At 44.1% G+C, this 56,864-nt stretch carries 54 protein-coding genes, 3 tRNA genes and 1 pseudogene; 26 read left to right on the plus strand and 32 right to left on the minus strand.

Going from position 1 to position 56,864, the window contains the following annotated elements; translation table 11 throughout:
* Positions 1-56: 56 nt before the first annotated feature.
* The 3 genes from GY843_RS02750 (at position 57) to GY843_RS02760 (ending at position 3,098) form a co-directional block, all read left to right on the plus strand.
* A tRNA-Met gene (locus GY843_RS02750) sits at positions 57-133 on the plus strand.
* 41 nt (positions 134-174) lie between these two features.
* A tRNA-Gln gene (locus GY843_RS02755) sits at positions 175-249 on the plus strand.
* Between the two features lie 710 nt (positions 250-959).
* On the plus strand, positions 960-3,098 hold the full coding sequence (locus GY843_RS02760; RefSeq protein ID WP_297306271.1) for an EAL domain-containing protein: 2,139 nt from the start codon (positions 960-962) through the stop codon (positions 3,096-3,098).
* Positions 3,099-3,122: 24 nt separating this feature from the next.
* On the opposite strand, the gene serB is transcribed toward GY843_RS02760, so the two are convergent.
* Positions 3,123-4,340 carry a phosphoserine phosphatase SerB gene (serB, locus tag GY843_RS02765; protein ID WP_297306273.1) on the minus strand — a complete coding sequence of 406 codons (1,218 nt, stop codon included), beginning with the start codon at positions 4,338-4,340 and terminating at the stop codon, positions 3,123-3,125.
* 122 nt (positions 4,341-4,462) lie between these two features.
* Here serB and GY843_RS02770 point away from each other — a divergent pair, with 122 nt between their 5' ends.
* On the plus strand, positions 4,463-5,770 hold the full coding sequence (locus GY843_RS02770; protein WP_297306275.1) for a bifunctional DedA family/phosphatase PAP2 family protein: 1,308 nt from the start codon (positions 4,463-4,465) through the stop codon (positions 5,768-5,770).
* Here GY843_RS02770 and rnr read toward each other — a convergent pair.
* The 6 genes from rnr to queA form a co-directional block, all read right to left on the minus strand.
* Positions 5,754-8,417, minus strand: a complete 2,664-nt coding sequence (gene rnr / locus GY843_RS02775) for a ribonuclease R (RefSeq protein ID WP_297306277.1) — start codon at positions 8,415-8,417, stop codon at positions 5,754-5,756. The genes GY843_RS02770 and rnr overlap by 17 nt on opposite strands.
* A 101-nt stretch (positions 8,418-8,518) precedes the next feature.
* Positions 8,519-9,439, minus strand: a complete 921-nt coding sequence (gene secF, locus GY843_RS02780) for a protein translocase subunit SecF (RefSeq protein WP_297306279.1) — start codon at positions 9,437-9,439, stop codon at positions 8,519-8,521.
* A gap of 10 nt (positions 9,440-9,449) precedes the next feature.
* Complete coding sequence (gene secD, locus GY843_RS02785; protein ID WP_297306281.1) at positions 9,450-11,303, minus strand: protein translocase subunit SecD; 1,854 nt, start codon at positions 11,301-11,303, stop codon at positions 9,450-9,452.
* A 58-nt stretch (positions 11,304-11,361) separates the two neighbouring features.
* Positions 11,362-11,694, minus strand: a complete 333-nt coding sequence (gene yajC, locus GY843_RS02790) for a preprotein translocase subunit YajC (RefSeq protein WP_297306283.1) — start codon at positions 11,692-11,694, stop codon at positions 11,362-11,364.
* A 49-nt stretch (positions 11,695-11,743) separates the two neighbouring features.
* Positions 11,744-12,883 (minus strand): tRNA guanosine(34) transglycosylase Tgt, encoded by a 1,140-nt coding sequence (gene tgt, locus GY843_RS02795; RefSeq protein WP_297306285.1) that lies wholly within the window; start codon positions 12,881-12,883, stop codon positions 11,744-11,746.
* Positions 12,884-12,891: 8 nt separating this feature from the next.
* On the minus strand, positions 12,892-13,932 hold the full coding sequence (gene queA / locus GY843_RS02800; protein WP_297306287.1) for a tRNA preQ1(34) S-adenosylmethionine ribosyltransferase-isomerase QueA: 1,041 nt from the start codon (positions 13,930-13,932) through the stop codon (positions 12,892-12,894).
* Positions 13,933-14,066: 134 nt separating this feature from the next.
* On the opposite strand from queA, the gene GY843_RS02805 reads away from it, so the two are divergent.
* Together GY843_RS02805 and GY843_RS02810 are read left to right on the plus strand one after the other, a co-directional pair.
* Positions 14,067-14,153 (plus strand) — tRNA-Leu (locus tag GY843_RS02805).
* Between the two features lie 479 nt (positions 14,154-14,632).
* On the plus strand, positions 14,633-15,703 hold the full coding sequence (locus tag GY843_RS02810; protein WP_297306289.1) for a GGDEF domain-containing protein: 1,071 nt from the start codon (positions 14,633-14,635) through the stop codon (positions 15,701-15,703).
* Between the two features lie 171 nt (positions 15,704-15,874).
* On the opposite strand, the pseudogene GY843_RS02815 reads toward GY843_RS02810, so the two are convergent.
* Positions 15,875-15,994: pseudogene (locus GY843_RS02815) on the minus strand (transposase); the annotation flags it as partial.
* 143 nt (positions 15,995-16,137) lie between these two features.
* Here GY843_RS02815 and GY843_RS02820 point away from each other — a divergent pair.
* The 7 genes from GY843_RS02820 to GY843_RS02850 all read left to right on the plus strand — a co-directional run bounded on the left by GY843_RS02820 (position 16,138) and on the right by GY843_RS02850 (position 20,327).
* Positions 16,138-17,319, plus strand: coding sequence for a site-specific integrase (locus GY843_RS02820; RefSeq protein WP_297306291.1), 1,182 nt, complete (start codon positions 16,138-16,140; stop codon positions 17,317-17,319).
* Positions 17,320-17,389: 70 nt separating this feature from the next.
* Positions 17,390-17,749 carry a hypothetical protein gene (locus tag GY843_RS02825; RefSeq protein ID WP_297306293.1) on the plus strand — a complete coding sequence of 120 codons (360 nt, stop codon included), beginning with the start codon at positions 17,390-17,392 and terminating at the stop codon, positions 17,747-17,749.
* Entirely contained in the window at positions 17,742-18,050 is a 309-nt protein-coding gene (locus GY843_RS02830; protein ID WP_297306295.1) for a DUF1232 domain-containing protein, read from the plus strand. The genes GY843_RS02825 and GY843_RS02830 overlap by 8 nt, the downstream gene beginning before the upstream one ends.
* 11 nt (positions 18,051-18,061) lie before the next feature.
* Positions 18,062-18,535: a hypothetical protein gene (locus GY843_RS02835; RefSeq protein ID WP_297306297.1), complete on the plus strand. Its 474-nt coding sequence runs from the start codon at positions 18,062-18,064 to the stop codon at positions 18,533-18,535.
* 68 nt (positions 18,536-18,603) lie between these two features.
* A complete protein-coding gene (locus tag GY843_RS02840; RefSeq protein WP_297306299.1) occupies positions 18,604-19,047 on the plus strand; it encodes a DUF2787 family protein in 444 nt (147 codons plus the stop codon).
* Positions 19,048-19,536: 489 nt separating this feature from the next.
* Positions 19,537-20,130 carry a hypothetical protein gene (locus GY843_RS02845; protein ID WP_297306301.1) on the plus strand — a complete coding sequence of 198 codons (594 nt, stop codon included), beginning with the start codon at positions 19,537-19,539 and terminating at the stop codon, positions 20,128-20,130.
* Entirely contained in the window at positions 20,130-20,327 is a 198-nt protein-coding gene (locus GY843_RS02850; RefSeq protein WP_297306303.1) for a hypothetical protein, read from the plus strand. Before GY843_RS02845 ends, GY843_RS02850 begins: the two co-directional genes overlap by 1 nt.
* 56 nt (positions 20,328-20,383) lie before the next feature.
* Here GY843_RS02850 and GY843_RS02855 read toward each other — a convergent pair whose 3' ends face one another.
* From GY843_RS02855 to ectA, 10 genes are all read right to left on the minus strand, one after another.
* Complete coding sequence (locus GY843_RS02855) at positions 20,384-22,354, minus strand: DEAD/DEAH box helicase family protein (protein ID WP_297306305.1); 1,971 nt, start codon at positions 22,352-22,354, stop codon at positions 20,384-20,386.
* Between the two features lie 173 nt (positions 22,355-22,527).
* Complete coding sequence (locus tag GY843_RS02860) at positions 22,528-22,923, minus strand: DUF2391 family protein (protein WP_297306307.1); 396 nt, start codon at positions 22,921-22,923, stop codon at positions 22,528-22,530.
* 15 nt (positions 22,924-22,938) lie between these two features.
* Positions 22,939-23,400: a hypothetical protein gene (locus tag GY843_RS02865; protein ID WP_297306309.1), complete on the minus strand. Its 462-nt coding sequence runs from the start codon at positions 23,398-23,400 to the stop codon at positions 22,939-22,941.
* Between the two features lie 138 nt (positions 23,401-23,538).
* Entirely contained in the window at positions 23,539-24,411 is an 873-nt protein-coding gene (locus GY843_RS02870) for a hypothetical protein (protein ID WP_297306311.1), read from the minus strand.
* Positions 24,412-24,521: 110 nt separating this feature from the next.
* Complete coding sequence (locus GY843_RS02875; protein WP_297306313.1) at positions 24,522-25,523, minus strand: methyl-accepting chemotaxis protein; 1,002 nt, start codon at positions 25,521-25,523, stop codon at positions 24,522-24,524.
* A 2-nt stretch (positions 25,524-25,525) separates the two neighbouring features.
* A complete protein-coding gene (locus GY843_RS02880; protein WP_297306315.1) occupies positions 25,526-26,959 on the minus strand; it encodes an aspartate kinase in 1,434 nt (477 codons plus the stop codon).
* A gap of 36 nt (positions 26,960-26,995) precedes the next feature.
* Positions 26,996-27,889 (minus strand): ectoine hydroxylase, encoded by an 894-nt coding sequence (thpD, locus tag GY843_RS02885; protein WP_297306317.1) that lies wholly within the window; start codon positions 27,887-27,889, stop codon positions 26,996-26,998.
* A gap of 10 nt (positions 27,890-27,899) precedes the next feature.
* Positions 27,900-28,292, minus strand: coding sequence for an ectoine synthase (locus GY843_RS02890; protein WP_297306319.1), 393 nt, complete (start codon positions 28,290-28,292; stop codon positions 27,900-27,902).
* Between the two features lie 12 nt (positions 28,293-28,304).
* Entirely contained in the window at positions 28,305-29,615 is a 1,311-nt protein-coding gene (ectB, locus tag GY843_RS02895) for a diaminobutyrate--2-oxoglutarate transaminase (protein ID WP_297306322.1), read from the minus strand.
* Positions 29,616-29,666: 51 nt separating this feature from the next.
* A complete protein-coding gene (gene ectA / locus GY843_RS02900) occupies positions 29,667-30,176 on the minus strand; it encodes a diaminobutyrate acetyltransferase (RefSeq protein WP_297306324.1) in 510 nt (169 codons plus the stop codon).
* A 229-nt stretch (positions 30,177-30,405) separates the two neighbouring features.
* Between ectA and GY843_RS02905 the strand changes: the two genes are divergently transcribed.
* Together GY843_RS02905 and GY843_RS02910 are read left to right on the plus strand one after the other, a co-directional pair.
* Positions 30,406-30,897, plus strand: coding sequence for a MarR family winged helix-turn-helix transcriptional regulator (locus GY843_RS02905; protein ID WP_297306326.1), 492 nt, complete (start codon positions 30,406-30,408; stop codon positions 30,895-30,897).
* Positions 30,898-31,389: 492 nt separating this feature from the next.
* Positions 31,390-31,599 carry a cold-shock protein gene (locus tag GY843_RS02910; RefSeq protein ID WP_297306328.1) on the plus strand — a complete coding sequence of 70 codons (210 nt, stop codon included), beginning with the start codon at positions 31,390-31,392 and terminating at the stop codon, positions 31,597-31,599.
* Between the two features lie 529 nt (positions 31,600-32,128).
* Here the strand turns inward: GY843_RS02910 and GY843_RS02915 are convergent.
* From GY843_RS02915 to GY843_RS02945, 7 genes are all read right to left on the minus strand, one after another.
* The gene (locus GY843_RS02915) at positions 32,129-32,602 is read right to left on the minus strand and encodes a tetratricopeptide repeat protein (protein ID WP_297306330.1); all 474 of its coding nucleotides are present in this window, start codon (positions 32,600-32,602) and stop codon (positions 32,129-32,131) included.
* A gap of 345 nt (positions 32,603-32,947) precedes the next feature.
* A complete protein-coding gene (locus GY843_RS02920; RefSeq protein ID WP_297306332.1) occupies positions 32,948-33,742 on the minus strand; it encodes a hypothetical protein in 795 nt (264 codons plus the stop codon).
* A complete protein-coding gene (locus GY843_RS02925) occupies positions 33,739-35,070 on the minus strand; it encodes a DNA polymerase (protein WP_297306334.1) in 1,332 nt (443 codons plus the stop codon). The genes GY843_RS02920 and GY843_RS02925 overlap by 4 nt, the downstream gene beginning before the upstream one ends.
* On the minus strand, positions 35,054-35,566 hold the full coding sequence (locus GY843_RS02930) for a hypothetical protein (protein ID WP_297306336.1): 513 nt from the start codon (positions 35,564-35,566) through the stop codon (positions 35,054-35,056). The genes GY843_RS02925 and GY843_RS02930 overlap by 17 nt, the downstream gene beginning before the upstream one ends.
* 69 nt (positions 35,567-35,635) lie before the next feature.
* The gene (locus tag GY843_RS02935) at positions 35,636-35,890 is read right to left on the minus strand and encodes a hypothetical protein (RefSeq protein ID WP_297306338.1); all 255 of its coding nucleotides are present in this window, start codon (positions 35,888-35,890) and stop codon (positions 35,636-35,638) included.
* 71 nt (positions 35,891-35,961) lie between these two features.
* Positions 35,962-36,201, minus strand: coding sequence for a helix-turn-helix domain-containing protein (locus tag GY843_RS02940; RefSeq protein ID WP_297306340.1), 240 nt, complete (start codon positions 36,199-36,201; stop codon positions 35,962-35,964).
* Between the two features lie 86 nt (positions 36,202-36,287).
* Positions 36,288-37,451: a site-specific integrase gene (locus tag GY843_RS02945; protein ID WP_297306342.1), complete on the minus strand. Its 1,164-nt coding sequence runs from the start codon at positions 37,449-37,451 to the stop codon at positions 36,288-36,290.
* Between the two features lie 185 nt (positions 37,452-37,636).
* On the opposite strand from GY843_RS02945, the gene GY843_RS02950 reads away from it, so the two are divergent.
* Entirely contained in the window at positions 37,637-39,253 is a 1,617-nt protein-coding gene (locus tag GY843_RS02950; protein WP_297306344.1) for a hypothetical protein, read from the plus strand.
* Positions 39,254-40,027: 774 nt separating this feature from the next.
* Here GY843_RS02950 and GY843_RS02955 read toward each other — a convergent pair.
* Genes GY843_RS02955 through GY843_RS02970 form a run of 4 tightly spaced genes read right to left on the minus strand, consistent with a single transcriptional unit; the run spans position 40,028 to position 44,469 of the window.
* Entirely contained in the window at positions 40,028-40,840 is an 813-nt protein-coding gene (locus tag GY843_RS02955) for an alpha/beta hydrolase (protein ID WP_297306346.1), read from the minus strand.
* The gene (locus tag GY843_RS02960) at positions 40,840-42,468 is read right to left on the minus strand and encodes a sigma-54-dependent Fis family transcriptional regulator (RefSeq protein ID WP_297306348.1); all 1,629 of its coding nucleotides are present in this window, start codon (positions 42,466-42,468) and stop codon (positions 40,840-40,842) included. Before GY843_RS02960 ends, GY843_RS02955 begins: the two co-directional genes overlap by 1 nt.
* A 47-nt stretch (positions 42,469-42,515) precedes the next feature.
* Positions 42,516-43,997, minus strand: coding sequence for an aromatic/alkene/methane monooxygenase hydroxylase/oxygenase subunit alpha (locus tag GY843_RS02965; RefSeq protein WP_297306350.1), 1,482 nt, complete (start codon positions 43,995-43,997; stop codon positions 42,516-42,518).
* Between the two features lie 10 nt (positions 43,998-44,007).
* A complete protein-coding gene (locus GY843_RS02970) occupies positions 44,008-44,469 on the minus strand; it encodes a hypothetical protein (protein WP_297306352.1) in 462 nt (153 codons plus the stop codon).
* A 301-nt stretch (positions 44,470-44,770) separates the two neighbouring features.
* Here GY843_RS02970 and GY843_RS02975 point away from each other — a divergent pair, with 301 nt between their 5' ends.
* The 8 genes from GY843_RS02975 to GY843_RS03010 all read left to right on the plus strand — a co-directional run bounded on the left by GY843_RS02975 (position 44,771) and on the right by GY843_RS03010 (position 49,168).
* Complete coding sequence (locus GY843_RS02975; RefSeq protein ID WP_297306354.1) at positions 44,771-45,952, plus strand: site-specific integrase; 1,182 nt, start codon at positions 44,771-44,773, stop codon at positions 45,950-45,952.
* 70 nt (positions 45,953-46,022) lie between these two features.
* The gene (locus GY843_RS02980; RefSeq protein ID WP_297306356.1) at positions 46,023-46,382 is read left to right on the plus strand and encodes a hypothetical protein; all 360 of its coding nucleotides are present in this window, start codon (positions 46,023-46,025) and stop codon (positions 46,380-46,382) included.
* Entirely contained in the window at positions 46,375-46,683 is a 309-nt protein-coding gene (locus GY843_RS02985; protein WP_297306358.1) for a DUF1232 domain-containing protein, read from the plus strand. Before GY843_RS02980 ends, GY843_RS02985 begins: the two co-directional genes overlap by 8 nt.
* Before the next feature lie 11 nt (positions 46,684-46,694).
* Positions 46,695-47,168 carry a hypothetical protein gene (locus GY843_RS02990; protein ID WP_297306360.1) on the plus strand — a complete coding sequence of 158 codons (474 nt, stop codon included), beginning with the start codon at positions 46,695-46,697 and terminating at the stop codon, positions 47,166-47,168.
* Between the two features lie 68 nt (positions 47,169-47,236).
* Positions 47,237-47,686, plus strand: a complete 450-nt coding sequence (locus tag GY843_RS02995) for a DUF2787 family protein (RefSeq protein ID WP_297306362.1) — start codon at positions 47,237-47,239, stop codon at positions 47,684-47,686.
* Positions 47,676-47,888 carry a hypothetical protein gene (locus GY843_RS03000; RefSeq protein ID WP_297306364.1) on the plus strand — a complete coding sequence of 71 codons (213 nt, stop codon included), beginning with the start codon at positions 47,676-47,678 and terminating at the stop codon, positions 47,886-47,888. Before GY843_RS02995 ends, GY843_RS03000 begins: the two co-directional genes overlap by 11 nt.
* Positions 47,889-48,401: 513 nt before the next feature.
* On the plus strand, positions 48,402-48,977 hold the full coding sequence (locus GY843_RS03005; protein ID WP_297306368.1) for a hypothetical protein: 576 nt from the start codon (positions 48,402-48,404) through the stop codon (positions 48,975-48,977).
* Complete coding sequence (locus tag GY843_RS03010) at positions 48,974-49,168, plus strand: hypothetical protein (protein WP_297306370.1); 195 nt, start codon at positions 48,974-48,976, stop codon at positions 49,166-49,168. Before GY843_RS03005 ends, GY843_RS03010 begins: the two co-directional genes overlap by 4 nt.
* 58 nt (positions 49,169-49,226) lie before the next feature.
* Here the strand turns inward: GY843_RS03010 and GY843_RS03015 are convergent, their stop codons facing one another.
* Both GY843_RS03015 and GY843_RS03020 read right to left on the minus strand, forming a co-directional pair.
* Positions 49,227-51,200 (minus strand): DEAD/DEAH box helicase family protein, encoded by a 1,974-nt coding sequence (locus GY843_RS03015; protein WP_297306372.1) that lies wholly within the window; start codon positions 51,198-51,200, stop codon positions 49,227-49,229.
* A gap of 317 nt (positions 51,201-51,517) precedes the next feature.
* Positions 51,518-52,855 carry a hypothetical protein gene (locus GY843_RS03020; protein WP_297306374.1) on the minus strand — a complete coding sequence of 446 codons (1,338 nt, stop codon included), beginning with the start codon at positions 52,853-52,855 and terminating at the stop codon, positions 51,518-51,520.
* 153 nt (positions 52,856-53,008) lie between these two features.
* Here GY843_RS03020 and GY843_RS03025 point away from each other — a divergent pair, with 153 nt between their 5' ends.
* Positions 53,009-54,226, plus strand: a complete 1,218-nt coding sequence (locus GY843_RS03025) for a tyrosine-type recombinase/integrase (protein ID WP_297306377.1) — start codon at positions 53,009-53,011, stop codon at positions 54,224-54,226.
* Positions 54,227-54,601: 375 nt separating this feature from the next.
* A complete protein-coding gene (locus tag GY843_RS03030) occupies positions 54,602-54,871 on the plus strand; it encodes a hypothetical protein (protein ID WP_297306379.1) in 270 nt (89 codons plus the stop codon).
* A gap of 49 nt (positions 54,872-54,920) precedes the next feature.
* Here the strand turns inward: GY843_RS03030 and GY843_RS03035 are convergent.
* On the minus strand, positions 54,921-56,864 hold a 1,944-nt coding region (locus GY843_RS03035), incomplete at its 5' end, for a hypothetical protein (RefSeq protein ID WP_297306381.1).

A 56,864-nucleotide genomic window follows, 5' to 3' on the forward strand; every position in this document is an offset into this window, starting at 1 on the left:
CCATCTTTTCTTTCGAAAAGATATCTTAAGCATTAGCTCTACGAGCTAATCTGAGTGGCAATATAGCTCAGTTGGTTAGAGCATCGCATTCATAATGCGAGGGTCGCAGGTTCGAGTCCCGCTATTGCCACCATGCTTATCTACTGTTTCCATTTTCGGATACATCTTCTCTGTTGGGGTATCGCCAAGCGGTAAGGCACTGGATTCTGATTCCAGTATGCGGAGGTTCGAATCCTCCTACCCCAGCCACTTTCTCAGACACACTCACACTTCTAATCCAGTATTGATTTTTCATATAGCACTAAGAACCTCCAGGTTCGACAAATTGCACGGCAATTTGCGACGAGCATCTATTGCTGCGAAGCCCGAAGGGGACTTATCGTCACCTGACGATAAGGATCAATCCTCCCATCTACCTTAGCCCAGCCACTCCATCCGGTTCCTCCGTTCTCCTAGCGTATATTAATATTGTTGGAGCGATGTCATCATCGCGATTAAATCTGAAAAGAGCTTCGGCGTGAGGACACGCCTCCAACACGAAGCATTGAAGCCCACAGGGGACTCATCGTCACCAGACGATAAGGATCAATCCTCCCATCTACCTTAGCCCAGCCACTCCATCCAGTTCCTCCGTTCTCCTAGCGTATATTAATATTGTTGGAGCGATTGCCCCTTGCGGGTACATCGCGATTAAATCTGAAAAGAGCTTCGGCGTGAGGACACACCTCCAACAAAAAGCGTTTAAACCCTCAACGACCTAATAGATCAGAACCAAACCATTCTGTTTCTGTCCAATCACCTCCGGAAACCCCATAAGTACTAACCCTTATTTTTTAATTATTCTCATCAGGATAAAGCCTGACAGAACTGCCTAAAGCAGATAGACTTTAGAGATCACTAATAATCCATCGGATATTAAACCGTCTCTGCTCAAGGAACAGGATTAGGAGCTGCTTTTCATGCCACAAGCAATTGAAATTGATGGTAACGCCCTTCTGGAAAAATATGGCTCAGGGCACCATCGCAGACAGCGCCTTAGAAAAAACGTACAACTACTGTTTCTTGGCCTTAGCGCAGAAGAAACCGCGCCTCTGATCACTCTGCTCAGAACATCCCGTATATCCCCTAGAGGAAAGCAGGTTAACAACGAGCAAGAGTTCTTAGACGCACTGAGCGAACGCTCCTGGGATCTTATTCTCTGCACTATAGATAGAGGGGAATTTACCTCTAAGCATGCCATAAGCCATCTTAAGCGACTGCATAAAGACATTCCCATCATCCAGATCATCCCTAGCTCAGATAGCCAACTATTGCTTCAGGGCCTAAAGAACCATCTTCAAGCAGTGGTTCCATTAGATGAGAAAGAGCTGGTCTTAATTCATATTCGCAAAGAACTTGATAGCCTTGATCACCGACGCCGCTTACGACAAGCAGAGGCAGCTCTTGCAGAGGCAGAAAAACGCAACGTACAGCTAATGCAAAGCTCAAAGAATGCCATTGTCTGCAGTCAGGGTAATGATATTGTGTTCTGCAATGAAAGCTTTCTTGATCTCTTTGGCTATGACAACTCAGAGCAAGCTACGGAGAAAGGACTATCTAACCTTTTTACTTACGATGATCGGGCTGAATTCTCTGAACAACTTGCTTCTCTCAGCGAAGAACATTCAGGGGAAATAATTCTCCAATTAACAGCCCAACGTACAGACCGCTCTGAATTCACAGCCAACCTTGAACTTTCCAACATTGAATTCAATGGCGATAAGGCTGTTCGCGCACTGTTCCGTGTAGATGATCACCACATTGGGCACCTTCTAAGTGAAGATTTAGATTTCATTTCTGGGCTATATAACAAAGAACATCTGCACAAACAGCTGGAGCAAATTGTTCAGCAAGCTTTACATGGTGGTAACGACTGCAGTCTGCTGCATATTGAACTAGATCAGCTGGAACAGATTCGATCCAGATTTGGCAATGAAGGAAGTGACCAGGTCATCAGGGACATATCGGCCTTGTTGAGAAAGATGGTTAATAAAGCCCATCTACTCACTCATCCAGAAGATAACACCTTTGTGATCATCTTCCGTGACCCTAACGTAGAAAATGCTCAGGCATTTGCTGAGACATTATGTAAGAAAATTGCATCCAACACATCACAGGCAGCCGGGGTCAGTGCGCAAACAACCTGTTCAATAGGCATCTCGCTGATCAATGACAACACACCTCCTATGCAGGAGGTCTTAGCACGAGCAGAATCCGCAGCTAAGAGTCTGCATAGCGACACCAAGAAAGGCAACGGGGTACAACTGCATATTCCAGAGGCAACTGTAACCGAACAGCATAATGATGAATTTATGCGGATCTGCAAAGCAGTCGATGAGAAGGAGTTTAGGCTCCTGTTTCAGCCTATCGTTAACCTGACCTCCGAAAACGAAACCGAGCAACACTACGAAGTTTTGCTACGCTTACTCAGTGATGAAGAAAACGAACTATCCCCTAACGAGTTTATGAATGCTATAAGTGACCCGGCTATAGCGCTAAAAGTGGATAGATGGGTTATTGAGCACAGTTTAAGAAACCTAAAACGCTCACTGAAGCAAAAGCATAATAGCACCCTGTTTATCAACATCTCAGTGCACACCCTTAATGATCAAAAATTGTTAGTTTGGTTAGCAGAAGCGCTGCGACGTAACAATATTCCAGCAGACCGTTTGGTATTTCAGATCAGTGAAAACGATGTAACCATTTCACCAAAGCAAGCTCGCTTGTATACAGAGAAGCTGCACAAAATGCACTGCCGGGTGTGCATCAAACATTTTGGAAGTTCACCAGAAGAAAGCGACATCCTAAAACAAGTACGAGCAGATTTTATAAAACTGGATGGTTCCTATATCCAGGAGCTGGGGCAGGATACTAACCAAGATGAGCAGTTCTTTAATCTGGTACAGCAGCTGAGCAGCATGGACAAGATCACCATCGCCCCACTGGTAGAAAATACCAAAGCGATGGCAACACTATGGAAAGCGGGCGTGGATTATGTGCAGGGCTTCTACCTGCAACCTCCACGCGAGAAGATGGATTACGATTTCTTCGCTGAATAAAAACTAACGAAATAACTGAACAAATCAGATAAGAGTATCGCGATCACGGAAACCGATCAGGTATAAAATACCATCCAGTCCCAGGGTAGAAATCGCCTGTTTTGCACTCTCCCTCACTAAAGGCTTCGCACGGAATGCAATGCCTAAACCTGCAATAGATAGCATCGGTAGATCGTTTGCACCATCACCTACAGCAATTGTCTGCTCGAGACGGATACCTTCTTTTTCAGCAATCTCACGCAACAGCTCAGCCTTACGCTCACCGTTAACAACGGTGCCTTTGACTTCACCTGTCACCTTGCCATCGGCATCTATATCCAGCTCATTCGCATAGACATAATCGAAACCCAGTTTGTTCTGCAGATGAGATGCAAAGTAGTTGAAACCGCCAGAGAGAATAGCCGTTTTAAAGCCTAAAGCTTTAAGATTTGAAACCAGCTCTTCAGCACCTTCAGTCATTGGTAGGCGCTCTGCAATTTCATCTAAGACAGAAACATCCAACCCCTTGAGCAAAGCCATGCGACGACGGAAGCTTTCATTGAAATCAATCTCGCCACGCATTGCAGCCTCTGTGATCTCTGAAACCTGCTCACCAACACCCGCTTCTTTAGCCAGCTCATCAATAACTTCCGCTTCGATCAGAGTTGAATCCATATCAAACACAACAAGGCGACGGTTACGACGGAAAATATCATCTTTCTGGAACGCGATATCCACATCAAGATCACTAGCCGTTTTCAGGAATTCTGCTCTTAATGCGGCAGTATCAGCAGGCGCACCTCGAACTGAAAACTCAACGCAAGCCTTAGTCTTAGCGGGAGAATCATTCAGACTAACTCGACCAGAAAGACGATTGATATTATCAATATTGAGACCATGACTGGCTGCAATTTCAGTAACCGTAGCGATATGCTCCGAACTGAGCTTACGGGAAAGCAAAGTAATGATATGTCGGGATTTACCCTGTCCATCTACCCACTGCTCGTAATTTTCCTCATCTACCGGTTGGAAACGGATATTCATATTCAGCTCATGAGCCTTGAACAAAATATCGCGCAACAGCGGTGAAGATTCAGCCTCTTTCGGCACCTCAATTAAAATACCAAGGGACAGAGTATCGTGTATAACCGCCTGCCCTATATCCAGAATATTAATCTGATAAGCTGCCAGAATTTTTGTGATTGAGGAGGTAACTCCCGGTCGATCATCACCGGAAATGTTAAGCAGAATAATCTCTTTCATCGAGACAGGGCCCAAAGAATGTTCAAGTTGGGCGAATTATAGCAAAGGCTTGGTTTCTTGGGCATATCTATCCTCTAGGAAGAGCTCTAAGATATAAAGGCTCATGTACCGAAGGAAAAGTTGTGCTCAGCGAATCATTTTTTAATCTACTGCCAGAAAGTTCCAACCTGATTCTGATAATTGCTGGTATCGCTTTTCTGGAATCACTCGCCTTTGCCGGTATTTTTGTTCCCGGTGTAGCATTACTTTTTCTTGGTGCAACCTTGGCTGGCCAGCAGGGCATTGAACTTAACGCTCTGCTCATTTCAGCTTTTGCCGGTGCTGTTCTAGGCGATGGACTGAGTTTCATTGCTGGCCGCTATTTAGCGCAACCAGTTCGCCGCATGCCGATTATTCGAAATCACCCCGAATGGCTAAGCAAAGGGGAAACCTTTTTCGCCAGATATGGCATTATCAGCATCGTGATTGGCAGGTTTATCGGCCCTATACGCCCAGTAGTGCCTTTTGTGGCTGGAACATGCCAAATGAAGCCGCTAGCCTATTTTCCACTGAACCTAGCCTCAGCCCTGGTATGGAGCCCGGTTTATATTATTCCAGGATACCTTACCGGAGTTGCTGCAGAGAGCATCTCTATTAACTGGGCACTGTTAATTGAAACACTGATTATTATCGGGGTGATGCTCCTGATATTCAGCACGAGTCACAAATGGCTGACAGACAATAAACATTCCCTTACCGCTCCACTTGTAGCTCTTCTAACCGCCTCTGCCAGCTTTTCTGCACTGCTATTTATTCAGACAACCCAAACACTGCAGAAGTGGAATCAAGACACATTCTCACTACTTCATCCCACAAATAACTCATTCGGACATCTGATCAAAGATATTGCTGGGTTGATTACCAGCTTGGGTGACTCATTACTGGTTTTCAGCGCTGGTGCTGTAATCTGTTTCTGGCTCTACCGATACAGCAGCAAAACCCTCATGTTCACCTTTGCTGCCCTACTGGTTTCTGGAAAAGCGTTTAACAGCTTGCTTAAAATTATTTTTGCTAATCCAAGGCCTCCCTCAGGGCAACACCTAAGCACATTCAGCTTCCCCAGCGGCCATAGCAGTGCAGCAAGCACCCTGTTATTTCTCTGTGCGGTAATTTTCGCCTATGGTTATGCCACACCGTCAAGGCGCTGGATTTACCTTAGCGCTGCCTGTATAGCCGCTCTTGTAGCACTATCTAGAGTTGTACTAGGAGTGCACTGGCCATTAGATGTCATTACCGGCTTGATAGAAGGGATCATATTTGCAGCTATTTTTCGGTTACTATTGCCGAGATCAGAAAGTGGTTTATCAACCTCAAATAAAGGAAAAAGCCAGCTACTGATATGGCTGGCTTGTCTTTGTTCAGGCTATATACTGGTTAGCGCTTTTTCTTAACCTTAAGGCCCTTTTTCTTACCCTTTAGGGCTGGCTTTTTTAATTTAGGCTTAGCAGTGACCTTTCGTTTTTTCGCCTTATTGCTTTTACCCTTGCCACCACCGCTGAACTCCATAAGCTCCTGCTCTGCAGCAGACAAGTTATGTTTATTCGCAGGCTTAGCCTTATCGTCAACAATACGTTTCTTAGGCTTACCATTTGGGACTACATCGCGCTTTTTCCCTGAGCGCATCAAGGCTTCGCGCTGCGAACCCTTTTTCGGCTTCGAGCGTTCATCACGACGCGTAGGTTTATGGCCCCACTCATGCTTATGGCCCGGCAGTTTTCCAGAGGAAGAGGAACCATCCTGAGCACCTAGCTTACCTTCAGCCAACAGCTCACGCGTCGTTTTCTTCTTAGCTTGTTTTTTCTGTTCAACCAGTTCGAAATCAATCTTACGTTCATCAAGATCAACCCGGACCACTTTCACCAGTAGGCGATCACCTAGTTTAAAGACCTTGCGAGTTCGCTCACCAACTAAACGCTGCTTAGCCTGATCAAACACATAGTAGTCACCCGGCAGCGCCGTAATATGCACCAGCCCTTCCACAAATAGTTCATCCAGCTCAACAAACACACCAAAACCAGTTACAGCGGAGATGACACCTTCAAATTCATCACCCACATGCTCCTGCATGTATTCACATTTGAGCCACGCCACTACATCACGTGTAGCCTCATCGGAACGGCGCTCAGTCATCGAACAGTGCTCACCCAACTGCAGCAGTTGTTCCATGCTGTAGTTGCAAGCGAATGCTGAATTGATAGCAAAGTCATCCGGACGTTGCAGCGCTTTATCTTTTTTCTCCGAGTGGATTGCCGCACGGATCAAACGGTGTACCAGCAGATCCGGATAACGACGAATTGGGGAAGTGAAGTGGGTATAAGCTGGATAAGCCAGACCGAAATGCCCCTGGTTATCCGGGCTGTACACTGCCTGCTGCATTGAGCGCAGCATCATAGTCTGGATTAGGTGCCGATCAGGTCGTTCCTCAATCCACTCAGCCAATTCCTGATAGTCTTTTGGCTCAGGTTTTTCCCCGCCCCCCAAACTCAAACCCAGCTCCCTAAGGTATGAGCGTAGGTTCTCAAGCTTCTGTTCTTTTGGTCCCTCATGGACACGATAGATCGCTGGAATATCCAGCTTCTTCAGGAAACGTGCGGTGGCTACGTTTGCACAAAGCATGCACTCTTCAATTAGCTTATGCGCATCATTACGGTGGACTGGCACAATCTGCTCGATCTTACGGTCCTCACCAAACACCATACGGGTTTCAGTGGTTTCAAAATCGATAGCACCACGGATATCACGTGCCTTTCTTAACGCGAAATAGAGACTATAGAGATCTTCCAGATGAGGAACGATATTGTAGTAGTGCGCCCGCAACTGTTTAGACTCACCCTCATCCGGTTGCATCAACATCTTACCAACCTTGGTGTAGGTAAGACGGGCATGAGAACGGATCACAGCTTCATAGAATTTGTACCCAGAAAGCACACCTGCTTCACTGATGGTCATCTCACAAACCATCGCCAGACGATCTACATCAGGGTTGAGAGAGCACAAACCATTGGAGAGAAGCTCTGGTAACATCGGCACAACAAACTCTGGAAAGTATGTTGAGTTGGAGCGCTTAAACGCTTCTTTATCCAGCTCAGAGTTTGGTCGTACGTACCAGGACACATCGGCTATCGCGACCCATAGACGCCAACCACCAGATTTTTTCCGCTCAGCATAAACCGCATCATCGAAGTCTTTGGCATCTTCACCATCGATAGTGACCAACGGCAGATCACGCAAATCTACACGGTTTACCTTGGCGCTTTCCTCAACCTCAGCAGCCAACTCTCCCACTTCCTGACGTACTTCATCAGGCCATTCGTGGGGAATATCATAGTTATGGATAGCAACTGTGATCTCCATACCTGGCGCCATATGATCGCCCAGTACCTCGGTCACTTTAGCCTGAGGCATCTGACGCTTACCCGGCTGAGAGATCAGTTCTGCCACTACAAGCTGACCATCTTTGTATTGCAGAGGATTTTCAGGATCAGGAACAATCATAATTTCCTGAGTAATACGCTGATTCTCTGGACGCAGGTAACCAAAGCCTTCCTGACCACTGAAGCGCCCCACCAACTTGCGTGTATTTCGCTCCAGAATCTCTACAATTTTCCCTTCACGACGGCCTTTAAAATCGACATTTACTTCCTGTACCAGCACTCGATCGCCATCAAACACTTGGCGCATCTGGCGAGGACTCAGTTTTAGATCATCGCCGCCTTCATCTGGTTTTACGAAACCAAAACCATCTCTGTGACCGATGACACGTCCCTTGATCAGCGACATCTTGTCCAGCAACGCAAACTCATTACGGCGATTGCTCATCAACTGGCCGTCACGACACATTGCTTTAAGACGGAAAGAGAGTGCATCGCGGCTTTCCGGGTTCCAGACCCCCATCTCCTCACACAGCTGAGCATGACCTACAGGCGCCCCCCGCTCCTGCATAAACTGCAGGATATACTCGCGGCTTGGCACCGGGTTTTCGTATTTCTCAGCTTCCGCTGCTGCATCAGGGTCTTTTTTAGTCCAGTCGTTGCTCATAGGTCGTTCTCAAGGGGAACATAGATAAATTCAGCATATCACGCTGAACCATATAACGCGCAAATAAAAGAGCCGGCAGATGCCGGCTCCGGTAAAACTTATTAAGGAAGGTCGTCGACCTCTTCCTCTTTTTCCTCCGGCGGCATCAGGTCCTCTTTACAGATGCCCATCGCAACCAGCACGTTTGCAGCTACGTAGATTGATGAGTAAGTACCCACCAGCACACCGACCAGCAAAGCGATTGCGAAACCATGAATCATCTCACCACCAAATACCGCCAGTGCAACCAGCACCAACAACGTGGTCAAGGACGTCACCAAAGTACGACCCAGAGTCTGACTCAGTGAGGTATTCATAATCTCCAGAGGCGTACCCTTACGCATCTTACGGAAGTTTTCACGAATACGATCAGATACAACGATTGTATCGTTCAACGAGTAACCGATTACCGCCAATATCGCAGCCAATACAGTCAGGTCAAAATCGAGCCTGAACAAGGCAAAGAAACCCAGCACAATAAGAACGTCATGTGCCAGAGCGGCAACAGCACCCAGAGAGAATTTGATCTGGAAACGGAAAGCTACGTAAACCATGATCATGAACAGTGCCAGCAGCATGCCCATGCCACCCTGTTCACGCAGTTCTTCACCTACCTGCGCGCCCACAAACTCGTTACGGCGCAGATTCAACTGCTGGCCTTCATCAGCCTGCAGGGCAGATAGAACCTTGTCGCCCAGCTTAGGATCATGATCCTGGCCCAGACGGATCAGAATATCGGTAGGCGAACCAAAGGTCTGTACCACCGCATCTTCGTAACCAGCAGTTTTCAACTGACCGCGAATCTTATTCAGATCAGCAGGTTGCTCATAGCCGATTTCGACCAGACTACCACCGGTGAAATCTAGACCGAATTTAAGTCCATTAACTGCCAGAGCACCAATAGAGATAACCAGCAGAATAATTGAGCTCGCTGCAGCAATCTTGCGCAAGCCCATGAAGTTATAAATTTTCAACTCAGACATCATCGGCTCCTCAAATTGACAGCTTGCTAATCTGACGACCGCCATAAGTCAGGTTAACCAGCGCACGGGTAACCAGAATGGCCGTAAACATCGAAGTCAGAATACCGACGGACAGTGTAATCGCGAAGCCTTTAACCGGCCCGGTGCCCATCGCAAACAGAATGACAGCTGCAAGCAGAGTCGTGATATTGGCATCAAAGATAGTAGTGGTTGCGCCTTTAAAACCTGCATTGATTGCAGATTGCGGCGGTAGACCATTTTTCAATTCCTCTTTGATACGCGAGAAGATTAGTACGTTCGCATCCACCGCCATACCTACGGTCAATACGATACCCGCAATACCCGGCAAGGTCAGCGTGGCCGAGAGCATCGACATCACCGCCACCAGCAACATCAGGTTCAATGTCAAAGCGATGTTCGCCAATACACCGAATACACGGTAGTAGATCAGCATAAAGATCAGTACCAGCGCAAAGCCGATCTGAACCGAAGTCACACCCGTTTCAATATTCTGTGCACCCAGGCTAGGCCCAACGGTACGCTCCTCTACAAAGTAGATCGGCGCAGCCAGCGCACCTGCACGCAGCAACAGCGCTAGCTCAGATGATTCACCTGCACCATCAAGGCCAGTAATTCGGAACTGACTACCCAGTACAGCCTGGATCGTTGCCAGAGAGATAATACCCTTCTCTTGGTAACGAACTTTCTCAGCTACCTGTACGCCATCAACGGTCTTGTAAACTGTACGCTCTTTATCTTCCACGAAGATAACCGCCATACGACGCTGTACCGCATTCTTAGTGGTACGCGCCATCAGCTCACCACCCTTGGAATCCAGCGTGATGTTTACCTGAGGCTGACCGTTCTCATCGAAAGATGCCTGTGCGTTAGCAACATTATCACCTTTGATAATAATGTCTTTTTCAAGGGTTGCTTTACGACCTAACTCACTACGAAACTCATAAACTTCAGTACGCGCAGAGCTAGCGCTGCTTTTCGCTTCCAGTCGGAATTCTAGCGTCGCTGTTTTACCGATAATACGTTTTGCAGCTGCGGTATCCTGAATACCCGGCAGCTGAACCACAATACGGTTACGACCCTGACGCTGAACCAGCGGCTCTGCTACACCCAGTTCGTTAACACGGTTACGCAACGTAGTGAGGTTCTGCTTGATCGCATAGGTCTCAATATCTTTGATCGCCTGCTCAGTCAGATTCACAATCGTGTAGAAACCATCTTCACGATCATCTGCAGTAATCAGAAACTCCTGAAACTCTTTACGCAGCAGATCAACCGACTGATCACGGGCTTCCTGTTTAGGGAATTTAACCGCCAGCGCACCGTTCTCTTCGATATCCAGCTTACGATAACGCAGCTTTTCTTCACGCAGACGGCCTTTGATCTCAGACGCATAGTTTTCAAGCTTCTGGCTAACTGCCTTTGGCAGGTCTACTTCCAGCAGGAAGTGCACACCACCACGCAGGTCAAGGCCCAGTTTCATTGGACCCGCACCGATAGAGGTCAACCAATCAGGTGTTGTTGGGGCAAGGTTAAGCGCCACAACATAATCATCGCCTACAACCTTGGCGATAACATCCTTAGCCTTTAACTGAGATTCGCCATCATGAAAACGGATCAGGCCCGCTTTTTCGTCCAGCTCAACAGATTTAGATGGAATGCCTTCACGCTCCAGAGCGGAATTCACACGATCTACCAGCGGCTGATCGACTTTGAATACATCACGGCTGCCGGTCAGCTGAATAGCGTAATCATCGGGATACAGATTCGGCGCAGCATATAAGCCACCCAGAATCAGAACAAACAGAATTAGGAGATTCTTCCAGAGGGGGTATCGGTTGAGCATGGCGCCCTATTCCCTGACAAAACAAAAGCGCCGCCGCTTAGCAGTGGCGCTTGTTAAATTAGATGCTGTTGATAGTGCCTTTTGGCAGAGCAGCAGAAACATGAGTTTTCTGGAAAGTCAGTTCAGTGCCTTCACTCACTTCCAATACAATGTAGTCATCGTTCAGGTTTACAACCTTACCCAGGATGCCACCTGCAGTGATCACTTCATCACCTTTGCTCAGGCCACCCAGCAACTCTTTATGTTCTTTGGCACGTTTAGCCTGCGGACGCCACATAAAGAAGTAGAAGATCAGACCAAAACCAACCAGAAAGATCATGTTGAACATGCCGGAATCCATTGGCGCACCCGCCGCACCTTCAGCATACGCTGGGGAGATAAAGAAGCTCATTTAGCTACTCCTGAAAAAATATAAAAATCTTATTATCAATAGTTCTGACTTATATGGAGTCAAGCGGCGGCGTTTCAAGGCCTCGCTTACGATAAAATTCGTCCACAAAGTCGCCCAATTTACCCTGTTCGATAGCCTGACGCAATCCAGCCATGAGTACCTGATAGTAGTGCAGGTTATGAATGGTATTCAGCTGCGCGCCAAGGATCTCTTTACACTTATCCAGATGGTGCAGATAAGAGCGGCTAAAGTTGCGGCAAGTGTAACACTCACATGTTTCATCTAATGGACCGGTATCCGTTTTATGCACCGCATTACGGATTTTTACTACACCGCTATCGGTAAACAGGAATCCGTTGCGTGCATTACGTGTTGGGATAACACAATCAAACATATCCACACCACGGCGAACTGCCTCGACGATATCTTCCGGCTTACCCACACCCATGAGATAGCGCGGTTTATCTTCTGGCATTTTATGCGCCAGATGATCCAGCACTTTAACCATCTCATCTTTAGGTTCACCTACGGAAAGACCACCAATGGCATAACCATCAAAACCAATCTCTTCCAGACCGGCCATCGACTCATCACGCAGATGTGGGTACATACCGCCCTGAACAATACCAAACAGTGCGGACGGGCTATCGCCATGAGCATCCTTTGAACGTTTAGCCCAACGTAGTGAAAGGCGCATCGACTCAGCCGCTTCCATTTCAGTTGCCGGGTAAGGGGTACACTCATCGAAGATCATTACGATGTCAGAACCCAGTTCGCGCTGAACCTGCATCGATTCTTCCGGCCCCATAAACACTTTGCTACCATTAACCGGTGACTGGAAGGTCACACCTTTTTCGGTGATCTTGCGCATCGCGCCCAGACTGAACACCTGAAAACCACCCGAATCGGTCAGAATCGGACCTTTCCACTGCATAAAGTCATGCAGATCACCGTGCTGCTGAATGATCTCGGTTCCCGGGCGCAACATCAGGTGAAAGGTATTACCCAGAATAATATGCGCACCGGTCGCCTCAATATCTTTTGGCGTCATACCTTTTACGGTGCCGTATGTTCCCACTGGCATAAATGCAGGTGTTTCCACCGTACCACGTGGGAACTGAAGACGCGCGCGACGCGCCTTACCATCTTCTGCAATCTTTTCAAACTGCATAAAACACTGTCTGCTCATTCTTACCTCTAATCCTGCAGTTCGGTCTGACGTGTCAGAAACATCGCATCGCCATAACTAAAGAAACGGTATTTCTGCTCAACCGCTTCCTTGTAGGCCTGCTTAATATGATCAAAACCGGAAAACGCACTTACCAACATCAACAGAGTAGATTCTGGCAGGTGGAAATTAGTGATCATTGCATCAACCGATTTGAACTCATAACCTGGAAAGATAAAGATGTCGCTATCACCAAAGAAAGGCTCGATCTCACCTTTCTGACTAGCACTCTCCAGACTACGGACACTGGTGGTACCCACAGCAACAACGCGCTTGCCATTAGCACGCGTCTGCTTCACCAGTTCACAAACCTCTTCACTCACCTCGATATATTCAGAGTGCATCACATGCTCCTGAATATTATCCACCTTCACCGGCTGAAAGGTCCCCGCACCTACATGCAGAGTAACAAAAGCACGCTGAACACCCTTCTCGTCCAACTTAGCCAGCAACTCATCATCAAAGTGCAGACCAGCAGTTGGCGCAGCTACCGCACCTGGCTTTTTGTTATAAACCGTCTGATAGCGTTCACGATCAGATAACTGATCTTCACGATTCATATACGGCGGCAGAGGCATATGACCATACTGCTCAAGCGCTTCCACCAGATTGCCATCTATATTAAAGCGCAGCTCAAACAGGTTCTCATGACGACCAACCATCTCTGCTTCAATACCACCTTCCAGCAAAAGCTTCGCTCCAGGTTTAGGCGAACGGCTGGAACGCACATGAGTAAGCGCTCGCTTATCATCCAGCACACGTTCAACCAGCACTTCAACTTTACCGCCGGATTCTTTCTGACCAAAAAGTCGAGCCGGAATCACACGGGTATCGTTGAAAATCATCAGATCACCCGGCTGAATCATCTCCAACACATCGGTAAAGGTACCGTGATTAATCACCCCCGCATTGCCATCAACAGATAACAAACGGCTAGCACTACGCTGCTCCAGCGGGAAACTCGCGATCAACTCTTCCGGTAGATCAAAATGGAAATCTTTAACCTGCATTCAGGACGTTCTTCCGTTAAATTCAGAAAAATACAAAGGGCGCGCATTGTATACGAAAGCAGACTTTTTTTCAGTTTTTCTACAGTATCGATTGACGAAAGCTCACAGGTTTCTATAATACGCGTCTCTTAAGTGCCAGCGTGATGAAATTGGTAGACATGAGGGATTCAAAATCCCTTGTCCTCGCGGACGTGCCGGTTCGAGTCCGGCCGCTGGTACCATCCTCCTCAACCCTTTGAGGAATAAGAGAAAACCCTTGTAATACAAGGGCTCTGATAGAGAAGCGGAATCGAAAGATGGCCGCTTTTTTTGTGCCTAAATCACGCCCCCGGTCCATAACCTAAAAATTTCCTGTGCGGATTCTGTGCGCAGAGACATCCAACACACTCCATTGCTCTATACCAAGATTCACAACCTCGGTGTGAATCAAGTCCTGTTTTACGGTCAAAACGCAGGGTAATTACGCCCGAAGCTCAGGCGTTCAAGGGCAGCTAACGACACAGAGCTGCCGTTAACTAATAGGTAAAAATTCAAATCACTAGAGCCTGCTGTGTGCCAATTGCAGGCATTCAAGTAGAACAGAATACTGCTTATAAAAACGGTGGCAATTCAAACTATTATGGAGCAACCTACATGACAGAGAGCTGGTTCGATGTAAAAATAGCCTTATATTCCTCATGAGCTAGGAGAAGGAAAAAGTATGCACCGTGCGCATCAAACATTACTCGAGCAAATGAAGATTAGTGATGCTGAAATTCACAACAGACTGGAATTATCAGCGTTGACACCAATCCATTTTGAACACCTAAAAAATGCGTTGCCGATCATAGAAGAACAGCTTGAAACATTAGTTGATCAATTTTACGTTTCTCAACTAACCATTGACGATATTTCAGTATTAATCAGTGATGCTGACACATTGAACAGACTTAAAGCCGCTCAACATAACTACATCTTAGATTTATTCTCAGGCAAATATGATGGGGAGTATGTAAATAACCGCTTACGTATAGGTATGGTGCACAAACGAATTGGAGTTGAGCCAAAGTTATATCTCAGTGCCATCAGCTCATTAAAGAGAATTCTATTCGATGCATTGGCACAAGGCATTAACGATTCGAATACTTTGTCCGACACAAAGGACGCACTAGATAAACTACTCTATTTTGATACTACTCTGGTATTTGATACATATATTGACAGTCTGCTTTCTGAATTAGCGTTAGCTAACAAAAAAACTGAAAAATATGCTAATAGCCTTGAAGAAAAAGTTGCCGAAAGGACAATACAGTTAGAAGAACTAGCGCAGCAAGACCCTCTGACTGGCTTGAAAAATCAGCGATTTTTACGCCAGATTGCCAATCAGCAAATAGCATCAGTGAAACGCCGGGAAACCTTCTTATCTTTGATTTATATCGATGTGGATAACTTCAAACAGATCAACGATAAAATGGGTCATTTACATGGTGATGAGGTTTTAAAAGGTGTCAGTGTTTCAATAAACCAATGTATTCGGGAAGCCGATACTGCCTGTCGATATGGTGGTGACGAGTTCTGCATTCTACTACCCGATACAAACATTGATGCAGCGAGGATAGTTGGGCAGAGAATGATCGATTGTTTTTCCAATTGTTATCCAGAATATCATCTGAGTATGGGCATCGCAGAAACCGGAGCAGATCAATACATAGAGCTCGACCAACTTATTTCTGATGCTGATAAGAAAATGTACAATGCAAAGGGTATTGAAGGATCATTTATTGAAGTCTAATAAGCACAAGCGCGGAGAACACTTCTCAGAAGAGTAAAGTAAAACCCAGCGGTTACAATTCATACACCGTTACATAGCTTTCTTTTTGTCACTTGCAGGCCATCTTCACCGGAGATAGGTCTACAAATACAATACCATCCTACAGCACTGTGACCATAGTGTGAGAAACCGCATCAGTTTGACATTACAGTGCGCCGTTTTTTTCAATCGCCGGGATGACTGAATGCGCTTCAGATAACCATAGATGTAGAGTTATAGGAGTGTGGCAGGGTGATACTCCGGACGCCCGGTTGAATTGCTATGAGTTTCATCGATACCTCTCAGCCATGAACAGGAATGTCAGCTTTTGGCACATTTCTGCCGTCCCTGCATACCGTATTAAAGCTCTGAATGACTATATATGAAATCCCCGGATATCCAATTCCGGAGGTTTCATGAATACGAAATTCAAGTTCACTGATGCCCGCATCCGGGCTTTACCAACTAACCCATCAAACGCTAAAAGCACAGAGTTGGAGTTCTCCGATACGGAGATCACAGGACTAAAGTGCCTCTCTAGCAAGAAAGCTGGGAGCAAACGCTTTCTTTTGAGATACGTTTTTCAGTCGAGAAAGCGCAGCATCTCTTTAGGTCGATTCCCTGACATCAATGTGGCAACAGCACGTAAAGCCGCACAACGCTATAGAGCAATGCTTGCTGAGGGTATAGACCCTAAAGCAGAGAATGAAGAGATCAGTAACCACCCTACTGTCTCAGAGTTCTTCTGGAATACCTACCTGCCCTACCAGAAGAAGCACACACGCTCATGGAAGCATGAGATCACACGCTTCAGCCTTCATGCCGAACCCAAATTCGGCCATATGCTCTTTAAAGATCTGAAAGCATCTCACGTCCTACAACTTCAACTGGATCTGAACTCTGCCAATTCCCACAGGAAGGCTTTAGCTCCGGCCACATGTAATCGTGTGATAGCTGTATTGAAGTGCATGGGGCAACTGGCACTTCGCATGGATGTTATCGATAGCAATGAAGCCATGAAGGTGAAGCAACTCAGGGAGAACAATATCCGGATGCGCTTTCTGGATGCTAAAGAGTTGAAAGCAGTGATAACTGAGGCTCGCTGTTACCCCAATAAGCAGATTGGTGGAATTATTGCCCTACTTGCTGTCACTGGTTGCAGAAGTGGGGAGCTGAGATTAGCTAAGCATGAGCATCTGGATAAGGACAAACAGATCCTCTACTTACCGATGACTAAGAATGGCCAAAGCCGTGAAGTTTATCTCTCAGATCTTGCTATGGAGATTATTAACGAGACACCGCTGGTACCTGGCAACCCTTACCTGTTTGCTGGTCGAGTAACTGGTAATCCAATCTCCAGCTTCCGCATCGCCTTCTTAAAAGTGTTAAAAAATGCAGGCATTAAAGACTATGAAGGTCTAGTACCTCACCATCTCAGACACTCTGTAGCTTCATGCTTGGTCTCATCTGGTAAATCTCTGATCGATGTTCAATACCAACTGGGGCATCTCTGTATTCAATCGTCTGCCAGATACAGTAAGCAAACTGTCGAGAGGCAGAGAAATGTGAGCGATGCCTTCAGCGAGCTCGTGCGTTAACCATCAACCATTCATAACTAAAGGCCTTACTTGTTTCGGGTAAGGCCTTTTTTATTGCCCGGAGAAAACCATGCAAATCACAACGACTTGGCCTGATAAGGGCACGTTCAATTTAACTGAGGATATCTACTCTGAAACTATCAGGCACCTCATAGAGGGCTTTGATTCAGAAGATTTAGCTAAGCAGTACTGGTTAAAGATACCCACGGTCTTTATTCATCTAACAGCTGATGACAATCACAACACATTCAGAACCGCGACTGATGAAGTTCAGACGCAATTACAGTTTGCCTTGGACTATCCAGAGTTCGTGATACCGATCGGTGAAGATTATCAACTGGCATTAGCGGTGTTCTCTGATGAAGGCTCCGGTATCTACCTGTTGATACATAACGACTGTCCTCTCTGTCAGGAGTTAGCTGATGTTTGATCTATCAATAGACGAACTGCTCAGCAAACTTAAACAGATTAAAGGGGCAAAAGAGCTCCTTTATAAAGCCACATTGCTCTATGTCCTCATCACGGATGCTGACGTACCCGCTAAGACAAAAGCCATCATCGTAGCCGCTCTGGTCTATCTGGTTAATCCATTAGATGCAGTACCTGATATAGCACTCGTGGTTGGCCTATTAGATGACTTGGCAGTTATCACTGCTGCGCTAAAAGCTATCTCTGACCAAGTCCAGTCACACCATGAGTCACAAGCAAATTCACTAATAAATGAAATCTGAAGGAGATTATTATGTCCCCGCAAAAATCTATGCCATCTGCTGACAGCACTACAAAGCTTGAGCAGAAAGGAGAGACAAACAACCCCGATGAGAATTACAAAATACTGATTGAGCGAGGTGTTGCTGACAAGTTAAGCCCTAAATCGACCGGAAAGATCTACTTCCAGTTTGCCCGCCAGACTGAAGAGAAAAGGAACTATTTACAAATTTCAGATACCGATGGCGGTGGCTTACATTCACGAGAGATGATCCCCCTCGAGAAGATCATTACCATCTTGTCTGGGCAAGCTGGCCATCCATTTAAATCTTCAGTGCTGAAGGAATGCATGGTAGGTAAGTCATCCAATAACAGCTCCTTTCTTGCTGCCATTTTGCGAGCATCCGACATCCGGCTAATTAAGCCTTCGGAGAACAGTACATTTCTCCATGTCTTGGTTGATGATTTTGATAAACGTTCAACTGCGCTGCTGAAACGAAGTTCCTAGTTATTCCCCACACATACAACACACTCCAGCAACACCACCTTACACACTAAATCTAACAGGTTACTTGTATGAAACTGCCAATTTTAACGGACGGCTTAGTGCTGCCTGTTTCCCATCAACTGATCGAACTGTTGAACGATGAACTGGATAAGGCACATCCGAGCCTAGATCCGGTAAGTGATATAACTTCGGTTGTATTCAACTTCAGAGATCCTAACTATTCACCAGAGCTTGGAGGGTATCATCCTGTGGAGATTGGCCTGTCTCGCCATAAGGCAGGGTTTGAATTCGACTATCTAACCGATTTCTCTTACGTTGGTACAGGTTGGGCGACTGAACTGGCTAAAGAGATCGACTTTGATATCCACTCTGATCTTTGCGAGGTCCGATACGGGAAGTCAGTTGCTCTGGTTAAAGCTAAGGATCTATTTAGCCTATTCCAGGAGAACTTTATTGCCTATTACCAGATGGGTGTTTTTAGTGTCCAGATCACGCTAGAAACACCTTCCTAAACCCAATTTATGGACCGGAGCGAGCGCAAGCTCGCTCCCCTACTTCTTTTTTCTCTTGCGCCGCGCCAAGCGGCGCAACAAGATATGAAGGGCTTCTTCTCTCCTCAATTTATCCTTGAAGTGAATTTCTAATCCCTTGTCTTCGGCAGTTTATGACTCAGTCTCAGTCAGTCTAGCTAAGTAGCCTTTTTATTCATTATTTTTAAGGGAAACCGACTACCTGAAACTTATCAATTCCCCATGAACTGCATAGCGAGTCTGCCTTCTCTACAGCAGAGTTATAACTGATAACGGATGAACAGTAGCTCTTGAATAAAGCATGCCTGAATTGAACGTCCAGGTGCTCTTGAGCCTTTGGCTGGGTGTGAATGCCCACTAGTACCTCAGTGAACTACAGGGGTGCAAGTTTAGTACTAAACTTGGTCCCCACTAGCCCAACATATTAATAGCGGCAATTTCGCCATTCTATTAACTTGTCGGGTTATCAATATGAAGTATCTCGTAACCTCCATTAAAGGCGGGGTGGGTAAGAGCTCTATAGGTCTGAACCTTGCTATGCGCACTGGAAGTCAGTACATCACTAATGACATCACACCACCTGCGATAGAAGATGTCATACAAATTCCCATCAACAAGAAAAAGATTCCCGCTGATCTGGCTCAGCTGGAAAATGCGGTATTTGATCTTGGGGCTTTATCTACTCTTCTTGATCCCAAGATCGCGCATGCAGCTAGTTTCTGCGATGTGATTATCATCCCTACGCGTACCGATGCTCGTTCTGTTGCAGCGACATTAAAAACGTATGAGTTACTCCAGGATGCAGGTAAACCCATCGTAATCATCATCAATCATTTCACGGATGAGAGGAAGCGTGATACTGCACGTGATCGATTGTGGTCTGCTCTGGGGCGTATTCCTATCTTCTCGATGAAGAACACTACCCTATTTGATCGGGTTAGCGCTGATGGTATCGATTGGTACTTGAATGTCCTGAATATATGGGCACTGCATACACTCCATAAAACTATACATAAACACAATGATATTTATGACCGAATCACTGCCATCGGAGGACGCGGTTAATGAAGCTAAAGACTCTATCTGAGCTCGAACATTCCTTAGGCGGTAGGCCAAGAACAGCCAAGACAAAAGTTCGTATGAGCTTCTACCTGACTCAGGAGGAAGCAGAGTTGCTGAGGATTGCATCGGAGAATGAAGCTAGGCCTGTCAGCCAGCAAGTAAGATTGCTTATCCGCAAATTTATCGAACAGCAGCAATGATCCACACGGCTAAAATGTACTTAACCCGGAATCCGGGTTAAGTACATGGCTATCCATTAAGCGGCTGGCTTGATCCGACGAAGCCTTTTTACTTGTTTCTTCTTTTTAGTATCTATCCCTGATTCCACGATTCGGTATCTATAGCCATACGGGCCGATGCCATTGAATACGATCCTATCTTTGTTATTTGATCGTACCGGGCGTGTTGCTGTGTACTCACGGAAGATAAAGCGTACATAGCGATCCGTAACGTCGAAGTGATTGTTGCGCTTTACCGTAACGCCAGGAAGACTTGAGCTGGCTATAAGATCCTTGAAATTCGGATACTGCTTACTGACCTGACGCAACGAACTCAGTACACACTCTCTGGCTTCTGCCAATGTCATGACCGTACCGATAGGAAGTTGCTTTAACTGGAGTAATAACGGTTCGATGTATAGGTTACTTCGTGCAGAATTGTGGAACTGCCAGATCTTCACTGCTCGATCTTGCTCAATAGCATCAAATGCTTCCCACAGATCGGGCATCACTTCGGTATGCAGTTGCCACCAGTTCTGGAGGATTCCCAACTCCAATGATTCAGGAGAGAAACGCTTAGAGCAAGTTGCCAATACCTCGTTGGAATTCAGGGCTGATACGCCTGCATTCTTTTGCTTCGAGATTTCCTGACTGACAGCAGATTTACAATTATTCAATGCACCATACCAATCATCAGTAATAGCATCATATGCCGCATCGAAGGCAGCAGCATCTTTACAATTCCTTCCACAATCTACTTCTTTTACCTCCCACTCCATATGATGGAATATGCGCTTCATTGCGTTCTGCAACGTAGTGAGCGAGTGATAACAGTGATTGATATCTGCTTGGTACAGCTTAGCCATGGCACCTGCATCGTTCGCTGCAATCTTGCCATAGTTGAGGCGCAATGGTTCGAAGCCGAATAGTGCTTTCAATGTTTCATTAGCCTTACGTACCGCCTGTAGTGCATCACACTCCATCAAGATCACCTCTGCTAACTGTTCTGCAGCACTAACGACGCAGGCATTAGATTTCATCGCCTGATTAAGGTCTTTTGCTTTACCCGTCAGGAGATATTTAGCTAAGCAGAGTCGCACCTTCGGATTACAGTTCCTGAACCTGCCAACAAATTGCTTTAACTCTTCAGGGTGAATCTGGTTATTGAAGACAATCAGTTCGTTAATCACTTCATCCTGAATATTGATAGCTTCATCCAGAAGACTGGTAGTGAGTACCACATCATAACCGTCCAAGCTTTCAGTTTTTAGCATCGTAGATACAGCTTCTGTAGCCTGTAAATCGCGATTAACCGCTAGACAGTTCAGGCCTTTGCTCTCGAGTACTTGCTGATAGGCGATAATGTCTTTTTTGCTATTAATGCGAACAACTGTAGGCCCCTGTTCACTGCTATCGATATTGGAGATGACATGTTCTTCCATTGAATAGAGATCTGAGTAAAGCTCAAGTTCGATATGTCTATCTATCGCAGTGTTCCTGCTAACCTCTAGCCATGAATCTATGCGATAAGGGACTAGTTCAGGGGTAAATGTTGCGCTCATGGTCAGTACGTTATTAAACCCTTCTTCCATGATGGCATCGACTATCTGGGAGACGGCTTCTGTCCGATAGCTCGCGGCCTGATAGAGTTTATGAACCTCATCCACCACCAGCATGTAGTGGTGACTATGGATTTTCGATTGGATAGCCCGTAATTGGTCATATGTGCAGACAATATTGGATGGGTAATCACTTAACTCAGTGTTACCCCCGTAGATAAACTCGATGTCTTTTCGGTCACTGTATTTGTGTTCCAGCTGTTTAATCTGCGCCAGTTGGGGCACAACGAACAGGGTATTGCCCTGCTGGGAAAGATAATCAATCACCCATGTGGACTTACCCATGCCTGTATCTGCGCACAGATGGGTAAGATAACTATCAGGGTTGACTTGAAGGTTGAGATCACTGATGTACTGACTGTCGGTCAGCTTATAGTGGATAGGGTTCATGCTTAGCACCTGAAATGTCCTATAGAATCATTACAATCCCAGCCAGAGCCGGTTTGGCTCTGCTGAGCAGTTATAACGATTTGTTGTCTATTTCAGGCGCTAACTTCAGTCAAAGTCGGATATGTAAATATTTTCAAGCTGACTATGAGCTTCATGGCCCTTCTATTAGTAAGTCACTCCTTATCAAAACTATCCACAATGATAGCCCCCATTGATGCGGGCATAGTTATGACCACAAGTCTGCTAATTGCTGTGGAAGGGTCAGACAGCAGGGGAAATTTGTTGATTGAGAACAAAACAAGAATAACCACTAATGCGGTGATTACATAAGCTATTACGATACGTATAACAAACACTGGAACTCTGTATTTTATATCACCTTGGAAAATACTCTCATAAGCAAACAAGCAGAGAAAAGCGACTGATAGAGAGAAAAGTAATATGAGGTTTTCTATAGGAAGCGTCTCACCCAGTTTCCATGCTTCCTCTGAAAAAGAGATTGGAACAGCAAGAGCAAAAGCTCCAATCGCGACTTGACTTGCATCTTCAGTATTGAAGCTAATATTCATAACGAAAAGCTTTACTTATTTCTCAATATTGTCCTTTATGGTTTCCAAGCGCTCTTTCAATACTTCACTGTTAGGTATTTGTTTTAGCTTTACTTTTGATGCTTCAGGTTCGATACGATCGATTCTGTCTAACTCAGAAGTGAGGGAGGTTATCTTTTTTCTGATAGCTTTATAAAGATCTTTATCCAGTTGCCCTAATTCTTTTAAAGCACTTACTGATTGATCCAATACTCCGGGAAGCGCTTCTAATATGGTTATTTCGATAGGTCTTTCTTTCAACGCTTCCTGCAACTTTGACCTATCCTCTAACCACTGCTCAAGCTCAAATATTTCCTCAGATGATAAGGCTGACGCGACATGGGGGGCTACTCGATCAACATCAATGTGAAATGTTGCTACTGTTATAAGGTTTACGTGCTTTCCTTCCGGAATACGCCTAATACATTTCACTGTATCACCTTCAGTAATGAACTCCATATATCCCCTGAAATCGTTTAGCGATTAAAAAATATGCATAAAACAAGCTTAGCATATCAACTTGTTTCAGGACTGCTCAGTGCTCATTAGCACTTTGCAATACCCTTTTGACAAAGCTTTCATCTCCTAAGTTTGAACTCATCCATGACTATTAACACTCCCAAGTAGCTCCATAATTTTCTTATTGGGTAAGAACCGTTCCTCTTCAGCTGACTGAGCACGGTAATCCTCAGATATAGTTATGGCTTTGAGCAGATAATCATAAGCAATTTCAAAGGCTTGCAAATCAGAAAAAGCACAAGCAAGCTGGAAGTAAGCATGACCACTATCCGGTTCAATTTCTAATGCTTTATTACACAAAGCAATTGCTAATTGTGGCTGCCCTATTTCAATAGCAGCGTCCGCTTTATATGTCATGGCTTCTGCGCTTTCAGGCCTCAACTCAAGAATATGATCATAAATTTTAATTTTTTGTTCCCACGCAGATTCTTGGCCAGCTCTTAACCATAATGCCTGGATCTCGTTTGTGGTCTCAATTTCTGCTTGGTTTGCTTTAATAACAGCAGACTTAGAAACGAGGCTCTTCTCTAACTGGTCAAGACGAGCTTCATAGTCGACAATCAGCTTAGAAATCTTTGCTTCAGCATGCCCCTCAATATTTGAGCGGATATCGCGTAAAGAATTCCAGCCGACTAATAACAGCACTGAACTGGTCGCGGCGATCAAGTAGAAGAAATAAGTAACAGTGTCAGTAGCATAAGTAGCGGAAACTTCTGCTAATTTTAACTGGCGATCAGTCAGTTCTTTGTAAAATTCAATCTTAAGGTTTTGTTGATCCGTACGAAGCTGCTTCAGTTCATCAATTATATAACGCTCAATGAAAGGGCTATAAAGGGGCTCCTCCAGTGTTCCGACTGTGGCGTCAAGACCTTCAGTGTTTTCATCAGCTGATACACTGGCACAAAGCAATATCACAATTGCGTAAGAAAGATATTTTAGTTGTTTCAGCATTATGATCTTTTCACACATTAATCAGGTAATATCTAAGCGGTTGATCTAGAGAGTTTATTTTAAGCGTTCATCCTAAAGCTCGTACCACACACGTCATAATTAAGGGTGGCCTAACAGGGATCATGCAATTCATTGGATAGCTTACGAATGATGGTCTTGGCTTCGAATTCAAGTGAATTAAGCGCCTCATGATTAAGCCGATCAAGTTCATGCTGAGCCTCATTAAAACCTATTAGCAAAACTCTAATATCATCAACGCGATGCTTTGTTTGCTCATATAGCGCTTGCTTACTTTGAAATTCGGTTTCAGTTTCACGCAAATTTGTAATCTGCTCCCTCGCGTTCACCACTTCTGATATGCATTTATCAGGATCTAAACCTGTAAGGTTCTGTACTAGTACCTGCAAATTATCAATTGAGGCTTTAGCGCCCACAATTTCGGTTTTTATACGCTCACTGAGTGATGCACTACTCTGTGATAATCCGCGTACCTCTTGAGCAACTATAGAAAAGCCTTTTCCAGCTGCACCAGCACGTGCCGCCTCAATATTTGCATTTAGAGCAAGCAGGTTTGTTTTATTGGCAATGCTCTCAATACCATCAAGAAGCTCAAATACACCTTCAATACGTTCAACCATTTGCTCTATAACAACGGATGCTTCTTCTAAAAACTCAGAAACAAAGTTCAAAGATCGCTCTGTTTCAGTTAATTTTTGGTCCTCACTTGGAGTAGTCATCAAACCGTCTGTGTCTGCATATTCAATAGCTGTCAATTTCTCCAAGATCACACTGAGGTCTGCAGACCTAGAAAATGGCCGATCGTTTAGCGCTCTGAGGTTACTCTTTAATATATTCATTTCTTCAGAGAGCTCGGCTAATGCTTTGTGCAGTGATTCAATTTCAGGTCTGCTATCATTCTTTTCCTGATTATCGGTAGGTGCACCTCTATTTATTGTGACTAATAGAGAGATAGCAATTGCAATATTCACACTGATCATCCCCAGTGCTAGCCAGAACACATTGCGATTTTCACCCAGAATCAATACCACGAGTATTTCAAGCAATAATATCGCCAATAAACCCAAAGCCATTTTCATAACAGAATTCGTCATGACTAAGCCACTTCGGTTCTAATGACAGACCCGTGGTTTTCACTTTCTACCAAAGTTTGATGTAATGACTTAATAGCTAGATCATAGTCACTTTCAGCAACAACGCATTGCATCTCCACCTGACGCATAGTTTGGTGTAAGGCCAACACATTGATATCTGCTGCGGTGAGTGATGAGACCGTTTTCGATAAAATCCCTTTTACATTCAGGTCAGACCCTATCGCCGATACAAGTGCGACTTTGTCTAATTTAACTTCTGCGGTTTCAAATTTTTCTTCGATCAAGCGCACCAGACGGTTGATCATTTTGCGATTTCCAGAAAGGTAGAAAGTGATGCTGTTTGCATCTGCTTCTTTGTTAATCAACTGTATTTTTAGCTCTTTGACTAGGCGGCTAATAGCAATATCGTACTCAGGCGAACCAAGCATTTCCTGATCAAACACTTCTAATGCCTGTACATCCTTGCGACCTGCAATGATTTCGGCACAAGGTCTTGGGTTGCAATAAGCATTATCAATGATCGTTCCGTGATGCTCTGGTTCGAATGTATTTTTTACCCTGAGCTTAATATTGGCTTTTCGAATGCCTTGAGCCGCTTTAGGGTGAATAGCTTCCATGCCTAAGTTTGACAGCTGATCGGCTACATCAAAGTTCGTCATACCAATCGCGACAGCATTCTCCTCGCCAACAATTCGAGGATCAGCACTACTGAGGTGGAACTCTTTGTGTATAACTGCTTCCCGGGCTTTAGTGATTGAAGCAATTTTTGAGAATGTCATCTCACTATAACCACGGTCGAATGTTTGCATGAGCTTTTCTGCACAGTTGGTGTAACCTGTAACGACCAACAGCTCTTCAGCACAAGTGTTGTCAGCAAAGGCTTGCTCGATAAGTTCGTTGATCGGCAAAACAACCTCTTGCTTCCAGCCAGTAAGATCTACAAAACGGGCACTTATCCCTTCTGATTTAAGCAACAAAACAGAGTTAAACGCACTATGAGCCTCACCAATCGACGCCAGCATTTCGCGCACTGTTGATAGGTGTTGTTTCAACTGAAAATGCCCAAAAGAACACAAGTTCTGCAAACTCGTCATACACTCTTCTACATCTGCAATGCGTACATCAATGAATGTATTCGCTGCTTCCAGAAGCTGACCTGTGAACATGTCTTCATTTATGTTGCGAAGGTATTGGTGCACCTGTTTCAATCGCTCAAGCCAAGCATCCTTTTCCTCAGCTTCGATAAAGCTGCTATAGACACCGGCATCGCCTGTTTTTTTATGCTCGAGAAGCATATCGGTGACACCTGCATATGCAGAGACAACAAAAATTCTATTGTATGGGCTGCCCTTTTTCTTTTGCCGCCAGATATTGTTTAAAACTTCTCTGTAGCGGCTCATGGATGTACCGCCAATTTTTTCTACTGTATGAGTCATATTTATGATGCTCGGGGGATTAACTCCCCCCTGCATTTAGATAGTTTTGATAGTTTCGCGAGAACAAATAAATTCTGGGCGCGGGGATTTACCGCAGAACGGATCAAATACCATATTGTCAATATGGTTGTAGACGAAGAAAAGATTGCTACGCGGATCTGGAGTGATATTGCTGTTGGAGCCATGCATTACATTACAATCAAAAAACAGCACTGAACCGGCCTTAGCCTCAGCGCAATCGATTCCATACTTTTCACTGAGGTACTTCAAACTCTCATCACTAGGGACACCGTATTCCTGCTTTTTCAAAGAGGATAGGTAGTGATTATCCGGTGTTTCGCCGACACAGGTAACATACTCTTTATGTGACCCGGGCATGAGCATCAACGCACCATTTTTTGCATCATTATCTGTAAGCAAGATCGAACAACTAACAGCACGCATCCGCGGCATCCCATCTTCTACATGCCAAGTTTCAAAATCAGAGTGCCAATAAAACTCTCTTCCTCGGTATCCAGGTTTAAAGTTGAGGCGTGACTGATGAATATAAACATCTCCACCCAGAATAAAGCGCGCGATGTCAGCAATTCGAGAGTCTTTTGCAACTTTTGAAAAGACAGGGTGATCTTTGTGAACCTGAAATACAGAACGTAATTCGCCGTTATCTGGCTCTGTTATAGCTTCAGGGGAATCTAGTAACGATATGTCATACTGCATTCGTTCCAGTTCAGCCCTGAACGTTTCGACTTCAGATGCCGAAAACTCATTAGGCAGTAACAAATATCCTTTTTCCTGGAAGCTCTTAATGTCAGCCTCATCCAGTAGTTCAGAACCGTCAATATCAGACGGATGGATTACTGGATCAAGACGAGGTAAAACTTCAGCAGAATCTTTTATTCTCGAAGGGTAAACATCTTCGGGCTTTAACATTTAAGGCTCCTTAACTCTCTTCTATTGGATAAACGCCATTTTCGTCATGTACTTCTTTGCCGTTAAGGGCAGGGTTAAATACACAGGCAAGCTTTAGCTCTGTATGTGCACGCAAGAGGTGTTCATCGTTTTTATCCAGAATGTAAATAGAGCCCGGTTTTATCGGGTGAATTGCAGCATCATCTAATGTTTCAACTTCACCTTCTCCGCTGATGCAATAGACCGACTCAAGATGGTTTTGATACCAAATATGGCTTTCAGTACCTGCATAAATAGTCGTGATATGGAAAGAGAAGCCCATATTGTCGTCTTTGAGTAGCAGCCGAGTACTCTCCCAATTTCCATCCGGGGATACAACACGGCGCTCTGATTTTTCAGCTTCTTGTAAAGTACGTAGGATCATCTGTTTATGGCCTTATGCTGACTGGTGATATACCGCGTCGAAGTAATCGTTATCTTCCGGAATGCTATTTGCTGCGTCACAAACATCTTTAATTGCCTGCTCAACAATATCGATTCCTTTTGCTAGGTTCTCTTGCTTGATTACAAGGGGGCAGAGGAACTTAACAACCTGATCGTCTGCACCACTGGTTTCAATAATCAAACCACTCTGGAAGCACTGCTTGGTAATCTTAGATGCCAGTTCACCGCTAACACAGTTAATGCCCTGGAACATTCCGCGTCCACGGGTAGTGAAGTTACCTTCGCCGTATTTTGCTACTATTTTTTCCAGACGTTCTGATACGTACTGACCTTTCTGTTTGATCTCTTTTGAGAACTGATCATCCGACCAATAATGGTCAATCGCAGCTTTTGCTGTAACAAACGCAAAATTGTTGCCGCGGAAAGTGCCGTTATGTTCGCCCGGTTTCCATTGATCAAGCTCTGGCTTAAATAAAACAACAGCGAATGGCAAGCCGAAGCCACCTAGCGATTTGGAGAGGGTAACAATATCCGGTGTTATGCCAGCTTCTTCAAAGCTAAAGTAAGTACCAGTACGTCCACAGCCCGCCTGTATATCATCTATAATCAGAAGAATTTTATGCTTACGGCAGATAGCTTCCAGGTTTTTTAGCCATTCAAAGCTAGCAGCGTTAATTCCTCCCTCACCCTGAACAGTTTCAACAATAACTGCCGCTGGAAGATCTACGCCGCTACTGGTGTCTGAAAGCACTTTTTCCAGATACTCTGTAGTATCAATTTCATCACCCAAGTAACCATCATAAGGTACTCGTGTTACACCACTCAGGCTTACCCCTGCCGCACCACGATGGTGGGAGTTACCGGTAGCAGCCAAGGAACCAAGACTTACCCCATGAAACCCATTGGTAAACGCGATTATGTTCTCTCGGCCAGTCACATTTCGTGCAAGCTTCATTGCGGCTTCAACAGCATTTGTGCCTGTAGGCCCTGTAAACTGCATTACATAATCCAGTTCACGTGGTTTCAGGATCTTTTCATTAAAAGATTCCATGAACTCACCTTTTGCCTTGGTATGCATGTCGAGGCCATGAGTGATGCCATCTTCTTCAATGTACTTAAGCAACGCTGGTTTAAAGAGGTCATTATTGTGACCGTAGTTTAGTGTCCCTGCACCCGCCAAAAAATCTAAGTACTCATTGCCTTCTTCATCGTATAGGAACTCACCTTTTGCCCGGTTAAACACACGGGGAAAGGAACGCGCATAAGACTGAACTTCTGATTCAATCTCTTCAAAAATTTTCATTATTAGCCTCCAAAAGGCTCATTGGGTTTTCAAAATTGATATAGGTAAAAACTAAACTGCATGGATAGGAGCAAACTGCTTGGCTGGGCCTGCCCTATATAGGACTTCATTTTCATGATCATCCGCAAAGTGAGTACCCCTTTCGAAAAGAGTACGGGTCTCAAGCGCCATATGATGTGTAGTGAAGAAGTTTTTAAACAACTTATGAGAAGCTGTATTGCTTGGGGAAATAGTGGTTTCCATGTATCGCAGGTCACTATCTCGGCTAAACAGCCTAGACAGCATTTCAGATGCCACACCCAGCCCTCGATATTCTGAATCCAAGGCTACCTGCCAAATAAACAAGGTTCTTGGGCGCTTTGGTGGGATATAACCAGATATAAATCCGACAATTTCCCCCTTCTTGTTCTGCGCAACAATCGATGTTTCCGCAAAATCCAAGCATTGGAGCAGATTGCAATAAACAGAATTGGTATCAAGTGGAGGGCAGCGTTCGATTAAAGCGTGCACCTGAGCGCCATCCGTATGCTCAGGCTTTCTATAAGATATTTCGATAGACATTCTAATATTTAGTAAGACTATTATTTAGCAAGGCTATATATTATAAAACACCAATCCGGCTCAAATTCAACCCGAACCCATTAAAATCAACTAAAATCATGCTGAGCAGGCACTAAATAAGTGCAACAACTCCATTAAAATACTTAGTAACACTATTCTTTTTTAAAATTATGACAACAGATACAAGCTCAGATAAAATCCAACCTTAATTAAAACTAGGTTAGATAAGATGGATAAAAGCCAAGACGCCCTTGTTCTTCTACGTCAGATAATCAGATCTACAGATATGCAGGAAAAAGAGATTAGTCGACTTACCGGGCTAACTCTCCCGCAATTAATGACTATGCAAGCGCTAAGACAAGCTGCACCAGTTACTACCGGTGAGTTAGCTAAAGAAGTCTCCCTAACGCAGGCTACCGTTACCAGCATTCTTGATCGACTGGAGAAGAAAGGTTTAATCACACGAGAGCGCGGCGTTGATGACAAACGAAAAGTTTGGATTTCACTTAGTCCAAATGGTCTTGAGTTAATGAAAGGTGCTCCAACGACTCAACAGGATATGTTCACTCGCCGTTTTGACGATATGCAAGATTGGGAACAATCCATGATTATATCGGCTCTGGAGAGAGTTTCCTTTATGCTGGATGCCCAGCACCTTGATGCAGCACCAATGCTGGATATCGGCCAAATTGACCGCCCTTCAGCTGAAGTTGATAACTAATTATTTGTAACACGAAGCAAAGCCCCCCCAATATATCGCTATTAATTAGTTTCAATAGTGATTATGTAGAGCTTATAGCTACCAATGTCCTCATTAGGCTTTCTTCAGGGCAGGGACGTTCAAACCAACCGCCAATATTTCGCATATGTGTCTAACTAGCACTTTGTCAAAACAGTAAATAGAGGCTTAATTCATGCTCTCTGAAGAACCAAGCTCTAGGAGTGTAACCTCCAACCTACGGAAACCGATAAACATCAACATCGACGACACCGAGGCCTGAAATTCAGTAGAAGTTACGAGATAATCATTGACCTACCTTAGACAGCTGTGTATTGTTTGATCAGCTTGATGCTTTATCACCTATTTATGCACGCCATTTCGAAGTCTTTCCCAATTCCTCGTCCTGTTTTCATAAGTACAACGTAAAAATTCCTGCATTTTTCTGCCTACATTCAGGCGGTTCATTTATTTCCGAAAATAGGATTAAAAATTATGTCCAATACAATTACTGGCACAGTGAAATGGTTTAACGACGAAAAAGGCTTTGGCTTTATTGAACAACAGTCAGGCCCTGACGTTTTTGCTCATTTCAGCGCCATTGCTGGTGATGGTTTCAAAAGCCTTCAAGAAGGTCAGCAGGTTGAATTTTCTCTGACGCAAGGCCAGAAAGGCCCTCAGGCTGAGAATATCCAGGCTATATAAATCTAAATAGCTTTACGCATTATATAGAGTATGGCTCACAGGCCGTACTCTTACGTAAAACGCCTTCTGTTATCTTCTCTTCCCTCTGTCTGTATAAATCCAATTCTGTACAGCAATCTTAAGTTACTGAAGCTGCCGGCGAATTTATCTTTATCAGAGCCAGGCAAGTGGCTTTCAACCGAATGGCCAATGACGGCTCTATCGAAGTTAAAGGAATCACTCATTATGCTAGAACATATTAACGATGCCTTGTGTGTATCTCGTTTTTCGAGGCAAGGACATGACTTATGGGCATGCTACAAACCTTCCCCTGGCTGCACCAACCATAAACGGCAAACCTGGAAGCGTATAACTTTATTGCTTTCTACCACTGAAATGCAGGACTATCTTCGCCAAAATTTTCAAGAAGAGATCGTTACTAAAAATTTCATCCAGATAACGACTAACTAAAGAGTACTCGGAAAATCCGTATTGAAGCTGGGTTAGTCCAGTGTTTATTTACATACACTACTAAGAAACATCTAAGGCCTTACTTGGGGGAACTTAACTTATCGACAGCAGGCTGATAGCTTTGCTTTGCTGACTTTTCTAACCAATACTCAGCCTGAACTCTATCCTGTTTTTGACCTATTCCCGTTTCATACATTACCGAGATTGCATATTGAGCTTCAGCATTACCTTCTTCTGCCGCGCGTTTAAATAACTCAGCAGCTCTGCCAATATCTTGATCTACCCCTAGACCTGCTTCATACAACCAAGCGAGCCGTGTCAGAGCCTCTATATTTGGAGGTTCCTGCTCGGATAGGAAAATCAGTTTTTGCAGAGCATATTCCAATTCACCTTTCGCTATTAGCTGCCGAATTTCCAAAATCGGATCGTTAGTTTGGTCTGTGCCTGATTGAATAGCCTGCATAAGCTCAGCCGCATCAGTTTCAAGCGCTGCAATAGTGAGCCAGTGAACAGCCACATCCGCTTTAATCAGATCTGGATGATTCATATGCATTAAACCCACCTGATAAGCTCCTGCACGACTTCATTCTTCTGCGGCGCTCAAGTAAAAATATTTTGCTTGTTGTAAGTTTTGCTCTGTAGCTTAAGCCCTACAATTAAGGAATTTTTCTTATAACCTTTTCTGGTTCTTTGCAGATGTTTTTGCCACGCAAGCGCCTTCTATGACCGATGGTTTCCATTAGATAGACACGTAGATTAACCCAGAACTGGGTTGGTATTAACAATCGATAGAGAATTATTGAGATTAATCGTGTTTCACCTATCTCTTCACACCCTCATGTCTGCTAGAAACAAATATGCCCCGCAAATGCGAGGCATATTATGTAATTAAACAACGTTAAATGAGGAAATCAGATTCACACAAAGTAGGGTATCGCTCTTTCAAAGCACTCAACCCTCTTCTCACTTTCTCAGTATTAGGCACAGTGTTTTTAATTGGAAAAGCATCCTTTTTTGCAGCGGCGTTCAAGTCTCCCCTCTTTGCAGGAATCCCATGCTCATTTAACCACTGCACCATATCCTTATATGTCATATCTTTTTCAATCCCCCACATATTCTTTACCCATGCTCGAAGGAACATACGTTTCAAAATCACAGTAGAATCTTCTCCTTCGTTCAAGCGCATGTTCAACTTACGCAGGGCAAGCTTAGTCAGGTAGAAGTCTTCAAAATCATAGAAATCTTCTAGCGTTTTCAGACAGCGTGTTTCACGCCACTGATCAAACATACCTCGCGCTATCCGTGCATCTTCAACTGTTCGCCAAGGAACTGTATCAAACGTCAGATGTGCCCCTACAGGTGAATCAACCATCCTAGGGTTAACTGGCCTTCGCTTGAAATCATACTCTAAGTTGAGCTTCCTCTCCTTACGATGCATCACCATATCGGATTCGGTGAACCACTGCTCTCGAATTGATATCAAATGACTGTTATCAATTTTCTGACCAGCTTCCCGGTTCATATACAGATCAACCATATACGCATTTTTATCATCCACATCATCAGGAGGTCTGACGCCCCCTTTAGCAAGTACGGGCTCAAACTCAGGGTTTGGATGTTTTTGGACAGTAAACTGGGCCCTAGTCTTGGCACAGATCAGTTGCTTCGTCGCATGTTTAAGTTCCAACATCATTTTCCCTCCTCGTCAAGCAAGTCCAATAAGCTTTGAAAGCGTTTGTACATAGTCCCAGAAGTGTCTATGCGGGACGGCTCTGTACTCGTCAGAAAGCCGTCAACCGTTGCACTATAAATCACTTCGCCTTCAGGTATTTTCCACAATAGTTCCGACAAAACTGCGCGAACAAAGCCTGTTACATATGCCGCAAAGTAAGGGTTTGTTAACGGACTGGGACCTATCTTCTTCGATCCCATTTCACGTGTATCAAAGGCAGACTTGCCCCTGAGCGATTGTCCACACTTTCCATAGATTGAGTTCAACATCAACTTGTATAGCTCATTTTCTATGGATTTCGGGGGATGCTCTTTACGCTTGGCCCTTACCTTCCTGACAAATGGCTCAAAGACCCTATTATCATTCGCCCACGGAACCACCACACCGGTTCTAATATTAATTTTTGCTCCCATTTCTAGAGCTAACTCCAACTCAGGGGCGGTAAAGTAACTTGTACCTTGCAGCGGAAAGAACAACCCGCGTGTCCCATCTGGGACCTGAATACAGGGATATTGAGTCCCTTCAGGAAACTCAAAGTCGGCATAAACAAAACCCATCACCTCACCGCAGAAATCCTTTAGATCTTTAGTTAGGTAAGCTCCTGCATAATCAGGCTCTCTTAGGATCAATAAAGTAGTAGAATACGCCCCAGATAAATCCACGTCATACTGTGCAACTCCCTCTCCATCTTCACTAAGCCCACAAACAAAAGCTTCACTTCTTCCACCCCGAAAACAACGTGCAACAAAGTCATAGAACACAAGTGCTTCAGGTGTAATGCTTTTTATAGTTCGTGAACAAAACTTCTGCTTTTCAATATGCCAGTAATATTCCTTTTCAATGCTTTGTCCGAACACTTTCCTGAAGTGCTCAGGATCTCCAAATTGTTTAACGAAGTAACGCACCGCAGCACTACCAATCGTCGTAGGAATCCCATCCAATTCAAACTCTTCACTAAATACGTTGATAACGTGTTTACCAAAGCGCAGAGTGGCTTGTGAGTCCCTAAGTCCATAAGCCTCAGCCTCAGCTGGTTCTTCAGAAAAGAATTTCTTCATTCTGCTAATATGTTGGCCTTCCGGAAGCGACAGCTTTTTCAATCCGATTAAATGTCCAACATGATCTAACGACTTACCTCCAGGCACCAAGGGCATGGTATCTATCAGCTTCACCTTGCAAAGCCGGGGCTTTCGATTTTGATCCCTCAAAACCAAAACCTTTTTATCTACTGCCCCCTTCTCAGATTTCTGCTTTTGCTTACGCTTCTTTGCCTTAGTCTTGGTACTCACCTTCTTCATCCCTCGCTTTGAGCCCCAAAGAACCAATCGTGCCAGCATTGGAATTAGTGCTCTGCTTAACAGTCCAGAAGTCTTTGAAATTCACAATATCGGCTCTCATAAAGTGGCAAAACACCACAATATCTTTGGGCCATACGGGAATCTGCCCTTCCTTCTTTGCCTGATGAACTACATGTCCCAGGAATTTCTCCAGAGATAACCTATCTGCTTTCGTAGGCCCATCTGGGTAAACGATGTACCCCTTTTCAAAACCACCAGCATCAATAACAGCGGTGTAACAGATTACTTCGTTCTGGCCGGTTTCAGGATCGTATTCCCACTCGCTATCAATACCAACAAAGAGTGTCTCTCCCTCACCAGGTAACACCGCTAATGGGTCCCCTTCAGCTTCGTTAAGCTCAGAAGCTAAAAGTCTCTCTATATCAACAGGATCAGCATCATCAGTAATTACCTGCTCAGGCAGATCAAATGCTTTTACATGCGCCATAAATATGTACCTATACAGTTAAAAAAATAGCCCCATCATGAGGGACTATTTCTGTTCACTCTCATTCGATTACTTTGCTTCACTGTCCGCAGCGTCAACAAAACTCCAGTCTGGCTGATAAAACTTACCCTTCTCCGCTTCGAACATGATCTTGTTGATTTCATCGCGCACCAACTCATTAACTTCATCGTTGGTGTTTTTGATGTAAGTGATCATGTTGCCGTTTTCACCCTTAACCATGACACCTTTTGAACGAAACAAAGTCACCATAGCGATCAGTTCGTTCTTACATGTATCATCATTGGGAAACACAACTGCTTTCATACGACCATCCTCCTCTTCATTGGATGCAGGTGCTCAATCTCACTAACAGAATCAGCACCCGCTGGTTTCTGTTACCTGACAGGCATAACGCCTGTCAGAACCGGATTTTCCTGTTCGGAATGAACATCCACTGTCTGAAGCTCTTCGAAAGCTTCAACGTCCTGTAGGTCAAACCGAATACGCCCACCCAGTTTCTTGAACCGGGGTAGCAACCTACGATTGCGACTTGCGTTGGTTGAAATTGTCGAAGCCTTAATGCCCCAACGCTCAGCTAAGTCAGCTGGTGAGAGATAAACCTTTTTGTTGTCCATGTGAGATACCCCTGTGTTTCTCGTTAAATACAGGGGTATCTTGCGTTTTATGGGATCGAAAGGATTTCAGAAAGGAGTGACTGTCTTTAGGAGGCAACTTTTGAGTCAAGCATGGTTAAACCCACTCGCTCAGATACATCGGTCTGATATTGGTCGTTATAGTGAGCATAACGATCAGCAGTGTGCTGAATACTAGAGTGGTTCATCATTTTACTGGTCGTCTCCATATCAGACTGAGACAAACAATAATGGCTCCATGTTCTACGAAGATCATGGATAATCAGGGGCTCTCCTGTACCTTTAAACTGGCGTACAGATATACCAGCACGTTTACAGATACGCTGGAAAGTAACGTACGGATGCCCTATATGCCGACCATCGTTAACCTCAGACGGAAACAGAAACTCATTCCAGGTTTCAGACAGTCGACGGCGAATGATCTCCTTAGCCGGGGTATTCAGGTATACACGATGATCTCGCTTCGATTTTGTCTTCCTGAGCAGAATACTTGATAGATCTGGTGCGACCTGGCTAATAGTCAATGAATAACTCTCCATCGCCCGCAAACCCAGAAACAAGCACAGCAATATCGCATCAGTTCGAACAGAATCTTCATCAGCAAAACAACTCTCTACAAACAGTGGCAACTCTGTAGGCGTAAGAATTCGGTACCTTTTATTATCTTCATCAAGGTTAGGTATCTTTGCTGCGATATTTTTAACCAGAATTTCGTGCTCTACCGCGAGAGATAACAGCTTCGAAATTCCTGACTTCATTCGATTAACAGTCGAGTTGGCACAATCCTCCGCCATCAGATACAGCAGACGCTCAACATGTATACGCTTTAATTCACGAAGCTGAATTTGCCCAATATATGGCAATGCCCATTTATTGAACTTTGACTCCTCTGAACCCGTGTTCTTCTTATGCTTACGCAAATAGGGAAGATAATATTGGTAGTAAAATTCCTCGACAGTCATTTTGCTCTCAGAGCAAAATCCACCTGTCTCAACATCATTGCAAAACTGGATAGCTAACTGACGAGCCTTATCAATTGGAAAAGGATAATCTGCGATACGGCTGTAGTGTCGTTGATTTTGATAGCACTTCCTAACTATCAAAACGATCTTAGTCTGAAGAATTAACGCCCTGAGATTAGGCACCTGAGTGTCCCGGATCTCACGCTGACCTGTAAGTGGTTTCTCGACATTATCTAAGAATGCTTTGGTTAGCTTATGCTGATTACTCATATCAAATCCCTCAATTGTTCAGATATGGGATACAGATATAAGGAAATCCAAAATTCTCCTCAGTATGATAGGAATCACTGTCGCAGGAAGGGAAATAACATCAAGTGCCTGAATCACCTAATACAGACCGCATATTACAGGTCCACACACAGAGCTTATGGATAGCCCGCTTACTGGGTCTGCCAGTGATATCAGAGAAGGGAATCCTACCCAATCCTCATGATTTAACAGCCCAACTGCATATGTTCGAGGAGCAATATAAGGGAAAAAACGAAACCCCGCTGACAAACTCACTGGCGGCTTACCTATACCGTGAGTCCCCTAACTTTGGTGATAAGTACAGTAAGTTGTTCTATGGAGAGGAACTAGCTTCATCAGATCCGTTTGCTGCACTAAACAAGAAAGATTGTGAACCAAACAGAGTCAAAGTAAGCACCTACACACTGTCAGATACCTGTAAAGAGGAATCTAATTACATCTACAACCATGATGCTATTCAGAAAATATGCCATGAAATAGCACCTGATTATCAAGAACTCCCAAGCGACAAAGTCCCATTATCTTTAATCCTCCCGGTGAACCTTCCTCAACAAATGATCGAAGATCAATGCCTCAAATGGGAAATTTTCACGTTAAATAAACAGTCACTCGACAATAGAACTGAGGCAGCCCCTCTCTGGCCTATACGTATTGCATATGCACTTCAAATAGCTGGCCTATCCTGGCTCTCCCCTGATAAAAACACTACTGCGGGGCGCATAATTCAAGCATTAGAACTACGTGAGCACTTTCAAAGCTGGCAAAACGATTACGGGGTGAGCAGCATTGGTGTAAATGTAGACAACGATCTACGTAAGATCGTGGCGGAAACGTTGAAAAAAACACATAGATCGTTGTCACCAGAGGCAAAGTTCTACCCTAAATGTTACCTCAACCATCACAGCCCACTCAGATCTATAAATATATTACAAAACCAACAAGGCAAAACTCACAACACTTCAAACGACCTGAAATCCATTCGAGAATCTCTAGTTAGAATTCTCAGGATGTACAGCGGAATCATCGTCAATATCGAACTACCGATAAGTAACTATCCAGGCTCTCCACACGATCTACCAACCCTAGTTTGCCCTCAAGAAATCTTCGACTTAATCCAAGCAAAGCGCCCTTTATCAGACACGAAGTTGAAAGATCCAGTAAGTAGGAAACGTCGTGATGACTTCACGAATGCAACTGATCAAAATAGGATTTTTCAGGATAAAGAAGCATTTTCAGACCCACACCCAGATCAAGTTGACTGGTTAGAGTACTTTTATCAACAAGCCACTAAGTTACGTAGATATCTATTTAAAACATACAAAAAACCTAATAAACAGTTACCAGATCTCCTAAATCCAAATTCTCCGTACTTAAGCACCATAATGGGGAAGTTCTTCCTAGAAGATTCATACATAACAATCCCTACTGCGGATGGTGGGAAGGATTCATATCAATATTTAGCAGTCATGAAAGGGATAAACCATCACAGCGGTGAACCCAGGGTCCATTATTGGTTAGAAATTAAAGGCTACATCATAGATTTTGCTATCAAAACCTATGATGAAAACGCCCCCGCTACGCTTGCTACCGCAAACTCACGCTGGCATGAACAGTTCAAATCAGTAAGGAAACATAGAAACTTCGAGTCATTGGGCCTATCGGATGAAGAGTTAGAGTACACGGACAAAATAACCAAGAGAGCGAAGAAGTCCTTATTCCCCCCCGAGAAGAAAAAGGCAAAGACAACTAATATGAGTGAGTAGTATATATGTGTTACCCATATACGCTTATCACACCATAAGAATAAACCTACAGAATCAAACAGTTACCTACATAACAACTGTCACAAGAGGCCCCTCCTGTGACGAAGTTAGCCTGTTAGAGGATTAAACAACATACAGGCAATGGAAGAACAGTTTTTTTCCTGATCATCTATCGGCTAAGGGAAGATAGGTAATAAATTGCCTGTGCGGATCCTGGTCTCAAACAACGACAAGCATCTCTATGAAGATCCTAAAAAACCATTCCCATGAGTTATTTTCTCCCACCTTACATCCTAGTAAATCCCTTTAGATACAAAAGGTTACGATTGATTCAAAATCCCTTGCCTTCACGGGCGTGCCGGTTCGAGTCCGGCCGCTGGTACCATCCTCCTCAACCCTTTGAGGAACCAGAGAAAACCCTTGTATTACAAGGGCTCTGATAGAGAAGCGGAATCAAAAGATGGCCGCTTTTTTTGTGCCTAATTTTCACCTCCGGTCCATAACCCGAAAATTTCCTGTGCGGATTATGTGCGCAAAGATATCCAATACACTCCATTGCCCTACATCAATATTCACAACCTTTGTAAGAGCCAAGTTCGGGTTTACGGTCAAACGCAGGTAAATTTATCACTAAGCTCAAGCAGTCAAGCATGCTATCGCACTGCAGACCTTAGTTGTTTGGATTCCTACCAACCACACCGCGACTGTTTAATTTTGATTAACAGCGTGTTTTCAAGCGCTGTCTTTTGTACACGTAATAAATACAGCACGGAGTTAATATATGAAGTCTTTTACTGCTCTTGTGAATTCATCAGCTTTTTCTATTTGCACCCAATGACCACATTGTTCAAAGATTAATAGCTCTGAATTTGGTAGCGTTTTGTCTAAGTGCTTACTGCAGGTAATTGGTATCACCTGATCATTTATTCCGTGGACAAGAAGTGAAGGGCACGAGATGCTCATTAACTCTTCATCAGTTAGAGCCATAGCATCGATCCAGCGCTGGCGAGGGGCAGGAAACATAGCTGAGAAAGATTCCTGTACTCCTTCCCGAATACTTGCGTTATAACGTAATTCAGCAAGTTCATCTGTCACCAATTCACGGCTAAACGCGAAAATATCCAGTAAGTGACGCATGTTTGAAATTGAAGGTTGATAGCCCCATACCGCGTCCAAACCTTCTGTTAATGCAAACCTCGATCCCACACTGCCCATAAGAATAAGCCTCTTCACTCTATTTGGACACTGCTTTGCCAGGTGCAGCGCTAGAGCCCCACCGAACGAATTTCCAATCAGGCTGACTTGTGGTATTTCGAAATGATCCAGTATAGAAAGTAAGTGGTTAACAAAAGCTGATAATTCAAATGGTTGATTAAGCTTTGAAGAGTATCCAAAGCCCACCATATCGGGTGCTAGCGTGTAGAAGTTTTGGGAAAGTTCGGGGAGTACTTTACGCCAGTTTGCATATGCTGAAACCCCAGGGCCGGACCCATGGATCAGAAGAACCGGTTCCCCGTCACCGGAGAGATGAATATTGGTTTCAATGCCATTAATACTTACTATGTGTCCGATTTCGGGGTTATCCATTACTTAATCCTATATTTTAAAATTCGGTAATCCAATTGAGATCGAGACATACCCAAATCTTTTGCAGATTGGCTTTTATTTCCGTTGTTCTGTTGAAGTGTTGAACTGATTAGATCGTTAATAACACGGTCTAACTTAGTGCCACTCTGGCTAAGCTGTTTGATACATTGCTCATAGCTTAATTGTTGAACTGAGTCATGTTGCTCCAAACTTACCAACTGCTCTTGTACTTCTTGCATAGTAATGTCGTCATTGCCTGAGAGAATGACTAACCTTTCGATAATATTCTTAAGTTCTCGGATATTCCCTGGCCAGCTCTGTTGCTCAAGAAGCTTCATGGCAGAGTCCGTTAACCTTATACCTGGCTTGTGATACTTAACCCTGTAATGCCTCAGAAATAGTTCAGATAGAGGATGTATATCACTTTTACGTTCTCTTAAAGGAGGAATAACCAATGGGATCGTCATTAATCTGTAATAGAGATCTTCACGAAAAAGTTTTTGTTCCACCAGTTCTAAAAGGTTTTTATGGGTAGCGGCAATAATACGGACATCAATAGATATAGGTACTGAACCGCCAAGACGCTCAACCTCCCCTTCCTGTATCACCCTTAAAAGCTTTGCTTGTGCGTTAGGGCTTAGTTCGGCGATCTCATCTAGAAAAATGGTTCCGTTATGGGCTCTCTCGAATTTGCCAATACGGGTTGATGTAGCACCTGTATAGGCTCCTTTTTCGACACCAAACAATTCTGATTCGATCAACCCTTCTGGTAACGCAGAGCAATTGATACTGATAAGAGGGGCATTGGAACGTTGTGATTTAGAATGTAAGCGACGAGCAACAAGTTCCTTTCCGACACCAGTCTCTCCTAAAACCATTACAGAAGCAGCGGTTGGGGCCACTCTATCAACCATTTCAATAGACTCTTTTATAAGCGCGCTATTTCCAATTATTTCGTTAAATGAAAAACTAAAGTTTTCTGTGTTGATATTATCTAGTCGGGTTTGCAGCCAGTTGATTTGATCCGAAATACAGTGGGTTTCAAAATCAGCCAGATTGACTTCATTTTCATCCCATTCAGAGAGCGGCTTCCCTACAATTGTACAAACATCATCTCCCGCTCCGGAGCATGTAGTTTCCTTAAAGTAGATAAAATCATTCACTAAAGTTGAACAAAAACCCATGGCATAACCGAGTTGCATCCAACACGTTGGTTCGTCGGCTACCCCATTGGCTTTCAGCGAAACCTCTGCTTCATAAGAGTTTTTCCATAGAAAGGAGCCTTTGATATAACCTTTATTAATATCTATTTCCATCTCTAGCGGTTCAACAACCACAAGACCTTCAATAGCATGTAATTCCGGGCCCAGCGAGAATAATTCTAAATCAGTAAGATTTTCCCTTTCTTGCAGAGCAACTTCAGCATCATGGCAACCGGAGGCAAACCCCATTCTTTTAAACAACCCTCTGGCTGTTTTAACTCCCAGAGAATGGACAAGCTCTTCACGCAACCCATAAAAGGCAGTGTCATGCAGCATGATCATTCTGAAACGGTTATGCAGGATAGTTCCACGATCAAGATCATGGGTAATTTTATTTCGTAGTTCTTCGAGGTACTTCTTATGCATAACCGTTCCAAAGATAAGCACATATAGAGTGCGGCAGTTATTATAAATTAACTATTTTCTTTCCATATTTTAAGATCTTCTGAATCATTAATATCTCCACCAGCCCCTGTTGGAATCTTGAAATAGTTCTCTACTGTATCAGCCAGGTCAGCGCCCATATTGCCTTGTAAAACCTGGTTAACCGGCAACCAAGCCTGTACATATTTTTCCGGTTCGTGCTCAAAGATATCTTTACATCCGTCCGAACAGAAATGATAGTTTTCTTCGTTATATGTGATCTGACGGTAAGAAGTTTGAGTTGGGTTATCCATCTCTGTGAATATCATTGGTAACTGACACACCTGACACAATTGAGGAAGACCGGAAGTAAAGTAACGTTTACCTTCAGCCTCCATCTTCTTCGCCATTTCCCAACGGGGTCGATAGTATTTATCAAAGGTCTCAGGGTATTTCTCTGACAACCAATCTAACTCTTCATCAGTCGGTATCCATGTGTGGAATCCTGTCGCATGACCATACTGGTAAAAGGTCCACCATGCCTGGTGACTGACATGCTGTTTTTCTTTCTCAATAAGATCAGCATATTTAGGAGGTTTGATACCATATCGAGCTAAATCTTTAAAAAGCGCGCCCCCCGCTTCTTCATAATAAACCTCCCATGCTTCAGCCCAACTCATAACCTTTTTCGGCAGCATATAATCCATCATCATAGCTACTACAGTCAGTAATCGGGTACCTCTCCAAAACCATTTATCCAGAATTCTCTGTACAATCGGGACATTGTCTTCATGCTGTTCTAAGAGGAACTTGATAACTTCTAAACCGAGCGTCATGTGACGCGCTTCATCAGACTGAGCCGAGAAACCGAAGGTAACAGTAGCCATATCCGAGTTATGTGCTGCCCCTGACATAAAGGGAACGAACAAAAGATTGGTGAGAACGTACTCAAAGGAAAAGCCTACGGCTAACAAAAACTCAAAGGGACCTGACGTTCTCGCATCGTGAAAGAATGATACCGGCACGGATAAGTACCAGGTTCTATCCTGCATGTCTGCAAAATTTGAAAAACCATTAAAGTGTTTATTGTAATGGCTCATCGCGTGTATTTGAGTCTGCACATGACGTAGCTCATCAATAGCTTGCATCTGACATGCAACCCGAGCACCGACACCTGAAAGCTGTCTACCCGCATGAGCGAAACCAATACCCGCTTGATATTCCTGAGGTGAAATAGCGGTCAAAAAGATTTTAATCGCATTCAAATACCGGGGATCAGAAACACTAAGCTGGGAATTATTTTGCGCAAAAGCATCTAATATTGCATATAGTTTCTTTTCTTTCTCTGCTTGGTATTTCCAATATGTATCCATTGTCAGTTTGAAGGGGTCTTCCCATTTATCCCAATCAACTATTTTAAGGCCTTCGAACTCTTCATAGGGAAAAGCTTCTTTTTTATCCTCATAGCTGTATTCCCAATCCAGATCACGGGTTAAAAGACGATACTTTTCCTTCGACGAAAGTTTTTTCATGATTTTTACCTTAATGAATTTTATTTTTATTTCCTGGTAGCGCTGAGTCGCTGAACATAGCCTTTGAAAGGTTGTACTCAATCTCCCTTACCAAACCTGATAGGTGATAATCTGGATCGACTTGCTTCAAAATTTTTATCAAGGGCATCAGAGCTTGTTGCAAATCGCCTGTGTTGTAACAATGAAGCGTCTCGACTGTTTTTCTGAATGACTGGAATTGCTCATTCTGCTGCCAGTCGTTTTTAGCGTCCGCTATTCGGAGTAAGGAAGTGGATTCTTTATCGTTTCTTATGAAATGTTTTGTTATCTCTGACGATAGCTCTATCAACAAAAACGATGTTTCACTCAGAACAGCTTTATCCTGCTCTGATAGAGCTTTGCATGAATGGTCTCTTAATATTTTTGAAAAACCATAGAAGAAATGCCTCATGGGCAGGGAGCAAAGTAAATCTTGATCAGTTGGTAGTATCATCAGCGCCGCCGGTAATTGACTAGTCAATCTTTACTAAGCACCAGCCATGCCAAATTTCAACCAATTGATATATAAGGATAATATTTCGTATTTATTTATATATATGTAGATGGTTCAGAAAATTTGATCATGTTTAATCAAATGCTCTAACTAAAGTAATTAATCTTTACTCGGATAAAATAGACATAGGCGCCGCCATTGATACATACGCTTTCGGCACTTTTCTCCAGTCTCTGAATACCGCAATAAACTGCTGAATAACTTTATATAACATCTCCGGATATCCACTTCCGGAGGTTTCATGAATACGAAATTCAAGTTCACTGATGCCCGTATCAGGGCTTTACCCACTAACCCACCAACCTCTAAAAGCACTGAACTGGAGTTCTCTGATACAGAGATCACTGGTCTGAAGTGCCTCTCCAGCAAGAAAGCTGGGAGTAAACGCTTTCTTCTGCGATATGTTTTTCAATCCAGAAAACGCAGCATCTCTTTAGGTAGATTCCCTGACATTAATGTGGCGACAGCTCGTAAAGCTGCGCAACGCTACAGGGCAATGCTTGCAGAAGGGGTTGACCCTAAAGCAGAGAAAGAAGAGGTCAGTAATCACCCGACTGTTTCAGAGTTCTTCTGGAATACCTACCTGCCCTACCAGAAGAAACACACGCGATCCTGGAAGCATGAAATCACACGTTTCAGCCGACATGCTGAACCTCGATTCGGCCATATGCTCTTTAAAGACCTGAAGGCTTCTCATGTTCTGCAGCTTCAGCTTGATCTCAACTCTGCCAACTCTCACAGGAAAGCTTTAGCTCCTGCCACCTGCAATCGAGTAATAGCTGTTTTGAAGTGTATGGGGCAACTGGCACTTCGCATGGATGTTATCGATAGCAATGAAGCTATGAAGGTGAAACAACTCAGGGAGAACAACATCCGAATGCGTTTTCTGGATGCTAAAGAGTTGAAAGCTGTGATAACTGAGGCTCGCTGTTACCCCAATAAGCAGATTGGCGGCATTATCGCCTTACTTGCTGTCACTGGATGCAGAAGTGGAGAGCTCAGATTAGCCAAGCATGAGCACCTGGATAAGCACAATCAGATTCTCTATCTACCGATGACTAAGAACGGCCAAAGCCGTGAAGTTTATCTCTCAGATCTAGCTATGGAGATTATTAACGAGACACCGCTGGTACCGGGCAACCCTTACCTGTTTGCTGGTCGAGTACCTGGCAATCCAATCTCCAGCTTCCGCATCGCCTTTTTGAAAGTATTAAAGAATGCAGGCATTAAAGACTTTGAAGGCTTAGTTCCGCATCATCTCAGACATTCTGTAGCTTCGTGTTTGGTGTCATCTGGTAAATCTCTGATCGATGTTCAATACCAACTGGGGCACCTCTGTATTCAATCGTCTGCCAGATACAGTAAGCAAACCGTTGAAAGGCAGAGAAATGTCAGCGATGCCTTCAGCGAGCTCGTGCGTTAACCATCAACCAATCATAACTAAGGGCCTTACCTGTTTCGGGTAAGGCCTTTTTTATTGTCTGGAGAACACCATGCAAATCATAACGACTTGGCCTGATAAGGGCGCATTAAATTTAACTGAGGATATCTACTATGAAGCTATCAGGCACCTCATAGAGGGTTTTGATTCAGAAGATTTAGCTAAGCAGTACTGGCAGGACATACCCACCGTTTTTATTCACCTTACAGCTGATGACAATCACAGCGCTGTCGGAACCATGTCCGATGAAGTTCGTGGGCAAATACAGTTTGCCTTGGACTATCCGGAATTCGTTGTACCGATTGGTGAAGATTATCAGTTGGCATTAGCGGTGTTCTCAGATGAAGGTTCCGGTATCTACCTGCTGATACATAACAACTGCCCTCTGTGTCAGGAGTTGGCCGATGTCTGATTTATCAATAGACGAATTACTCTGCAAACTAAAACAGATTAAAGGCGCGAAAGAGCTCCTTTATAAAGCCACCTTACTCTATGTCCTCATCACGGATGCTGACGTTCCCGCTAAGACGAAAGCAATCATTGTTGCCGCTTTGATCTATCTGGTTAATCCATTAGATGCAGTACCTGATGTGGCACCCGTGATTGGCCTATTAGATGACTTGGCGGTTATCACTGCAGCACTAAAAGCAATCTCCAGCCAAGTCCGAACTCACCATGAATCCCAAGCACATTCACTAATAAATGAAACCTGAAGGTAATTATTATGTCCCCGCGAAAATCTATGTCATCTGCTGACAACGCTACAAAGCTTGAGCAGAGAAGAGAGACAAGCAACCCCGATGAGAATTACAAAATCCTGATAGAACAAGGTGTTGCTGACAAGTTAAGTCCTAAATCGACCGGAAAGATCTACTTCCAGTTTGCCCGCCAGACTGAAGAGAAAAGGAACTACTTACAAATGTCAGAAACCGATGGCGGTGGTTTGCATACACGAGAGATGATCCCTCTAGAGAAGATCATTACCACCTTGTCTGGGCAAGCTGGCCATCCGTTTAAATCTTCAGTATTGAAGGAATGCATGGTAGGTAAGTCATCCAATAACAGCTCCTTTCTCGCTGCCATTTTGCGAGCATCCGACATCCGGTTAATTAAGCCTTCGGAGAACAGTACATTTCTCCATGTTCTGGTTGATGATTTTGATAAACGTTCAACTGCGCTGCTGAAGCGAAGTTCTTAGTTATTCCCCGCACATACCACACACTTCGGCAACACCACCTTACACACTAAATCTAACAGGTTACTTGTATGAAACTGCCAATTCTAACGGACGGCTTAGTGCTGCCTGTTTCCCATCAATTGATCGAACTATTGAACGATGAACTAGATAAGGTTTATCCCACTCTAGATCCTCTGAGCGGTACGGAGACAATTGTGTTCAACTTCAGAGACCCTGACTATTCAGCAGAGCTAGGAGGCTATCATCCTGTGGAGATCGGCCTCTCTCGTCATCAGTCCGGATTCGAGCTGGATTACCTGACTGACTTCTCCTTCGTGGGATCTGGCTGGGATACCGAGTTAGCTAAGGAGATCGACTTCGATGTTCATGCTGACATCTGCACGGTTCGTTATGCCAAACCCGTATCACTCATAGAAGCAAAAGAGCTCTTCAATATTTTTCAGGAGAACTTCATCAGCTACTACCACCTAAACGTTTTCAACGTTGAAGTAACAGCGGAGAAGATTGATGAGCGATAATCCTCTGATTGCAGATATGCCAGTTGATACCTATATCAATGTAATTAGTGCGTTGTCTGCTTTAAAAGAGCTTCAATCGGGTGATGACTCTGGTCGGTTAGAATTATCCCCCAGAGCCACTTTTGGGCTTTCGTTATTGATGAGCTGTATCATTGAAGCAATGAACTTCGAGCAACAGAAGCAAGCAAAAAAACGGACCTGAAAAAGTAAGTTAATAGACCGGAGCGAGCGCCAGCTCGCTCCCCTACTTCTTTTTTCTCTTGCGCCGCGCCAAGCGGCGCAACAAGATATGAAGAGCTTCTTCTCTCCTCAATTCATCCTTGAAGTGAATTTTTAATCCCTTGTCTTCGGCAACTTATCGCTCAGTCTCAGTCAGTCCCGCTAAGTAGTCTTTTTAATCATTATTTTTAAGGGAAGCTGACTACCTGAAACGTAGCAATTCCCCATCAGCTGTATAGAGAATCTGCCTTCTCGGCGGCTGAGTTATAACTGGTAACAGAGGAACATTAGCTCATTAATACAGAGAACCTGGGTTAAACGCCCAGATGGTCTTTGCTCCCTGAATACATACAAATATTCAGCAGCAGCTCTGTGACTCACTGGGGTATCAGTTTAGTACTAAACTTGGTCCCCATTGGCCCAACAAATTAATAGCGGCAATTTCGCCATTCAATTAATTTGTCAGGTTATCACCATAAAGTATCTCGTAACCTCCATGAAAGGAGGAGTTGGCAAGAGCTCGATCTCCGTTAACTTGTCTGTCCACACGGGTAGTCAGTACATCACTAATGACATCACACCACCTTCGATAGAAGATTTCATACAGATTCCTCCCAACAAGAAAAAAATCCCCGCTGATCTAACTAAACTGGAGAATGCTGTATTTGATCTTGGAGCACTATCTACTCTGCTTGATCCTAAGGTCGCGCATGCTGCCAGTTTCTGCGATGTAATCATCATTCCTACGCGTACAGATTCTCGCAGTATCGCAGCTACGCTAAAAACATATGAATTGCTCCAAGATGCCGGTAAACCCATTGTGATTATCATTAACCACTTCAGGGACCAGAAGAAATTTGAAGCAACAAGAGATCAGTTATGGTCTACCTTAGGGCGGGTACCTGTTGCCTCCATCAGAGAAACTACATTGTTCGATAGGATTAGTAACGCAGGAATCGTATTCGCTTTAAATATCCAGAATGCTAAAGGTCTTCATATGCTCCAGAAAACAGTACAAAAACATAATGCTGTTTATGACCGTATCACTGCGATCGGAGAGCATGGTAAATGAAGTTACAGACCCTATCTCAACTCGAGCATTCAATAGGCGGCAGGCCAAAAACCGCGAAGACCAAGGTACGCATGAGCTTCTATCTGACAGAACAGGAGGCAGAGCTTCTAAGAATTGCATCAGAGAATGAAGCTAGACCTGTCAGCCAGCAAGTCAGGCTGCTTATCCGCCAATTCCTCGAACAGCAGTAAAACCCATACAGTGATAAAGTACTTAACCCGGAATCCGGGTTAAGTACATGATTGACCATTAGACTGCTGGCTTGATCCTACGAAGCCTTTTCACGGGTTTCTTATTCTTTTTAGTATCTACCCCTGATTCCACGATTCGATATCTATAGCCATACGGGCCGATACCATTGAATACGATTCTATCCTTGTTATTTGATCGCACCGGGCGCGTTGCTGTGTACTCACGGAAGATAAAGCGTACATATCGATCCGTAACATCAAAGTGATTGTTCCGCTTTACAGTCACGCCGGAGAGACTTGAACTGGCTACAAGATCCTTAAAATTAGGATATTGTTTACTGACCTGACGTAATGCATTCAGTATGCATTCCCTGGCTTCAACCAGGGTCATAGCAGTACCTAGAGGGACTTGCTTTAACTGGATCAATAGCGGCTCTATGTAGAGATTACTTCGAGCAGAATTGTGAAACTGCCAGACCTTCACTGCTCGCTCCTGTTCTATGGCATCGAATGCTTCCCACAGATCGGGCATCACTTCAGTATGTAACTGCCACCAGTTCTGGAGTATCCCGAGCTCCAATGACTCAGGAGAGAACCGTTTACAGCAGGCACCTAATACCTCACTTGTATTCAGTACGCCCGCTTCCTCCTTTTTTTGTTTTGCCATTTCCTGAGTGACGGCAGATTTACAATTGTTCAATGCACCAAACCAATTATCGGTAATGGCATCATATGCAGCATCAAATGCTTCAGAGTTTTTACCCTGCGCCCGACAATCTATTTCTTGAACATCCCAAGTCATATTGATGAAGGCTCGCTTCATGGCATTCTGCAATGTATTGAGGGAGTGGTAGCAATGACTGATATCTGCTTGGTACAGCTTCGCCATAATGCCTGCATCATTCGCGACGATCTTCCCGTATTTAATACGTAAAGGTTCAAATCCGAACAGAGCTTTTAATGTTTCATTAGCTTTACGCACTGTCTGTAATACATCGCACTCCATCAGGATCACTTCAGCCAACTTTTCTGCCGCATTAACGATGCTGGTATTAGATTTCATCACCAGATTAAGGTCTTTAGATTTCCCGGTTAGCAGATACTTCGGTAAACAGAGCCTGACCTCGGGGTTACAGTTCCTGAATCGACCGACAAACTGCTTTAGTTCTTCAGGATGGATCTGGTTATTAAAGACAATCAGCTCATTAATGACGTCATCCTGAATATTAATCGCCTCATCCAGCAAACTGGTGGTAAGTACCACGTCATAGCCTTCCAAGCTTTCAGCTTTGAGCATCGTTGATACAGCTTCTGTAGCTTGTAGATCGCGATTAACGGCTAGGCAGTTCAGTCCTTTGTTCTCCAGCACCTTCTGATAAGCGATGATGTCTTTCTTGCTATTGATGCGAACAACTGTGGGGCCTTGTTCACTGCTATCGATCTTTGAGATCACATGCTCTTCCATGGAATAGAGATCAGAGTACAGTTCTAGCTGAACACTCCTTTCAATCTCCGTCGTTCTACTGACTTCAATCCATGAATCAATGCGGTAAGGTACTAAGTCAGGTGAAAAAGTTGCGCTCATCGTCAGCACACTGTTAAACCGTTCTTCCATAATCGCGTCCACCAATCTGGAAATGGCTTCGGTGCGATAACTTGCTGCCTGATAAAGCTTATGAACTTCATCCACGACCAGATTGTAATGGTGGCAATGGATTTTTGATTGAATCAAACTTAGCTGGTCATAGGTACAGACAATATTAGATGGGGTATCGCTCAGTTCCGTTTTACCGCCGTAGATAAACTCAATGTCTACTCGTTCGGAGTACTTGTGTTCAAGTTGTTTAATCTGCGCCAGCTGAGGCACAACAAACAAGATGTTTCCTTGCTGGAACAAGTGATCCATAACCCATGATGATTTTCCCATGCCAGTATCTGCACACAGGTGAGTAACGTAGCTGTCAGGGTTTATTTGAAGATTGAGATCGCTGATGTGCTGACCGTCGGTCAGCTTGTAGTGGATAGGGTTCATAGTTAGCACCTAAAACGTCCAATAGAATCATTACAATCCCAGTCAGAACCGGTTTGGCTCTGCTGGGCAGTTATAACGATTTGTTGGTAATTTCAGGTGCTAACTTCAGTCAAAGTTGAATGGTACTGATTTTTATAATCGACTGTTAATTCCTACTTAGAAAATCACCTTGGCAAAGGAGCGACCGATAGAGAGAAAAACAACCTATAAATCACAGGCCGACTTGATTTTTAGGCCGACGATCATTTTATTAGTCCTTACTTTTCAACGAATTATAAGTTTTTTGAATTATTGTATAGGGGTATATATACATGTATTCAAAATTCTTTCGGTTGCGGCCCCCACACGGTTGGGATTAGACGTAATAATTCACCCTGCTTTGATATGTACGACCCGTAAATAGCAGCGATATAGTCCTTCTTCAGATTGTCAGATGCATAATCATCATCCGACATGGATGGCGTACCTGCATTCTCATACTGTTTTAACCCTAGAGCTAACTTTGCCCACGAATCCGGCAATATCAATGTGGGAGAGTTTTTCCCAGTTACCGACTGATATTTCGCTTTATCGACATAGAATGTAATTGCAGTGCCACTTGTCATAGAGCACAGGTAACACAGCATAAATCTTAATTTATCTGTTGAACGCTTTGCTCTATGTCGATCAGTAGGTTTGGCGCTATCAACGCAGACTGTTGTGTATTTGAGCTTTGGTTTGGATTTAATTTTGAGTGTAGGGAAGCAATACGGTTTATCTTCCGGCAACTCCAGCTCCACCCGAAGTTCTTTCGGTATAGCAAAATAATAGCTTTTGGTTTCAGGACTAGGAGTTGCTTGTAGAGGTGATATGTCGATGTCTGACAGCTTTTCTTTGAGGTTTGCTATATCGCTCTGTACTTGATTCCGTTTCTCACGAGTTTTCTTTATCTGCCCCGGTGTTCCAGAAGTAATGAGCTTATAAAGCTCCGAATCCTTTTCTTGTAGCGTATCGATTCGAGAAGAGATACGGCAATGCTCTTTATATTGCTTACTCCATTCCGTCAGCTTTTTATGATCCAGAAAATCAAACTGTCCGGACATGCTTAATGATTCCAGAAGATCTGTGACTATCCGGCTGTTATTGTTTGCAGGCTTCAGTGTATCCACCAGTCCTAAAAACTTGAATGCTAGGAACAGCCGTAAAGGGTAAGCCATATCCAGCTCATCTCTCAGTCCCTGCAAGCCTAGTTGGTAGCTCTTATCATCCTGTTTATCCTCTTCCTTTAGCGTAATGAATTCCCATTCTGAAGGGCTATCAGTGAGCTTGAATTCATCTTGTTTAATCGCCGATGGCAACAGAATTGTCACAGGTACTTTATCTGCTAGGGGTGACGGTTCAGGATAGATGGACATGATCGCTTCATACAGTTTATCTGCATACTCATCATCGCCCACTGCGTAATAGCCATCCTGTTCATGCCATCGCCCTTCAACATTGATCCTGTCCGTATGGAGATTGAGCGTCGGCAACTGGCTAAAATGATGAGCTGTGAACTGATCATATAGTTCATCAAGCAGCTTCACGGAACCATTGCTCAGGAGTTTATCCAGTTCTTCAGGTATAGGAGCTAACCCTAGAGCGAACATGATCAAGCCGTGATCGCTTTGCTTCATGCACAGCTTTCTTAATTCCTTTTCATGCGGTTTCAACTTCTCAGTACTACCAACACGCCCCATCTTGCTCCCCAATCTGCCCAGAACCCACTCAGGATCAAAAGATAGCATGAGTAAATTTTGTATTTCACTGATTTGAACAGGAGATACGAGATGTATTACGACATCAAACTGACGAAGAAAGCTCTGGATAATATTGAGCGGATTGATGGTAGGGATACGGAGTATAGGGTTATCGGCAAATCCCACCTACGCGTGAGAGCCTATAAAAACAGGGTTTCACTGGCTGTAAGAGCGCATATTAATAACCGCCGTCCCAGTAAAACTCTGGGCACATACCCTGAAATGGATCTTAAGATTTTTGAGAGGCTGGGTGATGAGTGGTATCGAACCCAGATGAATCTAACAGGTCCAGACTATAGCCGATTAACTTTTGATCAAGTTTTTTTTGAGTTGCATGTACCCATCTCTGAGAAGAAGAATAAACCGAGCGGTGTGAAGAAGAACATTTCTGATTATCGTCGCTTAGTTCAGCCGACTCTGGGCTCAATGCTTTTCCAGGAAGTCACTACATTCAATATACAGAAGGTGTTGAATTCACAGCCTGACACGCGGGGGGCTGCAGCTAGCTATAACCGAATTCGTTCACTGATCAATCGTACCTGTAATTTAGCGGTGAAGTATGGAATCCGAAGTGACAATCCTTGCTCACCTATCGAGAAGCTGGAAGAGGATAACGTTGTTGAAAGAGTTCCTTCTGAGCAAGAGGCTGCGGCCTTTATTACTGCTGCTTTAGAAGAACTGAATTCGCAGACAGTTCTATGTTTATTAGCGGAAGTATTTTCAGGCTCACGTATTGGGAATGTAACTCACTTAAAGAAGTCAGAACTAACGACTGATCTAGGTGAGATGCATTTCGTAACAAAAACGCGACGAAAAACATTCCCAGTATCAGCCCCTCTCCAATGGGTACTAAAAAGGGCTATCAGTCTATCTCCATCTGACTGTCCTTATGTTTTCCACTCTAATCAAAGCGAGTCCGGACACGTCGAGTATCCTGATAGTGCGTTTAAACGCATTTGTAGAAAAGCAGGGCTTGCATACACTAATTGCACGCACCCCATAAAGGAGGGCTTCTCCACAGAACCTCTCACCCCACACTGCTTCCGTAAAAATGTAGCCAGTATTGTTCTTAACGAAACTGAGGACCCTCACTTAGCAGCTGAGGTAATAGGGGATAGTACTGCTGTTACATTGGAACGGTATGCGTTCGTTAAGATGAAACGTAAAACAAAGGCGGTTAACACTGTCGCTGATGTACTTACTAAAGATCTCCCCAATTTCCCCAAAATCAACTCAGGATCTCACTAGCTCTCCATCAAACTAGCCCCTGTTTTCAACATGGAGGCAGGAAATGTGTAGCTGTGAAGACGAGATCCTATATCTGGACGGAGTCTCTGAAATAACAGGGATTCCCGTCTCGACACTCAGGACGAATCACTCAAGAAGACCGTGGGATAGCCCCCCGTTCTTCAAACTTGGCGGGGCTAAAAACTCCCCGTTAGTTATCAGGAAATCCGCTCTCTGGAAGTGGGTTAAAGAACAGGAGGAGAAACAGCAGCAAAGGGTTGAAGAGCTCAAGCTGCAACGAGGTAAACCGGATCTTTCAGCTCTGCTAGAGAGTAGTTCCAGGAAATGAAAATAAGAAATGCAGTGGTTATAAATTAAATTTTAGGAGAAAAAATCATGCCACGTAAAAAGAACACTATGCTTCGTACCCCTGATGGGATCATTGACCTGTTAGAACTTAACACTGTTCAACCAACTGAAACTGGTGTAGCTATGCTCAGAGGAGATATGCTGCAATGCTTCATTAAGATTTCTGATGAACAGCTGCGACGAAAAATCAGTAAACTAGTATCCGACTGTTTGTATGCAGCCAAAAACGGTGAAAAATTCGATGAAATAGACTGGGCCAAGTACGGCCTTTATTTTGATGTAGAAGAAACTGTGTAACAGAGTTAACTTCAGAAACAACTCAATCACTGCATTTTGATACGGCCCATTACGGGCCGTTTTTCTTTTTCTTCTGCTTGCGTTTTACGGTTTTCTTTTTTGCCTTCTTCTCTTCAGGAACTGATACATCAACCACAACCACATCAATTAAGCCTGATGATGATTCAGGTACCAGCGTTTCCAACGCCTCTTTCATCTGTTTAGCGTTTTCCGGTTTGGTTAATCTGCTTGGTGGCTGTTTGCCAAACTTTCCATCAAACCAGAAAACAAGGTAGATGCCATTTCCCTCTGAAGCGGGGTCACGAGTGTATAACCTCTCGAGTTGGTTCTCAGCAGCGGACCACACTTCTTTGTGATCGTCTCTCTTTATCTCTATCGGTAGTTTCATACCTTTGCTGTAAACAGCAATATCTGCTCTTTTCTCATCTGCATACTGTGCCTCTGGCTCAGCTACGATCTCTAAGTGCTGCGTTTTACTCCGAAGGTACTCTAGGATTCTATCGCGAGCCGTATTTTCATTAACGTGGTCATCCGTCGCTTTACCGTTATCTAAATTCCAAAATGCCTTATATCCATCAGTGTTACCGTGACGGATATCTTCAGCTATTTCTTTAAGTGCATCTAGAATCAAAGCCTTTAAATCAGACGGGTTAGCTGGCTCTCGGTTTGATAACGTGCCAACAACTTTGGATACATCAGGATATGTAAACTTGGCTTCACGTGCAGTTCTAACTTGTCCAATAGAAGCAAATCGAATATCAACACTCCATTCTGTCAGCTTCGGATTCCTCGACAAACTATCTAGAGCTAATGCAGCACTGTCCGATGCTTCCTGGGAGAACGAATTAATCATTCTTCTTACTTCATCAGCTGCAGAGGGCTCATCATGACTACCTATCCAATGAGCAGTTCGATTACGCTCATACCTAACATTCTTAAAATGTTCTGCCAGTAGTTCAATTATCTCTTTTCGGTGCTCTACTTGGAGCTGGAAGCTACCTTCTTCATTTTGCCCCCAGAAGTAAGGTATCAGGATATCTCGAGCTAGCCACTTATCACTATCTCTCTCTAACAACCGCCCCTTCAACTTTTGAAAGTAAATATTTGGCGAGGTCCTGTAACCTGCGGCCAGCCACAAAGTAACTCGGCCATCACAAGTGCGGATTTTCTTCAATGCTCTTTCAACAATCGTAGTTTGAACGTTTATGTCGACAAACTTAAACATGTTCATTAGCGTTGTTTTCAACAGGTCGGTCGATAAGTTCGGATAAAATTTCAAAACTATAGGAAGGATTTCAGGTAGCCCCTTACACAGTAGTTCATCACCATTAAATTCATAAAATCCTGTCAGACGCTCAGCACCTACTTTTAGCTCTCGAAGCCAGTATTTTACGACTGTCTTAGATGCCAACTCGGTTTTACTTTCCCACACCCACTTTAGCCATTCCGGCTCATTAATTGAGGAAGGGGACATGGAATAGGCAACCGCTAATTTCAGCACCTCGTCACTTAATCCTAACACCGCATCCTTACCCTGCTGTTCAATAAGTTCCATTGCTGTGCACATCAAGTAGGCGCGGTAATAATGCGAGTTCTTTGCAGATTGGTCTGCAATTTCATACAAAGAGTGGAAATTCTCGAGGTAATTTACAGAGTTTTTAATTCCCGTGGTTATACTTTGATACCAATCAGGTCCAACCTCTTCTCTTAGCCTTTCTTCAGGTGGGATATCATTACTGATATCTGTAAACATACCTCTCCATATTCTGGAGTAATATTCCAAAATTCCGGCAGCTTTCCCTGACTCAATATCAAACTTGCGCGGTGTTATATTCTCTATACTTTGGATTCTACGTTGGGCTACCTCTTCTAATCGTTTTTGCCTTCGCTTCGCTTCTTCTTGTCTCCACCCCTCTAGTTCACAGGTTATATGTTTAACATATATGTCTCTTAACTCGTCATACCTATCGGCGAGATTACTGAGCTGATCTAG

The sequence above is a fragment of the Neptuniibacter sp. genome, from assembly GCF_024231755.1.
GTDB lineage: Bacteria > Pseudomonadota > Gammaproteobacteria > Pseudomonadales > Balneatricaceae > Neptuniibacter.

Coding starts and splice junctions, on each gene's coding strand:
- GY843_RS02965 (WP_297306350.1), bottom strand. CDS start 43,997: ATGAAAAAACTTTCGTCGAAGGAAAAGTATCGTCTTTTAACCCGTGAT.
- GY843_RS02840 (WP_297306299.1), top strand. CDS start 18,604: ATGAAACTGCCAATTTTAACGGACGGCTTAGTGCTGCCTGTTTCCCAT.
- GY843_RS02880 (WP_297306315.1), bottom strand. CDS start 26,959: ATGACTCATACAGTAGAAAAAATTGGCGGTACATCCATGAGCCGCTAC.
- GY843_RS02985 (WP_297306358.1), top strand. CDS start 46,375: ATGTCTGATTTATCAATAGACGAATTACTCTGCAAACTAAAACAGATT.
- queA (WP_297306287.1), bottom strand. CDS start 13,932: ATGCAGGTTAAAGATTTCCATTTTGATCTACCGGAAGAGTTGATCGCG.
- GY843_RS02910 (WP_297306328.1), top strand. CDS start 31,390: ATGTCCAATACAATTACTGGCACAGTGAAATGGTTTAACGACGAAAAA.
- GY843_RS02995 (WP_297306362.1), top strand. CDS start 47,237: ATGAAACTGCCAATTCTAACGGACGGCTTAGTGCTGCCTGTTTCCCAT.
- GY843_RS02855 (WP_297306305.1), bottom strand. CDS start 22,354: ATGAACCCTATCCACTATAAGCTGACCGACAGTCAGTACATCAGTGAT.
- GY843_RS02955 (WP_297306346.1), bottom strand. CDS start 40,840: ATGGATAACCCCGAAATCGGACACATAGTAAGTATTAATGGCATTGAA.
- GY843_RS02760 (WP_297306271.1), top strand. CDS start 960: ATGCCACAAGCAATTGAAATTGATGGTAACGCCCTTCTGGAAAAATAT.
- GY843_RS02860 (WP_297306307.1), bottom strand. CDS start 22,923: ATGAATATTAGCTTCAATACTGAAGATGCAAGTCAAGTCGCGATTGGA.
- GY843_RS02905 (WP_297306326.1), top strand. CDS start 30,406: ATGGATAAAAGCCAAGACGCCCTTGTTCTTCTACGTCAGATAATCAGA.
- GY843_RS02975 (WP_297306354.1), top strand. CDS start 44,771: ATGAATACGAAATTCAAGTTCACTGATGCCCGTATCAGGGCTTTACCC.
- GY843_RS02870 (WP_297306311.1), bottom strand. CDS start 24,411: ATGCTGAAACAACTAAAATATCTTTCTTACGCAATTGTGATATTGCTT.
- GY843_RS02865 (WP_297306309.1), bottom strand. CDS start 23,400: ATGGAGTTCATTACTGAAGGTGATACAGTGAAATGTATTAGGCGTATT.
- GY843_RS03020 (WP_297306374.1), bottom strand. CDS start 52,855: ATGAAGCAAAGCGATCACGGCTTGATCATGTTCGCTCTAGGGTTAGCT.
- secD (WP_297306281.1), bottom strand. CDS start 11,303: ATGCTCAACCGATACCCCCTCTGGAAGAATCTCCTAATTCTGTTTGTT.
- GY843_RS02980 (WP_297306356.1), top strand. CDS start 46,023: ATGCAAATCATAACGACTTGGCCTGATAAGGGCGCATTAAATTTAACT.
- GY843_RS02990 (WP_297306360.1), top strand. CDS start 46,695: ATGTCCCCGCGAAAATCTATGTCATCTGCTGACAACGCTACAAAGCTT.
- GY843_RS03015 (WP_297306372.1), bottom strand. CDS start 51,200: ATGAACCCTATCCACTACAAGCTGACCGACGGTCAGCACATCAGCGAT.
- ectB (WP_297306322.1), bottom strand. CDS start 29,615: ATGAAAATTTTTGAAGAGATTGAATCAGAAGTTCAGTCTTATGCGCGT.
- GY843_RS02940 (WP_297306340.1), bottom strand. CDS start 36,201: ATGGACAACAAAAAGGTTTATCTCTCACCAGCTGACTTAGCTGAGCGT.
- GY843_RS02945 (WP_297306342.1), bottom strand. CDS start 37,451: ATGAGTAATCAGCATAAGCTAACCAAAGCATTCTTAGATAATGTCGAG.
- GY843_RS02930 (WP_297306336.1), bottom strand. CDS start 35,566: ATGGCGCATGTAAAAGCATTTGATCTGCCTGAGCAGGTAATTACTGAT.
- GY843_RS02960 (WP_297306348.1), bottom strand. CDS start 42,468: ATGCATAAGAAGTACCTCGAAGAACTACGAAATAAAATTACCCATGAT.
- GY843_RS03030 (WP_297306379.1), top strand. CDS start 54,602: ATGCCACGTAAAAAGAACACTATGCTTCGTACCCCTGATGGGATCATT.
- yajC (WP_297306283.1), bottom strand. CDS start 11,694: ATGAGCTTCTTTATCTCCCCAGCGTATGCTGAAGGTGCGGCGGGTGCG.
- GY843_RS02825 (WP_297306293.1), top strand. CDS start 17,390: ATGCAAATCACAACGACTTGGCCTGATAAGGGCACGTTCAATTTAACT.
- GY843_RS02830 (WP_297306295.1), top strand. CDS start 17,742: ATGTTTGATCTATCAATAGACGAACTGCTCAGCAAACTTAAACAGATT.
- GY843_RS02875 (WP_297306313.1), bottom strand. CDS start 25,523: ATGACGAATTCTGTTATGAAAATGGCTTTGGGTTTATTGGCGATATTA.
- ectA (WP_297306324.1), bottom strand. CDS start 30,176: ATGTCTATCGAAATATCTTATAGAAAGCCTGAGCATACGGATGGCGCT.
- GY843_RS03005 (WP_297306368.1), top strand. CDS start 48,402: ATGAAAGGAGGAGTTGGCAAGAGCTCGATCTCCGTTAACTTGTCTGTC.
- GY843_RS02820 (WP_297306291.1), top strand. CDS start 16,138: ATGAATACGAAATTCAAGTTCACTGATGCCCGCATCCGGGCTTTACCA.
- GY843_RS02850 (WP_297306303.1), top strand. CDS start 20,130: ATGAAGCTAAAGACTCTATCTGAGCTCGAACATTCCTTAGGCGGTAGG.
- tgt (WP_297306285.1), bottom strand. CDS start 12,883: ATGAGCAGACAGTGTTTTATGCAGTTTGAAAAGATTGCAGAAGATGGT.
- GY843_RS02915 (WP_297306330.1), bottom strand. CDS start 32,602: ATGCATATGAATCATCCAGATCTGATTAAAGCGGATGTGGCTGTTCAC.
- GY843_RS02935 (WP_297306338.1), bottom strand. CDS start 35,890: ATGAAAGCAGTTGTGTTTCCCAATGATGATACATGTAAGAACGAACTG.
- rnr (WP_297306277.1), bottom strand. CDS start 8,417: ATGAGCAACGACTGGACTAAAAAAGACCCTGATGCAGCAGCGGAAGCT.
- GY843_RS02920 (WP_297306332.1), bottom strand. CDS start 33,742: ATGATGTTGGAACTTAAACATGCGACGAAGCAACTGATCTGTGCCAAG.
- GY843_RS02835 (WP_297306297.1), top strand. CDS start 18,062: ATGTCCCCGCAAAAATCTATGCCATCTGCTGACAGCACTACAAAGCTT.
- GY843_RS03010 (WP_297306370.1), top strand. CDS start 48,974: ATGAAGTTACAGACCCTATCTCAACTCGAGCATTCAATAGGCGGCAGG.
- GY843_RS02810 (WP_297306289.1), top strand. CDS start 14,633: ATGCACCGTGCGCATCAAACATTACTCGAGCAAATGAAGATTAGTGAT.
- GY843_RS02890 (WP_297306319.1), bottom strand. CDS start 28,292: ATGATCCTACGTACTTTACAAGAAGCTGAAAAATCAGAGCGCCGTGTT.
- thpD (WP_297306317.1), bottom strand. CDS start 27,889: ATGTTAAAGCCCGAAGATGTTTACCCTTCGAGAATAAAAGATTCTGCT.
- GY843_RS02845 (WP_297306301.1), top strand. CDS start 19,537: ATGAAGTATCTCGTAACCTCCATTAAAGGCGGGGTGGGTAAGAGCTCT.
- serB (WP_297306273.1), bottom strand. CDS start 4,340: ATGAAAGAGATTATTCTGCTTAACATTTCCGGTGATGATCGACCGGGA.
- secF (WP_297306279.1), bottom strand. CDS start 9,439: ATGTCTGAGTTGAAAATTTATAACTTCATGGGCTTGCGCAAGATTGCT.
- GY843_RS03025 (WP_297306377.1), top strand. CDS start 53,009: ATGTATTACGACATCAAACTGACGAAGAAAGCTCTGGATAATATTGAG.
- GY843_RS02970 (WP_297306352.1), bottom strand. CDS start 44,469: ATGATACTACCAACTGATCAAGATTTACTTTGCTCCCTGCCCATGAGG.
- GY843_RS03000 (WP_297306364.1), top strand. CDS start 47,676: ATGAGCGATAATCCTCTGATTGCAGATATGCCAGTTGATACCTATATC.